Consider the following 55,413-nt stretch of genomic DNA (forward strand, 5'->3'; position numbering starts at 1 on the left):
ACATCAGGTGATAGAACACGGTGAAGTCGGCGCCGCTCGGCAGCCCCTGGCGCTTGGTGCGCAGACGCTCGTCCACGCCATGCAGGTCATAGAGCATGACGTACGGCTTGGGCAGGTTGCGCAGGAAGGTCAGGACTTCGACGAGCTTGGCGCGCGCCACCCACAGCACCGGCATACCGGTGCGTGTGGCCTGGGCGGTGAAGGCGTCAGGGCCAAAACGGTTATTGAGTTCGACGACCACATCCTGGTCGTCTGCCTTATAAGGCGGGATATACAGAGCGCTGCCTGTAGTCATGGTTTTTTATCGCTTTCGGTCAACGTAAAGAATGAGGCCAGGTTTTCGTTCTATAAAAGAAGCGGGCTGGATCAGACTTCGTCGGGGCTGCGCAGGTTGGTGACTGCGATTCGCTGTTCGCGGCGCTGTTCCTTTTGCGAAGGCATCTCGGCGCGGTACACGCCTTGATCGCCGACGACCCAGGACAGTGGGCGACGCTCCTTGCCAATCGATTCCTGCAACAGCATCAGGCCTTGCAGGAAAGCTTCAGGGCGGGGCGGGCAGCCAGGCACGTAAACGTCCACAGGCAGGAACTTGTCCACCCCCTGAACTACGGAATAGATGTCGTACATGCCACCGGAGTTGGCGCACGAACCCATGGAGATAACCCACTTCGGCTCGAGCATTTGCTCGTAGAGACGCTGGATGATCGGCGCCATCTTGATAAAGCAGGTGCCGGCGATAACCATGAAATCCGCCTGGCGCGGTGATGCCCGGATAACTTCGGCGCCAAAGCGCGCGATGTCGTGGGGCGCCGTGAAGGCGGTGGTCATTTCCACGTAGCAGCACGAAAGGCCGAAGTTGTACGGCCACAGGGAATTCTTGCGCCCCCAGTTGACCGCGCCACTCAGCACGTCTTCCAGCTTGCCCATGTAGATGTTTTTGTGGACTTGGTCTTCTAACGGATCGGAGACGGTTTCCCGTTCGCCGATGGGGTACTGATCGTTAGGAGCATCCGGGTCGATCCTGGTGAGATTGTATTGCATCGCCAAAGCCTCATTGTTTCAGCTTCGCTTGCCGCTTGCGACGAGCTTCCGGAGCCCAGTCAAGGGCGCCCACTCGAAATAGGTAGACAAGGCCTGCCAACAGAATTGCTATGAAAACGAGGGCTTCGACGAATCCGGTCCAGCCGCTTTCGCGGACGGACACAGACCAGGCAAAGAGAAAGAGGGCTTCGATATCGAAGATCACGAACAACATCGCGACCAGATAGAATTTGGCTGAGAGCCGCAAGCGGGCGCCACCTGTAGGTAGCATGCCGGACTCGAACGGTTCGTTTTTGCTGCGGCCCCAGGCTTTTGACCCGAGAAGGCTGGAGACACCGAGCATGAAGGCACAGAGGCCGACAACACCGAGGAGGAAAATGGCAAAGCCCCAGTTGTGGGCCATGAGTCCTGTCGCTTCGGTCATGCTGGAAATCCTTAACAGAGAGCAAAGGTCTCTGAGCTCGAAAAAGTAACGACGCAGTGACGATATGTCGCAGCGCAATCAATCGCGGTGATTTTATGGCTAAACACCTAGCAAGTAAAATTCCTGTAGCTAAATTATTCGCTGAAATAAGGACATAGTGCACCTTTATGGGGCTGTAGCCCAGACGCTGCGGGCATTAGCTTGATTTTAATCAATTGTGTTTTGTTTAGGGTGTAACGAAGTTTTATTGCTCTAAATGATAATGAATATTGTTTGCAAGAGTTTTAAGCGGATAATGAGCGGGGCGCAGGGAAAGTTGTTGTTACTTGCCCGTTTGGCGCAAGTTGCCAGCGCGCAACTTTTAACTGATTTTTTCTGGGCGAATACCGCTCTGGATCAAGGTTTTGCGCAAAAAACACCAGGCTGAGCGCATTTTCATTGTGGGAGCGGGCTTGCTCGCGATAGCGGTGTGTCAGCCAGCACTTTCTTGACTGACATATCGCTATCGCGAGCAAGCCCGCTCCCACATTTTGATCTTCACTGGGCCCGGAGCGATTTTTCAGGCAAAAAAAACGCCCCGAACCAGTCGGGGCGTCAGATCGTGCGGCACTGCGGTTAGCTTTCTATCGGGCCCGCAATGGCCGTGTACTCAGTTTACTCAGTGGAACTGTTCTTCTTCAGTCGAGCCGGTCAGCGCGGTCACGGACGAGGTGCCGCCCTGGATCACGGTGGTCATGTCGTCGAAGTAGCCAGTGCCCACTTCCTGCTGGTGCGCCACGAAGGTGTAGCCTTTGGCGGCGTCAGCGAATTCCTGCTCCTGCAGCTTCACGTAGGCAGTCATGTCGTTGCGGGCGTAGTCGTGCGCCAGGTTGAACATGCTGTGCCACATGTTGTGAATGCCGGCCAGGGTGATGAACTGGTGCTTGTAGCCCATGGCGGACAGTTCGCGCTGGAACTTGGCGATGGTCGCGTCGTCCAGGTTCTTCTTCCAGTTGAAGGAAGGCGAGCAGTTGTAGGACAGCAGTTGGTCCGGGTATTCCTTCTTGATCGCCTCGGCGAAGCGACGGGCTTCGTCCAGGTCTGGCTTGGCGGTTTCGCACCAGATCAGGTCGGCGTACGGCGCGTAGGCCAGGCCACGGGCAATGGCTTGATCCAGGCCTGCACGCACCTTGTAGAAACCTTCCTGGGTGCGCTCGCCAGTTACGAACGGCTGGTCGTACGGGTCGCAGTCCGAAGTCAGCAGGTCAGCGGCGTTGGCGTCGGTACGGGCCAGGATGATGGTCGGCGTGCCGGCTACGTCAGCTGCCAGGCGGGCAGCGGTCAGCTTCTGTACGGCTTCCTGGGTTGGAACCAGGACCTTGCCGCCCATGTGGCCGCATTTTTTCACGGAAGCCAGTTGGTCTTCGAAGTGCACGCCGGCGGCGCCTGCCTCGATCATGCTTTTCATCAGCTCGTAGGCGTTCAGTACGCCACCGAAACCGGCTTCGGCGTCCGCCACGATTGGCGCGAAGTAGTCGATGTAGCCTTCGTCGCCCGGACCTTTACCGGCTTTCCACTGGATCTGGTCGGCGCGGCGGAACGAGTTGTTGATGCGCTTGACCACGGTTGGCACGGAGTCCACCGGGTACAGCGATTGGTCAGGGTACATGGACTCGGCGGAGTTGTTGTCCGCAGCCACTTGCCAGCCGGACAGGTAGATCGCCTGGATGCCGGCCTTGACTTGTTGCACAGCCTGGCCGCCGGTCAGGGCGCCCATGCAGTTGACGAAATCTTTCTCGGGGCGAAAGGACGGCTTGGCGCCCTGGGTAACCAGCTTCCACAGCTTCTCGGCGCCCAGTTTTGCAAAGGTGTGCTCAGGTTGAACCGAGCCGCGCAGGCGGACGACGTCAGCAGCGGAGTAAGCGCGAGTCACGCCTTTCCAGCGTGGGTTTTCAGCCCAGTCTTTTTCAAGGGCTGCAATTTGCTGTTCGCGTGTCAGTGCCATGGGGAAAAACCTCGTCGCGTCTTTGTGGAAAAACTACTGGGTTGAAAATTCCGTTTGCCAGCCACGTATTCAGTGCGTGGTTATGGCTGCTCGCTGACCAGAAGCTTAGGCGGTCAAGTTGGGCTTGGCGGGGAAGGCGACGGGATGAACGATAGGCTCAAGGGAGAAAGTGAGCAGGTAGAGGCGAACCGAGAACAGTCTTCGGGCGTCGTGGGCCTTGGTACGATCCATCAGTGTGTTGCCGGGTTACCTGGTTAGCTTCCGTCCCTCGGGACAACTTCGTTCCAGTCGCAACCTCGTCAAACACGCCTTGTGGGCGGTACAGACACGAATCGGCTCAGGTGGGTAACTTGGAGCGACGATCCGAAGGCCCTTGCCAGGGCCCCTGATTAGCGGGAGCGAGGCCATCATGCCCATGCTTTTTTGGATCGTCAAATGTTTTGTAGTGCTTTTTTTATGGCACTACATCTTTGGTCTAATACGACTAATCAGTCAGTTTTTGGTGCTTCAGTTCAAGGCCTCGACTTTGACCCGCACTGTCAGGTCATCCCGGCCCTGGGTCGAGTAGGTGCGGGTTGTGCCCTGTTTGTCGGCCTGGGTCTGGCGATTGATGCCGGCCAGGGTGATCCACTCGCCCAGGCGCCCGCTGACGGTTGTGTCGGTACTTTGCACGTTCACTACATCAGGACGTTCCTGGCTCATGCGGTCACGATTGGTGTTGATGCTCAGGTGCACGGTCTCGCCGGTGACGCTGGCGGTTACGTAGAAGCCCTGGGTGACGTTGCGGTACTGGGTCTGGTTTTGCGGGCGGCCGTAGGCGTCGGGCTGGGTGGTGGTCAGGGGGACGCTCTGGCCGACCTGGATCAGCGCGGGCACACCTTCGCTGGCCTGGATCTGCTGGATCCCGCCCTCTCGGCTTTCGGTGCTGTAGGTAATGACCTGGCGGTTGGCATGCTGATTGTTCTCATTAGTGTCGACGGTGATCAACAGGCGCTTGGACGGGGTGTCCAGCTGTGTGAGCAGGGCGCGCAGGCCCTGGATCTTGTCGGGTTCGGCATTCACGATCAGTTGATTGCCGTAGGCGCTGACCGTGCCGTCCTTGCCAATGAAATTCTGCGCCACGGGTAACAGGTCGGCGCTGGTGCGGTTGTTCAGGGGTACGACTTCAGTGGCTGCCATTGCCGAAAAGCTGGCGGCCATGAGCAGGCTGGCGACTAGGGTGCGTAGGGACATGTCCGTTATCTCTGCAAGTCATTTGGGCTTGATGGTGCCAGTTTATCGGCCCGGAGGGGCGCGAGTTGAATCGTAGACGGCAAAAGGCCCTGGCATCGGGGATGGCAGGGCCTTTTTGGGTGTTGCTGATATCGTCATCGCAGGCAAGCCAGCTCCCACACCGACCGCGTCGCTCGAGGCATGCGCGGTCGAATGTGGGAGCTTGCTTGCCTGCGATGGCCGCGCCATGGTCTTAAATCAACCCTCGCGCTCCATATCAACATGGGGAATCCCGACTTCCAGGAATTCCCCGCTGACGATCTTGAACCCCAGCCGCTCATAGAACGGCGCGGCATACACCTGCGCGCTGAGGAACTGCCGGGTCTGGCCGCGTTTTTCGGCCTGGCCGATCACCGCTTCCATCAGCTTGTCGCCGACTTTCAGCCCGCGCCAGTCCTTGAGGACCGACACGCGACCGATCTCGCCGCTGGGTAGCAGGCGCGCAGTGCCAATCGGAAAGTCGCCTTCGAATGCGAGGAAATGCATGGCCCCGGCGTCGTCTGCGTCCCATTCCAGCTCAGGTGGAACCGATTGCTCAGCGATAAATACCGCTTCACGAATGCGCCGGATCTCGGCGATATCCTTTTGCCAGTCTGCGACACTTACGTGAATTTTATTCATCGGCAAACCCCAGGCTTCCTTGCTTGACCAGTTCGCACAGCAGGTCGCGGCCATCTTCATCGGCCAGCCACGGACCCAGGTTGTCGACGTGCAGGGCGTCGGCCGCGCAGATCAGCTTCAGCAGCTCGCGCAGTTTGCCCGGCAGGTAACGGCTCTGGCCACTGGCGAACAGCAGTACATCGTCGTCCACTTCCGACCAGGCCAGGCGTGCGCTCGGATTGCGGATCAGGACTGCACCGTCTTCCAGGCTGCTGATGACTTCATCCTGCGCCAGCTCTTCAGGGCCGGCGACCAGTTCCGGGTAGCGTGGCTCGGTCATGAATTGGCCGAACCAGGTCAGCAGCATGCGTTCGTCGCTCATGTGCTCGGCCAGCAGGCTTTTCAGGCGGTCGAGGGCGTCGCTCTGGATCTGGTGCGGGTCGCTGACAGGCTGGGCGTCGGCGTCGGTGTAGCGCTCCTCATCTGTCAGGTACTGGCTGAGGAAGTCGGTGAAATGGGTCAGCACTTCAGCGGCGCTGGGTGCGCGGAAGCCTACCGAGTAGGTCATGCAGTCATCTTCAGCGATGCCGAAGTGCGCCAGGCGCGGCGGCAGGTAGAGCATGTCGCCCGGCTCCAGCACCCATTCGGCGCTCTCTTCGAATTCGGCGAGGATGCGCAGGTCGGCGTGTTGCAGCAGCGGGCTTTCCGAGCTGCACATCTGGCCGATCTTCCAGTTGCGCTTGCCCTGGGCTTGCAGCAGGAACACATCGTAGTTATCGAAGTGTGGGCCTACGCTGCCACCGGGGGCGGCAAAGCTGATCATCACGTCGTCGATGCGCCAGCTTGGCAGGAAGCGGAACTGCTCCAGCAACTCGGCCACTTCCGGTACGAACTGGTCGACCGCCTGCACCAGCAGGGTCCACTCGCGCTCTGGCAGGGTGCTGAAGGCGTCTTCGGCAAACGGGCCGCGGCGCAGTTCCCATGGGCGCTCGCCGTGCTCGATCACCAGGCGTGACTCGACTTCTTCTTCCAGCGCCAGGCCGGCCAGTTCGTCGGCGTCGATCGGGCTTTCGAAATCAGGGATGGCCTGGCGGATCAGCAGCGGTTTTTTCTGCCAGTAGTCGCGCAGGAATTCCCGTGCCGTGATGCCGCCCAGAAGTTGAAGAGGAATATCAGGATTCATGTGTAACCTATTGAAAAAAAGCACTTTTCAGACGGGAATAAAAACGCCCGGCGCTGCCGGGCGTCTCAAGGGATCAAGCCGCAATCAGATGCGTTTGGCTTGGTCTACAGCGTTGCCGATGTAGTTGGCCGGGGTCAGCAGTTTCAGCTCGGCCTTGGCCGCGGCTGGCATGTCCAGGCCGTCGATGAAAGTTTGCAGCGCCTCGGGGCTGATGCCCTTGCCGCGTGTCAACTCTTTCAGCTTTTCGTAGGGGTTTTCGATGTTGTAGCGGCGCATTACGGTCTGGATCGGCTCGGCCAGGACTTCCCAGCAAGCGTCCAGGTCAGCGGCGATTTTCTGCGCGTTGAGTTCCAGTTTGCTGATGCCTTTGAGGCTGGCTTCGTAGGCGATCACGCTATGGGCAAAGCCCACGCCGAGGTTGCGCAGTACGGTGGAGTCGGTCAGGTCGCGCTGCCAGCGGGAGATCGGCAACTTGCTGGCCAGGTGCTGGAACAAGGCGTTGGCGATGCCCAGGTTGCCTTCGGAGTTTTCGAAGTCGATCGGGTTGACCTTGTGCGGCATGGTCGAGGAGCCGATTTCGCCAGCGATGGTGCGCTGCTTGAAGTAGCCCAGGGAGATGTAGCCCCAGATATCGCGATCGAAGTCGATCAGGATGGTGTTGAAGCGCGCAATGGCGTCGAACAGCTCGGCGATGTAGTCGTGGGGTTCGATCTGCGTGGTGTACGGGTTGAAGCCCAGGCCCAGCTCGTCTTCGATGAAGGCGCGGGCGTTGGCTTCCCAGTCGATCTCAGGGTAGGCCGACAGGTGCGCGTTGTAGTTGCCCACGGCGCCGTTGATCTTGCCCAGCAGTGGCACGGCAGCCACTTGCGCGATCTGGCGCTCCAGGCGGTACACCACGTTGGCCAGTTCTTTGCCCAGGGTGGTCGGCGAGGCCGGCTGGCCGTGGGTGCGCGACAGCATCGGCACGTCGGCGAAGCGGATAGCCAGTTCACGGATGGCGTTGGCGGTCTGGCGCATCAGTGGCAGCATCACGTCATCACGGCCTTCGCGCAGCATCAGGGCGTGGGACAGGTTGTTGATGTCCTCGCTGGTGCAGGCAAAGTGGATGAACTCGCTGACCTGGGCCAGTTCCGGCAGCTTGGCCGCTTGCTCTTTGAGCAGGTACTCGATGGCTTTGACATCGTGGTTGGTGGTGCGCTCGATCTCTTTCACACGCTCGGCGTGCTCCAGGGAGAAGTTTTCCGCCAGGGTGTTCAGTACAGCGTTAGCCTCGGCGGAGAACGCCGGCACTTCGCTGATGGCAGGGTGAGCGGCCAGGCGCTGGAGCCAGCGCACTTCAACCAGTACGCGAGCACGGATCAGGCCGTATTCGCTGAAAATAGGGCGCAGGGCCTGGGTCTTGCCGGCGTAGCGGCCGTCAACAGGGGAAACCGCAGTGAGCGAAGAGAGCTGCATGGGGTGTTCTCGGACAGTCGGGCAACGAAATGGGGCGCGTATCATACATGAAAAAATCCGCCGGTCCGTTGCCAACTGACCGGCGTATTACGCGTAACGGCTTGAAAATAGCCCGCGGCTGCGACTTATTCGTTGCGCATCAACGGGTAAAGCTCTTTGAGCAATTTGCGTCGGCTGATGACCAACTGCCAACGATGACCGCCCAACTGCCGCCACAACCGCGCAGAACGGATACCGGCCAAGAGCAGGGCGCGGATTTTCGAGGCGTTGTTGGGTTGTTGCAGGTTGCGCATGTCGCCGTGGACCTGGATCCGCTGGCGCAAGGTGCTCAAGGTGTCCTGGTACAAGGCGCCACAGGCCGCGATCACGTTCTCGTGGGCCGGGCCGAAGTGCTCTACCTGGGACTGGATCTGCGGCAGGCGCTTGCCGATGGTTTCCAGCAGGTCGTCGCGCTTGGCCAGTTGCCGCTCAAGGCCGAGCATCGACAACGCATAGCGCAGCGGCTCGCGCTGCAGGGTGCTGGGGTCGCGCTCGAGGGCGCCGATCAGCGCGCGATAACCTTCGCGCAGGCTCAGGTCATCGCCACCGTACACATCCAGGGTGTCCTTCGGGTCGACCACCAGCAGGCTGCCGAGCATGCAGGTCAGGCCTGCCTCGGTCACCTGGCCGGTCTTTGCGATCTTGTCCACCAGCACGGCGGCGAGAAACACACCGCCCAGTGCTGTCAATTGCTCCTGGGTCGGGCTCATGCCGGGGTGCTCCAGGGTTCGGCGACTTCAATCACGCCGCCCCCCAGGCAGATCTCACCGTCGTAGAACACCACGGACTGGCCGGGCGTGACCGCGCGTTGCGGGTCATCGAACGTGGCACGGTAGCCATTGGCGGTTTTTTCCAGGGTGCAGGGCTGGTCGCTCTGGCGATAGCGCACCTTGGCGGTCAAGCGGCGTGGGCTGCTCAGGTCGATCGGGTTGACCCAATAAATCTCTGAAGCCAGCAGCGCGCCGGAGAACAGCAGGGGATGCTCGTTGCCCTGGCCGACGATCAGCACGTTGTGCTCCAGATCCTTGACCAGCACGTACCACGGCTCTTCACCGGCGTCCTTCAAGCCGCCGATACCCAGGCCCTGGCGCTGGCCGATGGTGTGGTACATCAGGCCGTGGTGACGGCCGATGACTTCGCCTTCAGTGGTCTTGATCTCGCCCGGCTGGGCTGGCAGGTATTGCTTGAGGAAGTCGCTGAAGCGGCGCTCGCCGATAAAGCAGATCCCGGTGGAATCCTTTTTCTTGGCGGTGGCCAGGCCATGTTTCTCGGCGATCTTGCGCACTTCGGGCTTTTCCAGTTCGCCCACCGGGAACAGGGTCTTGGCGATCTGTTCACCGCCCACGGCGTGCAGGAAGTAACTCTGGTCCTTGTTCGGGTCCAGGCCCTTGAGCAATTCGGTGCGGCCATCGATATCGCGACGGCGCACGTAGTGGCCAGTGGCAATCAGGTCGGCGCCGAGGATCATGGCGTAATCGAGGAACGCCTTGAACTTGATTTCGCGGTTGCACAGGATGTCCGGGTTCGGCGTACGACCGGCCTTGTATTCGGCCAGGAAATGTTCGAACACGTTGTCCCAGTACTCGGCGGCAAAGTTGGCGGTGTGCAGCTTGATGCCAATCTTGTCGCACACGGCCTGGGCGTCCGCCAGGTCGTCCATGGCGGTGCAGTATTCCGTTCCATCGTCTTCTTCCCAGTTCTTCATGAACAGGCCTTCCACCTCATAACCCTGCTCCATGAGCAGAACGGCGGAAACGGAAGAATCCACGCCGCCGGACATGCCGACGATGACGCGCTTCTTTTGTGTGTCAGAAGGGGCTGGATCACGCATAGGATTTCAACGGGTGTCTTGAAAAAGGACGCGATTCTAGCAGGCCCGAGCCCGCAAGGCTAAAGAGAAGGGCGGATCAGCTCGAGACTATGGCGCTGACCGGCCAAATAGTCGTCGATACAGCGAATGATCAACTCGCTGCGCCAGTCGTCGCGCAAGGCTATCAGCTCGTCACGGCTCAGCCAGCGGGCGCGCACGATACCTTCGTCCAGTTGATAGTCCGGGTGGTGTCGCAGGGCCTTGGCGATGAAGCAGACCCGTTGGTAGGTCACGCCATTGCTGGGGGCGGTGTACAGGTAGATGCCGACGATGCCGGTGGCTTCGACGTCCCAGCCGGTTTCTTCGAGGGTTTCGCGCACGGCGGCTTCGGTCAGGGTTTCGTGCGGGTCGAGATGGCCGGCAGGCTGGTTGAGCACGGCGCGGCCGCCCTTGAGCTCTTCGACCATGAGGAAGCGGCCATTGTCTTCGACGATGGTGGCGACGGTGATGTGGGGTTGCCAGGTCATGGAGGGCTCTCAAGCGATCAGTGGGGCAGGCGCCCATCATACAGGCGCGCCCGCCGGGTGTTGCGCTTGGTTACCGGGCGGCCTTGGTGATGGCGTCGAAGGCGACCATGTCGTCAATGACTTCGCCGCCGGTGGCTTTGGTCTGCGCTTGCCACACGACGATCACCACGTTTTGCGTAGGGTTTATGTAGATGAACTGGCCGAAAATGCCGGCAGCCGTGAAGGCTTTGTCTGCTTTTGACGCGGCAGTCCAGGCTGGCCACCACATGGAGGCAAAGTCACCGTAGGCGGCATCGGTGCCGGTAGTGGCGCTGGCAAAGCTCATCCAGCCTTTGGGCAGTACTTGCTTGTCGCCGGCTTTTCCGCCACTGAGTACGAACTGTCCGAAGCGCCCGTAATCTTCCAGTGTTGCGCTGATGCCGCTGCCGCCCACTTCGTTGCCGTTCGGACCGTCGAGCCACCAGTTCGCATCGGTCTGCATGCCATAGGGCGCCCAGATTTTCTCGCTGAGGTAGTTCGCCAGGGGCTTGCCCACGGCGGCGCTGACCAGTTGGCCGAGCACTTGTGTCTCGCCAGTGCTGTAGTTGGTGCGGGTGCCAGGCGGCGCGGCGCTGGGCAGGCTCGCCATGAACTTGAGGGCGGAGCCGGGCACTTGTTCGGTCTGCAGCTTGAGCATCATGCGTCGATCCGACGTCGGGTCGGCGTATTTCTCACTCCATTTGACCCCCGAACGCATCGCCAGCACCTGGCGTACGGTGGCCTGGTCGTAGCCGCTGCCGGCCAGTGCAGGCAAATACTGGGTCACTTTGTCATCCAGGCTCTTGATCGAACCGTCCTGCAAGGCCGCGCCGACGAGGGTGGATGTAATCGACTTGGCCACCGACATCGACATCCAGCGGGTTTCGGCGGTATTACCTTTTTCGTAGCGTTCAGTAACGACTTGGCCGTCCTTGATCACCAGCAGGCCTGTTACCCGGTTGAGGGTGACGTAGTCATCAAGGCTATAGCGTTTGCCTTCGTAATCGAACGCAACCGGTCCCAGCGCCCGGCTGCTGTGCGGCAATGGGAAAGGGTGGCTGCCGGCCTTGATGGTGCGCACCGGAAACAAGCGGTCGATATTGCGAAAGATGCTGACGGCGGCGTCGGGGCTGAGTTTGCCATCGTACATGGTCTGCACGTCGCCAATCGGCTCCTGTGCATGCGGGTAGGGTGGCGAGTGGCTCGCGCAGGCGGTCAGCAGGGCGATTGCCGAGGCCCAGGCCAGCGCCTGGAAGTGAGCTCTTTGCATAAAGACTTCCTTATTTGTTGTTTTCTGAAATGGCTTGAGCAAAAACACAAAGCAAGTCCTGCGCCCACTTGCGGAAAAAAGCGCAAAAAAAATCCGGAACCCCTTCGGGTTCCGGATTTTCCTGTGGTGTGACGATCAATCAAGCATCGTCACATCAGCGCATCACACCAGTGCAGCAATAGCCGCATTGAGGGTGTTGCTTGGACGCATGGCCTTGCTGGTCAGCTCAGGATTCGGCGCGTAGTAGCCGCCGATGTCCACTGGCTTGCCCTGTACGGCGTTGAGTTCGGCAACGATGGTTGCCTCGTTCTCGGCCAGGGTTTTTGCCAGTTGAGCGAACTGCGCCTGCAGCGCGGTATCTTCAGTCTGGGCGGCCAGGGCTTGTGCCCAGTACAGCGCCAGGTAGTAGTGGCTGCCGCGGTTGTCGATGTTGCCGACTTTGCGCGATGGCGACTTGTTGTTGTCGAGGAACTGGCCGGTAGCCTGGTCCAGGGTCTTGGACAGTACCAGGGCTTTCGGGTTGTTGTAGTTCACACCCAAATGCTCAAGGGAGGCTGCCAGGGCCAGGAATTCGCCCAGGGAGTCCCAACGCAGGAAGTTTTCTTCCAGCAGTTGCTGCACGTGTTTTGGCGCCGAACCGCCAGCGCCGGTTTCGAACAGGCCGCCACCGTTCATCAGCGGCACGATCGACAGCATCTTGGCGCTGGTGCCCAGTTCCATGATCGGGAACAGGTCAGTCAGGTAGTCGCGCAGTACGTTGCCGGTCACCGAGATGGTGTCCAGGCCCTTGCGGGTGCGTTCCAGGGTGAACTTCATCGCGTCGACCGGCGACATGATGCGGATGTCCAGGCCTTCAGTGTTGTGGTCTTTCAGGTAGGCCTGGACTTTCTCGACCACTACGCCGTCGTGGGCGCGCAGCGGGTCCAGCCAGAAAATGGCCGGGGTGTTGCTGGCGCGGGCGCGGTTGACGGCCAGTTTGACCCAGTCCTGGATCGGCGCGTCTTTGGTCTGGCACATGCGGAAGATGTCGCCGGCTTCAACCGACTGTTCCATCAGCAGCTTGCCCTGGCTGTCGGTGACGCGGACTACGCCGTCGGCCTTGATCTGGAAAGTCTTGTCGTGGGAGCCGTACTCTTCGGCTTTCTTCGCCATCAGGCCAACGTTTGGCACGCTGCCCATGGTGGTTGGATCGAAGGCGCCATTGGCCTTGCAGTCTTCGATGACCGCCTGGTAGATGGTAGCGTAGCAGCGATCCGGGATCACGGCCTTGGTGTCGTGCAACTGACCGTCAGTGCCCCACATCTTGCCGGAGTCACGGATCATGGCCGGCATCGAGGCGTCGACGATTACGTCGCTCGGCACGTGCAGGTTGGTGATGCCTTTGTCGGAGTTGACCATCGCCAGGGAAGGGCGAGCGGCGTAGACCGCCTGGATGTCAGCTTCGATCTGCGCTTGCTGGTCGGCCGGCAGGGCCTTGATGCGGGCGTACAGGTCGCCGATGCCGTTGTTCAGGTTGAAGCCGATCTGCTCCAGCACAGTGGCGTGCTTGGCCAGGGCGTCTTTATAGAACTCGGCAACGATCTGGCCGAACATGATCGGGTCGGAGACCTTCATCATGGTGGCTTTGAGGTGGACCGACAGCAGCACGCCTTGTTTCTTGGCGTCTTCGATTTCGGCGGCAATGAACGCGCGCAGGGCGTTCTTGCTCAGCACGGCGCTGTCGAGGATCTCGCCGGCCAGTGCGGAGGTTTTTTCTTTCAGGACGGTGGTGCTGCCATCCTTGCCGACCAGCTCGATTTTGACAGCATCGGCGGCTTCGATCTGTACGGCTTTTTCGCTGCCGTAGAAGTCGCCGTTGCTCATGTGAGCCACATGGGACTTGGAGTCAGCAGCCCAAGCGCCCATTTTGTGCGGGTGCTTGCGTGCGTAGTTCTTGACCGACAGTGGCGCGCGGCGGTCAGAGTTGCCTTCGCGCAGGACCGGGTTCACGGCGCTGCCCTTGACCTTGTCGTAACGTGCACGGGTTTCTTTTTCCGCGTCGGTGGTTACGGTTTCCGGGTAGTCCGGCAGGGCGTAGCCCTGGGCTTGCAGTTCCTTGATCGCGGCTTGCAGCTGCGGGGTCGAGGCGCTGATGTTAGGCAGCTTGATGATATTGGCTTCAGGGGTAACGGCCAGGGCGCCCAATTCGGCGAGGTGGTCCGCAACGGCCTTGGTGCCCAGTTGCTCGGGGAAGCTTGCGAGGATGCGCCCTGCGAGGGAGATGTCGCGGGTTTCCACTTCAATATCAGCGGAAGCGGTGAAGGCCTCTACGATAGGCAGCAGTGAATAGGTGGCGAGGGCTGGGGCTTCGTCGGTGAAGGTATAGATGATCTTCGAGCGGGTGGGCATATTCGGATTAACTCTCTTCTTTGCTAAAAGCGTGCGCGGAAACTCGAGATGCGCCGGGTAAAGCGCGTTCGTTCAAAGTCATCCATGAGCCGAATGTCGATGTTTCTTCGCGGTGATGTTGGGTTGCATCAGTCGAGCGTCAAGCGGGTGGGCTACGGTGGCAGCCCGGCTTTTTCAGGCGCAGGTGCTCGATATAGAGCGGTCGGCCGTCGTGACTCTTTGGTCAGCGGCGGCATTATACATAGGTCGCTATGCTTACGCCGAGCCTTCATACAAAAGGTGGGTCGTCCATTGGTCTAAAGGTCGCAGGGACCGGATTGCGCCTAAAGTCGCACACAGTGCTCAAGTTTGGCGTTTTTCCCTTTTGTTTCAAGGTTGTAGGCGACTAAATCTACGGTTTTCGCAGCAAATGTGCCGGGTGCAAGGTTCCAGTCCACATACAACTGGAGTAGGCTCGGGCACAGCCAGATGTTCAATCCACAAACGGAGTTCAGCATGGGATACAAGAAGATTCAGGTTCCGGCAGTCGGCGACAAAATCACCGTCAACGCAGACCATTCTCTCAATGTTCCTGACAACCCGATCATTCCCTTCATCGAAGGTGACGGTATTGGCGTCGACATCAGCCCGGTGATGATCAAGGTGGTCGATGCAGCTGTTAACAAGGCTTACGGCGGCAAGCGCAAAATCTCCTGGATGGAGGTGTATGCCGGCGAGAAGGCGACTCAAGTTTACGACCAGGACACCTGGCTGCCCCAGGAAACCCTGGACGCGGTCAAGGACTACGTAGTTTCCATCAAGGGCCCGCTGACCACGCCGGTCGGTGGTGGTATTCGCTCGCTGAACGTGGCCCTGCGCCAGCAACTGGACCTGTATGTATGCCTGCGTCCGGTGCGTTGGTTCGAAGGTGTGCCAAGCCCGGTCAAGAAGCCTGGCGATGTGGACATGACCATCTTCCGTGAGAACTCCGAGGATATTTACGCCGGCATCGAGTGGAAGGCCGGTTCGCCTGAGGCCATCAAGGTCATCAAGTTCCTCAAGGAGGAGATGGGTGTTACCAAGATTCGTTTCGACCAGGATTGCGGGATTGGCATCAAGCCGGTTTCCAAAGAGGGCACCAAGCGCCTCGCGCGCAAGGCCCTGCAATATGTAGTGGATAACGACCGTGAGTCGCTGACCATCGTGCACAAAGGCAACATCATGAAGTTCACCGAAGGTGCCTTCAAGGAATGGGCCTACGAAGTGGCGGCCGAAGAGTTCGGCGCAACCCTGCTTGATGGCGGGCCGTGGATGCAGTTCAAGAACCCGCGCACTGGCCGCAATGTAGTGGTCAAGGATGCGATTGCCGACGCCATGCTCCAGCAGATCCTGCTGCGCCCGGCCGAATACGACGTGATCGCCACCCTCAACCTCAACGGTGACTATCTCTCCGACGCCCTGGCGGCAGAAGTGGGCGGCATCGGTATTGCGCCGGGCGCCAACCTGTCCGACACCGTGGCAATGTTCGAAGCCACCCACGGTACTGCGCCAAAATACGCCGGCAAGGACCAGGTCAACCCGGGTTCGCTGATTCTGTCGGCGGAAATGATGCTGCGCCATATGGGCTGGACCGAGGCGGCCGACCTGATCATCAAGGGCACCAACGGGGCGATTTCGGCCAAGACCGTGACCTATGATTTCGAGCGTCTGATGGACGGCGCCAAGTTGGTGTCGTCGTCGGGTTTCGGTGATGCGCTGATTTCACATATGTAAGTCGAAGGCTATAAAAAACGGCCATCCTGATAACTCAGGGTGGCCGTTTTTTTATGCGCAGTGGCTGATCAGGCCGTTTGCTGCTCTTTGGAATGAGCGGGTTTACCTTTATTGTTGTGCTTGTCTTCGTGCTGTTTCCCGGGTGCGGTCGCGCCTGCTGCACTGATTTCTACAGCATGCAGGCCCTTGGGCCCCTGGATGATTTCAAAGGACACCAATTGACCTGCTTTCAGCGTTTTATAGCCTTCCATGTCAATTGCCGAATAATGCGCAAAAAGGTCTTCTTCCTTGCCGTCTTCATTAATGAAGCCGTACCCCTTGGCATTGTTGAACCATTTGACCTTGCCACTGATCTTGACGCCAGACATACCCATATCCCTCTGCACCAGACTCCATCACTGGAGTATCATCCAGTTTATCCGTCCTAACCCGAATAAATAAGGTTGACTGCGCGGACCTTTTTTACCCACTGTGGGTTCTATTGGTTGTAACACCGTTTTGCCGATAGTCAAGGTGACCAGTCGGTCGGAGTTGAATTTCTGACAGGTCGCCCCCATCACTGTAAATGCACAACAGACGAACCTTTCTTTCCATGCATGCATTCAGCCAGATTCGACTAACATTCAATCAGGATCGCCCGGATCATCTAGAAGACGATGACGGTTCTGCAGGCATCGCTGTTCAGGAGGCCAAGCCTGCTTTACAGGCGCCGCCGATGTACAAGGTGGTTTTGTTCAATGATGACTACACGCCGATGGATTTCGTCGTCGAAGTGCTCGAGGTGTTTTTTAATCTGAACCGCGAGTTGGCGACCAAGGTAATGCTGGCCGTTCACACAGAAGGACGGGCAGTATGTGGAGTGTTTACCCGCGACATCGCCGAGACCAAGGCCATGCAGGTCAACCAGTACGCCAGGGAAAGCCAGCATCCGCTACTCTGTGAAATCGAGAAGGACGGTTAACTCCGACCACTTGGGTATGAGGTGAAGCTATGTTAAACCGCGAGCTCGAAGTCACCCTCAATCTTGCCTTCAAGGAGGCCCGTTCGAAGCGTCATGAATTCATGACCGTCGAACACCTGCTGCTGGCACTTTTGGATAACGAAGCTGCCGCCACGGTCCTGCGTGCGTGCGGCGCCAACCTCGACAAGCTCAAGCATGATTTGCAGGAGTTTATCGACTCCACCACGCCACTGATCCCCGTGCATGACGAGGACCGCGAGACCCAGCCAACTCTGGGCTTCCAGCGGGTGTTGCAGCGTGCTGTCTTCCACGTGCAGAGCTCCGGCAAGCGCGAAGTGACGGGCGCCAATGTATTGGTTGCCATCTTCAGCGAGCAGGAAAGCCAGGCGGTATTCCTGCTCAAGCAGCAGAGCGTGGCGCGTATCGATGTCGTCAACTACATCGCCCATGGCATCTCGAAAGTGCCAGGGCATGGCGATCACTCCGAGGGTGAGCAGGATATGCAAGATGACGAGGGCGGTGAGTCTTCTTCTTCAAGCAACCCGCTGGATGCCTACGCCAGCAACCTCAACGAACTGGCGCGCCAGGGGCGGATCGATCCGCTGGTGGGGCGCGAGATGGAAGTTGAGCGTGTTGCGCAGATCCTCGCGCGTCGTCGCAAGAACAACCCTTTGCTGGTGGGCGAGGCGGGCGTGGGCAAGACCGCGATTGCCGAAGGCCTGGCCAAGCGCATTGTTGATAACCAGGTGCCTGACCTGCTGGCCAACAGTGTCGTCTACTCCCTGGACCTGGGGGCGCTGCTCGCCGGGACCAAGTACCGTGGCGACTTTGAAAAGCGTTTCAAGGCCTTGCTTGGCGAGCTGAAAAAGCGTCCGCAGGCGATCCTGTTCATTGATGAGATCCACACCATCATTGGCGCCGGTGCGGCTTCCGGTGGGGTGATGGATGCGTCCAACCTGCTCAAGCCGCTGCTGTCTTCGGGTGATATCCGCTGCATCGGCTCGACCACGTTCCAGGAATTTCGCGGGATCTTCGAAAAAGACCGTGCCCTGGCACGGCGCTTCCAGAAAGTCGACGTGTCCGAGCCTTCGGTTGAAGACACTATTGGCATCCTGCGCGGCCTGAAAGGACGCTTCGAAGCACACCACGGCATCGAATACAGTGATGAGGCGCTGCGTGCAGCCGCCGAGCTGGCTTCGCGCTACATCAATGACCGGCACATGCCGGACAAAGCCATCGATGTGATTGACGAAGCGGGTGCCTACCAGCGCCTGCAGCCGGTAGAGAAGCGCGTGAAGCGCATCGAGGTGGCCCAGGTCGAGGATATCGTGGCGAAAATCGCGCGTATTCCGCCAAAGCACGTCACCAGTTCCGACAAGGAGCTGCTGCGTAACCTGGAGCGCGATCTCAAGCTGACGGTATTTGGCCAGGATGCGGCGATTGATTCGCTGTCGACGGCGATCAAGCTGTCCCGGGCCGGCCTCAAGTCGCCGGACAAACCGGTGGGTTCGTTCCTGTTCGCCGGCCCTACCGGCGTCGGCAAGACCGAAGCCGCGCGGCAGTTGGCCAAGGCCATGGGCATTGAGCTGGTGCGGTTCGACATGTCCGAATACATGGAGCGCCACACTGTGTCGCGCCTGATCGGTGCGCCTCCGGGCTATGTCGGCTTCGACCAGGGCGGCCTGTTGACCGAGGCGATCACCAAGCAGCCGCATTGCGTACTGCTGCTCGATGAAATCGAAAAGGCTCACCCGGAAGTCTTCAACCTGCTGTTGCAGGTGATGGACCACGGGACCCTGACCGACAACAACGGGCGCAAGGCGGATTTCCGCAACGTGATCGTGATCATGACCACTAACGCCGGTGCCGAGACGGCCGCGCGGGCTTCCATTGGCTTTACTCATCAGGATCACTCTTCCGACGCCATGGAAGTGATCAAGAAGAGCTTCACGCCGGAGTTCCGCAACCGCCTGGACACCATTATCCAGTTTGGTCGCCTCAGTCATGAGGTTATCAAGAGCGTGGTGGACAAGTTCCTTACCGAGCTTCAGGCGCAGTTGGAAGACAAGCGCGTACAGCTGGAGGTGACGGAAGCGGCACGCAGTTGGATCGCCGAGGGTGGTTACGACGCGGCAATGGGCGCTCGTCCAATGGCGCGTCTGATCCAGGACAAGATCAAGCGGCCGTTGGCCGAAGAGATCCTGTTTGGCGAGCTCTCCGACCACGGCGGCGTGGTGCATATCGATTTGAAGGACGGCGAGCTGACCTTCGAGTTCGAGACCACTGCTGAAATGGCCTGATGCTTCGCAGCAGTAGAAAAGGCGCCGAAAGGCGCCTTTTTGCTGTCCGCCAAATCCCAGGCAAGCCAGCTCCCACACTCATTCTGCGGTGCTGGTTAAATCCCACACACACAAAAACGCCCGGCATAACCGGGCGTCTTGTATTGACTTGTTTAGCGGGCGCGGTAAGTGATGCGCCCTTTGCTCAAGTCATAGGGCGTCAGCTCGACGCGCACTTTGTCACCGGTAAGAATACGAATGTAGTTCTTGCGCATCTTGCCGGAGATATGCGCGGTTACGACGTGCCCATTTTCCAACTCCACACGAAACATGGTGTTGGGCAGGGTGTCGACGACAGTGCCTTCCATTTCGAAGCTGTCTTCTTTCGACATGCAGTAAAGCCCTCGGTATCCAGTGAATGGCCCGGTGCAACTGCGCCAGGCAAAAGCGGCGTGCATTGTGCCCGAAAAAGGGTGTTTAAGCCAAGGGGTTCTAGTTAAGCGTGACCCATCTTTGATTAATTAGTAGCTCAATGGGCCGATATTGGGTCTTGTAGTTCATCTTTTTGCAGTTTTTGATCCAGTACCCCAGGTACACCGCTTCCAGATTTTGCCTGGATGCTTCACCGATCTGCCACAAAATGGCAAAGCGCCCCAGGCTGCGACGCTCTTCGGCGGGTTCATAAAAGGTATAGACCGCCGACAATCCATTGGGCAGCAGGTCGGTGACCGCGACCGCCAGCAGCCTTCCCTCAAGGCGGAACTCGTAGAAGCGCGAGAACGGCAGGTCGCGCACCAGGAACGTGGAAAACTGGTCACGACTGGGTGGGAACATATCGCCGTCGGCGTGGCGTTGTTCGATATAGCGCTGGTAAAGATCGAAGTACTCTTCGCTGAAGGCGGGCTTGGCGGGGGTCACGATCAGGTCGGCATTGCGCTTGAGGATGCGTTTTTGATTACGGTCCGGCAAAAATTGCGCTACGGGGATGCGCGCCGGCACACAAGCGTTGCAGTTCTGGCAGTGCGGCCGGTACAGGTGGTCGCCGCTGCGCCGAAACCCCATCTCTGACAGATCGGCATACACATGCACGTCCATCGGCTGGCTGGGGTCGAGGAACAGCGTGGTGGCCTGTTCTTCGGGCAGGTAGCTGCAAGAGTGGGGTTGAGTGGCATAAAACTTCAAGCGCGCCAACTCGGTCATGATCAACCCTCGGATAAGCTTTGAAATAAGTGTAAGCCAGGTGCGCGCAAGTCGCCTAAGAAACCCATGGCCCACTGCTGGCCTGATCAAGATGGTCGCGCAGGTAACCGGCAAAGTCGCTGCGGGGAATGGCGCGGGCACCGAGGCTGTGCAGGTGATCGGTGGGCATCTGGCAGTCGATCAGCACAAAGCCCCAGGCCTGCAATTGCCTGACGAGCGTGGCAAAGCCGTATTTCGAGGCGTTGTCTGCTCGACTGAACATCGATTCGCCAAAAAACAGCTGGCCCATGGCCAGGCCATACAGGCCGCCGACCAGTTCGCCCTGGTCCCATACCTCGACGGAATGGGCATAGCCCCGTTGGTGAAGTTGCAGGTAGGCATTCTGCATGGCCTCGGTGATCCAGGTGCCGTCTGCATAGCTGCGAGGCGCAGCACAGGCCTGGATGACGGCGGCGAAGTCCTGGTCAAAGGTCACCTCGTAGCGTTGCTGGCGCAGCAGCTTGGCGAGGCTGCGGGACACGTGCAGCTCTGTGGGGAACAGCACCGTGCGCGGGTCTGGCGACCACCACAGGATGGGCTGGCCTTCGGAGAACCAGGGGAAGCAGCCATGGCGATAGGCCTGGACCAGGCGGTCGGCAGACAGGTCGCCACCGGCAGCCAGCAGGCCGTTGGGTTCACGCATGGCTTTGGCCAGCGGTGGAAACGTCAGGGTGTTGCGTTGCAGCCAGGTGAGCATGGGTAGTCGGGCTTACGGAAGGGGAGGGCGGTGACAGGCCAGGGCCCGTCGTGTAAGCAGTGATTATTGTCGACCCGGCGCCACTCGGCCAGCCCGATCATGTAATCAATGCCTTGATGCATGAGCGCGTGTTTCTGCAACTCTATAGCGGTGGTGCGGTCGTAATCGCGTCATGTCGCCATCCGTTGGGCGGGAATGCTGGGTAAAGCTTGTCCAGTCTGATAAAAACAGCTCATAAGCCTTTGTCAGTAAAGACAATGCATGCTCAAATTGAAGCGTATGAGCAATGCGCTTGTCTATGCTCCATGAGCGAGGCCGGCAGCGTGGCAACGGGCACACAAACCCGTACAATGGCGGCACTATGTCCTTGTGGGCCGGCATTAACGCCCGTTCATGAATGAGTCACGGAGTGTTAAAGGACGTTTGACGACGCTCGTTCACTTTTCATCTGCCCGGATTGGGCAGTATTTTTATAGTCATTCAACTGTTGGACGCGCTTAAGGCGCAGGAAAAGACCCGTTTTGAAGAAATCCGCCGCAGCACCCAAAACAGCAGTGGTACCGGCCTGGCGCCAGCACCTGCACTATCGGCTTAAGGAAGGCGCGCTGATTGCCATCGGTGCTTTGTGCCTGTTCCTGATGATGGCCTTGCTGACCTATGGCAAGGATGATCCAGGCTGGAGCCATAACAGCAAGATCGACGATGTGCAGAACTTCGGCGGGCCCGTGGGCTCCTACAGCGCCGATATCCTGTTCATGATCCTCGGCTATTTCGCTTATATCTTCCCGCTGCTGCTGGCGATCAAGACCTGGCAGATCTTCCGCCAGCGCCATGAACCGTGGCAGTGGAGCGGCTGGCTGTTCTCCTGGCGCCTGATCGGCCTGGTGTTCCTGGTGTTGTCGGGCGCGGCGCTGGCACATATTCATTTCCATGCGCCGACTGGCCTGCCGGCGGGTGCGGGTGGTGCCCTGGGCGAAAGCCTGGGTGACCTGGCGCGCAAGACCTTGAATATCCAGGGCAGCACGCTGATGTTCATCGCCCTGTTCCTGTTCGGCCTGACGGTATTTACCGACTTGTCGTGGTTCAAGGTCATGGATGTGACCGGCAAGATCACCCTCGACCTGTTCGAGCTGTTCCAGGGCGCCGCCAACCGCTGGTGGGCCGCCCGTGTGGATCGCAAGCGCATGGTTGCGCAATTGCGTGAAGTCGATACCCGGGTCAACGAAGTAGTGGCCCCGAGCACGCCGGACCGCCGTGAGCAGGCCAAGGTCAAGGAGCGTCTGATCGAACGCGAGCAGGCCCTGACCAAGCACATGTCCGACCGCGAGAAGCAAGTGCCGCCGGTTATCGCCCCGGCGCCCGTCAAGGCGCCCGAGCCAAGCCATCGGGTGCAGAAAGAAAAGCAGGCGCCGCTATTTATCGACAGCGCCGTCGAAGGCACCTTGCCGCCGATCTCGATCCTCGATCCGGCAGAAAAGAAACAGCTCAACTATTCCCCAGAATCCCTGGCGGCGGTCGGCCATCTGCTGGAAATCAAACTCAAGGAGTTTGGCGTCGAGGTGTCGGTGGACTCGATCCACCCGGGCCCTGTGATCACCCGTTACGAAATCCAGCCGGCCGCTGGGGTCAAGGTCAGCCGTATTGCAAACCTGGCCAAAGACCTGGCGCGCTCCCTGGCCGTGACCAGCGTGCGCGTGGTGGAAGTAATTCCCGGCAAAACCACCGTGGGTATCGAGATTCCCAACGAAGACCGGCAGATAGTGCGCTTCTCCGAAGTGCTGTCGACCCCGGAATACGACAACTTCAAATCGCCGGTCACCCTGGCTCTCGGGCATGACATCGGCGGTAAGCCGGTGATCACGGACCTGGCGAAAATGCCTCACCTGCTGGTTGCCGGTACCACCGGCTCCGGTAAATCGGTGGGTGTGAACGCAATGATCCTGTCGATCCTGTTCAAGTCCGGCCCGGAAGACGCCAAGCTGATCATGATCGACCCGAAGATGCTTGAACTGTCGATCTACGAAGGCATCCCGCACCTGCTGTGCCCGGTGGTGACCGACATGAAGGACGCCGCCAACGCCCTGCGCTGGAGCGTGGCCGAGATGGAGCGGCGCTACAAGCTGATGGCGAAGATGGGCGTGCGTAACCTGTCTGGCTTCAACGCCAAGGTCAAGGAAGCCCAGGACGCCGGTACGCCACTGACCGACCCGCTGTACAAGCGCGAAAGCATTCACGATGAAGCGCCGCTACTGACCAAGCTGCCGACCATTGTCGTGGTGGTCGACGAATTCGCCGACATGATGATGATCGTCGGCAAGAAGGTCGAAGAATTGATCGCGCGTATCGCGCAGAAGGCCCGTGCGGCCGGGATCCACTTGATCCTCGCGACCCAGCGGCCGTCGGTGGATGTGATTACCGGCCTGATCAAGGCCAACATCCCGACCCGTATGGCGTTCCAGGTATCGAGCAAAATCGACTCACGGACCATCATCGATCAGGGCGGCGCCGAGCAACTGCTGGGCCATGGTGACATGCTCTACATGCCGCCCGGCACCAGCCTCCCGATCCGTGTTCACGGCGCCTTCGTTTCCGATGACGAAGTGCACCGTGTGGTCGAGGCTTGGAAACTGCGCGGCGCGCCGGAATACAACGACGATATCCTGGCGGGTGTCGAGGAGGCCGGCAGCGGCTTCGACGGTGGCAGCGGCGGCGACGATGATGCCGAGACCGACGCGCTGTACGACGAAGCGGTGGCGTTCGTGCTGGAAAGCCGTCGCGCCTCGATCTCGGCGGTGCAACGTAAACTGAAGATCGGCTACAACCGCGCCGCGCGTATGATCGAATCCATGGAAATGGCCGGCGTCGTCACGGCCATGAACACCAACGGCTCGCGCGAAGTGATCGCGCCAGGGCCGATGCGCGACTGACCTCGTGCCGCGTGGCAGCATGCGGCGCGCCTTTCACATTATTCTATGAGGACTCCCATGCGTCTTATCCGCATGCTGTTGTTGCCGGCATTGGCCCTGACCGCGTTTTCGGCCCACGCAGACCAGGCATCCGTCGCGAGCCTGACCAACCTGCTGGACAAATCCAAGACCCTGACTGCGCGCTTCTCCCAGTTGACCCTGGACGGTGGTGGCACTCAGTTGCAGGAAACAGCCGGTGAAATGGCCGTGCAACGCCCAGGCCTGTTCTTCTGGAAGACCGACGCGCCCAACGAGCAGACCATCGTCTCCGATGGCAAGAAAGTCACGCTGTGGGACCCGGACCTGGAGCAGGCGACCATCAAGACCCTCGACCCACGCCTGAGCCAGACCCCGGCCTTGCTGCTGTCGGGTGATGTGTCGCAGATCAGCGAGAGTTTCGAGATTACCTCCAAGCAACAAAGCAACGTGATCGACTTCACCCTCAAGCCCAAGTCCAAGGACACGTTGTTCGACAGCCTGCGCCTGTCGTTTCGCAATGGCGTGATCAACGATATGCAACTGGTCGACAGCGTCGGCCAACGCACCAATATCTTGTTCACCGGGGTCAAGGCCAATGAGCCGGTCCCGGCCTCCACGTTCAAGTTCGACATCCCCAAGGGTGCCGATGTGATCCAGGAGTAAATCGCTGCCCATGGACCTGTTTCGCAGTGACCCGATTGCCCAGCCCCTGGCCGCGCGCTTGCGCTCGACCAACCTGGATGAGTATGTCGGGCAAGAGCACTTGCTGGCCCGGGGCAAGCCCCTGCGTGAGGCCCTGGAGCAGGGTGCCCTGCACTCGATGATCTTCTGGGGGCCGCCGGGCGTGGGCAAGACCACCCTGGCGCGGCTGCTGGCGAAAGTCTCGGATGCGCACTTTGAAACGGTCTCGGCGGTATTGGCCGGGGTCAAGGAGATCCGCCAGGCGGTGGAAGTCGCCAAGCAGCAGGCGGGGCAGTATGGCCGGCGCACTATCCTGTTCGTCGACGAAGTGCATCGCTTCAACAAGTCGCAGCAGGATGCATTCCTGCCTTACGTGGAAGATGGCACGCTGATTTTTATCGGCGCCACCACGGAAAACCCCTCGTTTGAACTGAACAACGCCTTGCTCTCGCGGGCACGGGTGTATGTGCTCAAGAGCCTCGACGAAGCCGCGATGCAGAGGTTGCTGCAGCGGGCGCTGGGCGAGGACAAGGGGTTGGGTAAGCGCCACCTGAGCCTAGGTGACGAGGGTTTCAAGATCCTGCTGGCGGCGGCTGACGGCGATGGCCGACGTTTCCTCAACCTGCTGGAAAACGCCTCTGACCTGGCTGAAGACAATAGCGAGATTGGCGTCGACCTGCTGCAAAGCCTGCTGGGCGATACCCGGCGGCGTTTCGACAAGGGTGGTGAGGCCTTCTACGACCAGATTTCCGCGCTGCACAAATCCGTGCGCGGTTCCAACCCGGACGGCGCGCTGTACTGGTTTGCGCGCATGATCGACGGTGGCTGCGATCCGTTGTACCTGGCCCGGCGTGTGGTGCGCATGGCCAGCGAAGACATTGGCAACGCCGACCCGCGGGCCCTGAGCCTGTGCCTGGCGGCGTGGGAGGTCCAGGAGCGCCTGGGCAGCCCGGAAGGCGAGTTGGCGGTGGCGCAGGCCATCACCTACCTGGCCTGCGCGCCGAAAAGTAATGCAGTTTACATGGGCTTCAAGTCGGCGCTGCGTGCGGCGGCCGAGCATGGCTCGCTGGAAGTGCCGCTGCACCTGCGCAACGCGCCGACCAAGCTGATGAAACAACTGGGTTACGGCGACGAATACCGTTACGCCCACGATGAACCAGATGCCTATGCCGCCGGTGAAGACTACTTTCCCGACGACCTTGAGCCACAACCGTTCTACCAGCCGGTGCCTCGTGGCCTGGAGTTGAAGATCGGGGAAAAGCTCAACCACCTGGCGCAACTTGACCGCTTGAGTCCCAAACAGCGGAGAAAACCATGATTCCCTTGGTGATTGCTGTTTCCGTAGGCGGTGTGGCCGGCACCCTATTGCGCTTTGCCACCGGCAATTGGATCAACGCCAATTGGCCGAAACACTTCTATACCGCGACGCTGGCCGTTAATATCGTGGGCTGCCTGCTGATCGGGGTGTTATACGGCCTGTTCCTGTTACGCCCGGAGGTGCCTGTTGAAGTGCGCGCCGGGTTGATGGTGGGCTTCCTTGGCGGCCTGACGACTTTTTCATCCTTTTCACTGGATACCGTGCGCCTGCTGGAAAGCGGGCAAGTGCCGCTGGCTTTAAGCTATGTGGCCATCAGTGTATTCGGCGGGCTGCTTGCCACCTGGGCTGGCCTGTCCTTGACCAAACTTTGATAAACGAGAGACCGACATGCTCGATTCCAAACTGTTACGTAGCAACCTTCAGGACGTAGCGGACCGCCTTGCATCCCGTGGCTTTGCCTTGGATGTTGCGCGCATCGAAGCGCTGGAAGAACAGCGCAAGACCGTCCAGACCCGCACCGAAGCACTGCAGGCTGAGCGCAATGCACGTTCCAAATCCATCGGTCAGGCCAAGCAGCGTGGTGAAGACATCGCGCCGTTGATGGCGGACGTCGAGCGCATGGGCAGCGAGCTGTCCGACGGTAAAGTCGAGCTGGACAAGATTCAGTCCGAGTTGGATTCGATCCTGCTGGGTATTCCCAACCTGCCGCACGAGTCGGTACCGGTTGGCGAAGATGAAGACGGCAACGTCGAAGTACGCCGCTGGGGCACGCCAAAAACCTTTGATTTCGAGATCAAGGACCACGTCGCCCTGGGCGAATTGACCGGCGGCCTGGATTTTGAAACCGCGGCCAAAATGTCCGGCGCGCGCTTTGCCTTGCTGCGCGGCCCGATCGCGCGCATGCACCGTGCCCTGGCGCAGTTCATGCTTAACCTGCACACCGGCGAGCATGGTTACGAAGAGGCCTACACCCCGTACCTGGTGCAGGCGCCGGCGCTGATGGGCACCAGTCAACTGCCGAAATTCGAAGAAGACCTGTTCAAGATCAGCCGCGACGGCGAAGCCGATCTGTACCTGATCCCGACCGCCGAAGTGTCGCTGACCAACATCGTGGCCGGCGAGATCCTCGACGCCAAGCAATTGCCGATCAAGTTCGTCGCCCACAGCCCGTGCTTTCGCAGCGAAGCCGGTGCCTCGGGGCGTGACACTCGCGGCATGATCCGCCAGCACCAGTTCGACAAGGTCGAGATGGTGCAGGTCGTCGAGCCATCGACCTCCATGGAAGCCCTGGAAGGCCTGACCGCCAACGCCGAGCGCGTCCTGCAACTGCTGGAGCTGCCGTACCGCGTATTGGCGCTGTGCACCGGCGACATGGGTTTCAGCGCGGTGAAGACCTACGACCTCGAAGTCTGGGTGCCGAGCCAGGACAAATACCGCGAGATTTCCTCGTGCTCCAACTGCGGTGATTTCCAGGCCCGACGTATGCAGGCGCGTTTCCGCAACCCGGAAACCGGCAAGCCGGAGCTGGTCCACACCCTCAACGGCTCGGGCCTGGCGGTAGGGCGGACCCTGGTCGCGGTGCTGGAAAACTACCAGCAGGCCGACGGTTCGATCCGCGTACCTGAAGTGCTCAAGCCGTACATGGCGGGCGTTGAGGTCATTGGCTAAATGGAATTTCTGCCACTGTTTCATAACCTGCGCGGCAGTCGTGTGTTGGTCGTCGGTGGCGGGGAGATTGCCTTGCGCAAATCCCGGCTGCTGGCCGATGCCGGCGCGTTGTTGCGGGTGGTTGCTCCCCTGATCGAAGACCAGTTGCGTGAACTGGTGCAGGGCAGTGGCGGTGAGCTGATTGTGCGTGGTTACCAGGAGGCGGATCTTGATGGCTGCACCCTGATCATCGCTGCAACCGACGACGAGCCGCTGAACGCGCAAGTGTCCAGCGATGCCCGGCGCCGGTGCGTACCGGTCAATGTCGTCGATGCGCCGGCACTGTGCAGCGTGATCTTCCCGGCGATTGTCGACCGTTCGCCCTTGGTGATTGCAGTGTCCAGCGGCGGCGATGCGCCGGTGCTGGCGCGCTTGATTCGCGCCAAGCTGGAAACATGGATTCCGTCCACCTACGGCCAATTGGCCGGGCTGGCCGCGCGCTTTCGCGCCCAGGTCAAGGGTTTGTATCCTGATGTGCAGCAACGCCGGGCTTTCTGGGAAGAGGTTTTCCAGGGCCCGATTGCTGATCGGCAACTGGCTGGGCAAGGCGATGAAGCCGAGCGTTTGCTGGTGGAAAAAGTCAACGGCAAGCCGCCCCATGCACCAGGTGAGGTGTATCTGGTGGGCGCAGGCCCTGGTGACCCGGACCTCCTGACCTTTCGCGCGCTGCGTTTGATGCAGCAAGCCGATGTGGTGCTGTATGACCGCCTGGTGGCGCCAGCGATTCTTGAACTGTGCCGGCGCGACGCCGAGCGCGTGTATGTCGGCAAGCGCCGCGCCGATCACGCGGTGCCGCAGGACCAGATCAACCAGCAACTGGTGAAACTGGCCAAGCAGGGCAAGCGTGTACTGCGCCTCAAGGGCGGCGATCCGTTTATTTTTGGGCGTGGCGGTGAAGAGATCGAGGAGCTGGCGGCCAATGGCATCCCGTTCCAGGTGGTGCCGGGGATTACCGCGGCCAGTGGTTGTGCGGCCTACGCGGGCATTCCCCTGACCCATCGCGATTATGCGCAATCGGTACGCTTCATCACCGGCCACCTGAAAGATGGGACCTCGGATTTGCCGTGGAATGATCTGGTGGGACCGTCGCAGACCCTGGTGTTCTACATGGGCCTGATCGGTTTGCCGGTCATCTGCGAGCAATTGATTCGCCATGGTCGTTCGGCGGACACCCCGGCTGCGCTGATCCAGCAAGGCACCACGTCCAACCAGCGTGTGTTTACCGGCACCCTGGCCGACTTGCCGCGCCTGGTGGCGGAGCATGAAGTGCATGCGCCGACGCTGGTGATCGTAGGCGAAGTGGTGGTGTTGCGTGAGAAGCTGAAGTGGTTTGAAGGCGCCCAGTCCCAGGTATAACCTGTTCGCCCGGCTGCACACAGACCCACTGTGGGAGCCGGGCTTGCCCGCGATGAGGCTGGCGCATCAGCGCCAGATCTCTTTACCGCTCAATCCTTCTCGATCATGTTTGCTATCAAACACCTGCAACGGCCCCTTCGGCACAATCCCTGTCGGATTGATCGTCCGGTGGCTGGCATAGTAATGCCCCTTGATATGCGCAAAATCCACGGTCTCGGCCACCCCCGGCCATTGATACAGCTCCCGCAGCCAATTCGACAGATTCGGATAATCCGCAATCCGCCGTAGGTTGCATTTGAAGTGGCTGTAATACACCGCATCAAAACGAATCAGCGTGGTAAACAGTCGTACATCGGCCTCGGTCAGGTATTCACCGGCCAGGTAACGATGCTTGCCCAGGTGTTGTTCCAGGTGATCCAGTTCGGCAAACACCTCATCAAATGCGCTTTCATACGCCTGCTGCGACGTGGCAAAGCCTGCGCGATACACGCCATTGTTCACGGCGGGATAGATCCGCTCGTTCAGCGCATCGATGGTGGGGTGCAGTGGTTCGGGGTAGAAGTCCAGGTTATTGCCAGTTAGCCCGTTGAACGCGCTATTGAGCATGCGGATGATCTCCGCCGATTCATTGCTGACGATGCGCTTGAGCTTCTTGTCCCACAGCACCGGCACCGTGACACGCCCGGTGTAGTCGGCGGTATCGGCAGTATAGCGCTGGTGCATGTAGGCAAAGTCGTCGAGTCTGTCACCGGTTGAGCCATGGGCCTTGTCGAAGGTCCAGCCATTTTCCAGCATCAACCAACTGACCACCGACACGTCGATCAGGCTTTCCAGGCCCTTGAGCTTGCGCAGGATCAGGGTGCGGTGCGCCCACGGGCAGGCTAGTGAAACATAGAGATGGTAGCGGCCGGCTTCGGCCTTGAAGCCACCATCACCGCTCGGGCCAGGTTGGCCGTCGACGGTGACCCAGTTGCGGCGTTGCGCCTGTTCCCGTTGGAAGGCGCCATCTGCGCTACTTTCGTACCACTGGTCGTGCCAGCGTCCTTCTATTAGCAAACCCATGACTGACTCCTTGGCTATTAAGCGTTGGAGTGCAGTCTAATCGTCTGGGTTCGAACAAATAGCGCAAAGGATCGGGGTTAATGATCGATTAAATCGATCTGTCCCGAGCGTCCCAATACTGTTGTGCCAGTGCGAAGGCCTGTTCCCGTGGTTGCCCAAGACCGCGCAAGGCCAGGGCCATAGTGGCAATCAGCGCCAATTGCGGGTAGCTGTCCTGCACCTCGCCGCGCCACATCGCCTTCAAATGCTCGGGGTCGAGGCTGGCCGGCTTGACGTGGCGCTGGGCGGAGAGGGCTGGCCACTCCTCATCCCAGCTTGCGCCGCCGGTGGTGCCGTACAAGTGGCTGGTGGTGTCGGGATTGATCTCGATCTCGCCGCCATCGCCCTTGATCACAATGGTGTTGTCACCCAGCAAACCACTGGCATCGCGGTGTACGCCCTGGTAACCGGGATGGAAGATGCTTTGCAGGCCGCAGCGTGCGCCCAGCGGGTTGAGGATGCGGGCCAGGGAGTGGATGGGCGAGCGCAGGCCGAGGATATTGCGCAGGTCAATCATGCGTTGCAGCTGTGGGGCCCAGTCGCCCAGCGGCATAAACGCCAGGCTGCCTTGCTCCAGGGCGGTCTCGACCTGTTGCCAATTGCGGCACAGTGGAATCTGCAGTTCACCCAGCAACTGTTCGGTGTACAGCCGGCCGGCCGTGTGTGCGCCGCCGCCGTGCATGAAAATCCGCACGCCGCTCTGCGCCAGGCACTTGGCGGCCAGCAGGTACCACGGCAGGTGGCGCTTTTTCCCGGCGTAGGTGGGCCAATCGACATCCACTCTCAGAGATGGCGGGTTGAGGCGCTCGCGCAGGGCCTCGGTGAAGCCTGCGAGTTCCTCCGGGCTTTCCTCCTTGTGGCGCAGCAGCATCAGGAACGCACCGAGCTGGGAGTCCTCGACTTTCTCGTCGAGCAGCATGCCCATGGCTTCCCGGGCTTCTTCGCGCGTCAGGCTGCGGGCGCCGCGCTTGCCTTTGCCGAGGATCCGCACAAACGGCGCAAAGGGGTGTTCGGCGGGAGTTTCGGTGATCAACGGAGCAAAGTCGGTCATAAGCAATTCGTCGGCCTGGGCAGGCCCGCCAGCTTGGCGGCAAGTTTGGCGGGAGTGCCTTTGAACAGTCGGTTGAGGTGCAGGCTGTTGCCCTTTTCCGGGCCCAGCTTCAGGGCGGTGTACTTGATCAGTGGGCGGGTGGCCGGGGACAACTGGAACTCCTGGTAAAAACCCCTGAGCAGCTCAAGGATTTCCCAGTGTTCGTCAGTCAGCTCCAGCGCTTCGGCGCTCGCCAGGGCGTTGGCCACCTCGGTCGACCAGGCATCCAGGTCAACCAGGTAACCATCCTTGTCCAGCTCAAGGGTGTGTGTGCCTACGGTCAGGGTGTTCATAGCCAGGTGTTGACCTTGTCATGCTCGATCGACAACTGCACAAAACCCGGGTAGTCGACACTCTTGGCCCACTGCGGCAACACCAGGCCGCGGGCCTGGGCATCTTCGGCCAGTACAAAGATGCCCAGGGCCTTGGCTTGCAGGGCCTGGAAGGGCGCGCTGCCGGCTTGCAGGGCATAGGTTGCATCGCCGCACAGCAAGATCACATCTTGCGCGCCACACAGGCGTAGGCAACTGTCCAGGCGGGTGTCGGAAAAAGGGGAGTGGGACAACACATGCAAGGTCGACATCAGAGGGTCATCACCTGGTCGTAACGGTCAATCATCTGGGAAATCTGTGCGCTGCTTAGTGGCTGCGCGCTATCAGGGGCGGTCAATCCACGCTCCGCCAGGCTGTGGCTGCAGGCGAACACGTCGTCGATGCCAAACAGCGAGAGTGCCTGCAGGTTGGCCGTCACGTCCTTTTGCTGCACGGCCTTGGCATCTTGGGCGGTTGCCAGTTGAAACACCCCGTCATCAAGAAACAGCAGGCCAATCGGCAAGTCGAATGCGCCGCCGGCCAGCACCACATCCAGCGCTTCTCGCGCACTGGGTCCGGACCACGGCGCCTGACGGCTGATTACCAACAAGGATCTGGACATTTCATGGCCCTCCAAAGCAGATCAGGCGGTCGGCATCCTGGATGGCATCATGCAACTGCCCAAGGCCTGACAGCGCCCACGGCGCATCCAGATTCACCGCATTGCGCTGGTAGCGCGCAGCTTCTTCAGTATTCAACACCCCACGGCGCAGCGCCGCAGCGATACAGACCACGCCATCAAGCTGATGCTTGCTGACGAAGGCGCTCCATTGTTGGGCGATATCCTGCTCATCCTGGGGCGCGACCACCGAATTGGCGGCGCTGTAGACGCCATCCTGATAGAAAAACAGCCGCACAATCTCATGCCCACCGGCCAGCACAGCCTGGGCAAACTGCAGGGCGCGGCGCGAGGAGGGCGCATGGGCGGCGGAAAAAAGCGCAATCGCGAACTTCATGGAACACTCTGTTGGTAAACCTTTGCCAATGATAAAGCCGCAGGCAACAAAAAGCCCGCCGAAGCGGGCTTTTTGGTAAGGCAGGGATCAGTCGTCGCGGCTCATGATGCCGAAGATCTGCAACAGGCTGACAAACAGGTTGTAGATCGATACATACAGGCTGATGGTCGCCATGATGTAGTTACGCTCGCCGCCATGAATGATAGCGCTGGTCTGGAACAGAATGCAGACCGAGGAAAACAGCACGAAACCTGCGCTGATTGCCAATTGCAGGCCGCTGATCTGGAAGAACATGCTCGCCAGCACAGCCGCCAGCAACACGAAGAAACCTGCAGTGATGAAGCCGCCGAGGAAGCTCATGTCCTTACGGGTAATCAGCACATACGCCGACAGGCCACCAAATACCAAGGCCGTCATGGCAAATGCCGAGCTGACCACTTCCGCGCCGCCCTGCATGCCCAGGTAACGGTTAAGGATCGGGCCGAGCAGAAACCCCATGAAACCGGTCAGGGCAAACGCCGACACCAGGCCCCAGGCCGAGTCGCGCAGCTTGTTGGTGAGGAAAAACAGGCCGTAGAAACCGATCAGTACCACGAAAATATTCGGGTAGCCGACACGCATCTGTTGCGCCACATACGCCATCACGCCGCTAAATGCGAGGGTGAGGGCGAGCAGGCCGTATGTATTGCGCAGGACGCGGCTAACCTCTAGCTGCTCAGCCTGCACGTTGCTATTAACTGCGTAATCCTGTTCGCGCATGGCGACACTCCTTCAGTTTTGAAACGTTCAGTCGCAAAGATCATAACAGACGCTCTGTAACAAGCTATGCAGAGAGTTTGACAGTGTGTTTCATTCGGGTATTATGGCGCCCGCTGAGACAGGATGGGCTACTATAATCCTGTGTTGCACAAGGGAAATTGGCAGAGTGGTTGAATGCACCGGTCTTGAAAACCGGCGAACGTTAATAGCGTTCCCAGGGTTCGAATCCCTGGTTTCCCGCCAAGATTCATACGAAAGCCCCGCTTATGTGGGGCTTTCGTGTTTCTGGGGTTCGGCTGTGGCTGGCTTGTATTTGCTCGGTGTTCCATAACTATTATGGGACCGTTCCATAACTTTTCTATTTTGACGGCTTCGTAGTGGCGCCGAGCCTACTGTCAACGCGCTTTGTGATTTCCTGATTGCTCTGCCCCAGCAGCAGGCTTGCGTTGCCGATATCCACGATTTCCGACGCCGCCTTGGGTCGAATATCTTGCAACTGAAACCCGCCGATCTTCGCGGCGAGCGTCGGATCTCCTTGTTCGATAGTTTTCTCGCAAGCCATCTCTCGTGCCTTGTCCCAGCGCAAGCGCAACATCCCCTTCGTCATCCTTTTTCCATACTTGTTAATCAGCAGATCCTTGGAAGGGTGGGCGGCATTCCTCTCTGAAATTTCCCGAACTAGCCTGCCTCTTCTATTCCGCTGGCCGGCAGTGCCAGCCAGGACTGTCGGTGATTACGGCGCTGGCAGTAAGATCCACCTCTGCCAGCGCGCAATGGATCGTTAGGCAGTAGGTCTGACCCGGAAGGCCAGCAACCCTCCTGATGATAATGAGCTTCTCGCAGCGCTGCGCTCGAAAGAGTCCCACCTTTCTGACCGGGGAGTGGGGGCGTTAAGAGCTAACGGTCTCTGTTGATTAGTCAGGCGTCATAAGGACCGCCAGGGTCAGCTTGTTGAACTCTTCGTTGCGGTCGATGGTATCCAGTGCACCACGCACGTTGTCGGCCATTTCGGTGCTGCCTTGCTGCTCAAACCAGTTCGTAAGCTCCATGATGGCTGCTTCAAGGGCGAGTTAGTTTTCGTTGATTTTGGACAGCAGGGAAGGGAGTAAGTCAGCGTTCGGCATCGGTGTTCCTCCTTTGAGTGAACAGCGTAGGCTGATGATGGCGCAGATGTGCTTTTCGTGGAAGTCGATGGATTTCAGCGAGGGTTGGTTAACATAGAAAAACTCTAATTCACGCATACGGATTTTGGTGTTTACGCGATCAGTAGTGGAAGCAGGATAGCCTCCTGCTTCCACGAGTGGATTGCTAGTTAATTGGTTTGCTGATCAATCCCGGCCTGTAACGCCTGGCGATCACTGTGCCCGCCGACTCTCAGCGGTCCAAGGTTGAAGGCTTGATCCTTACGTATGGCGTCGTCCTGTTTCTGGGTCAATTCGTCCTTGGCGCCCAGCACCAGGTTGACCGGTGACTTCGACAGGTTCAGCCCGACATCCGCTCGGTAATCGCTGCCGGCCAACGTCGTTGCCGTCACCTTGGAACCACCCAGGTCGACCTTGCCCTGGTCCGAGCTGATCCGGGCGCCAGTCAGGTGGGTTTCGCCACTCACCTGCAGGTTGACGCCTTGCGTGCGGATGCCCGACGCTTGAGTGACGCTGTCTTTCACCACATGGCTGACGTCCAGGTTCAACGTCGGGGTGTAGGACGTGTTGCCGCTCTTGTCGCCGAACAGCACGTTTGCGGTGGTATTGGCCACCGAACTGCCGGTGGTGTTTTTGCCGCTGACGGCGTAGCTGTCAGTGGTTTTTGGCCAGGCCTTTTCCTTGAGGTCGGACAGGCGAGTACCCACGGCATCCTTCTTGTCCGCCAGGTAAGCCTTGGCTTTGTCCACGCTCGTACCGAAGGCGCCGCGGGGCTCGGGGTTCACGTCGTAGCTACCGCTGCGGGTGAGTTTTTCGCCCAGGCGTTCCTTGGCGTTACCAACGCTGTTGACCACGCTGTCCTTGGCCGAGGCCAGGTGCTCGGTGCCCTTGTCCACGGCGTTCTCGAGCTTTTCGCGATGCTTGTCAAACGCGCCCTCGGCCTTGGCTTGCACCTTGTCCTTGAGCGGGCCGCTGGCCTTGGCCAGTTTGTTGACCACGCCGGGCTGGTTTTTCTCGACATCAAGCTTGGCGTCGACGTTGACTTGGGTGCTGCTGACTTGATCCTTGCGGCTCTCAATGACGAGGTCGCCGCCGACATTGCCACTGACCTGCTCGGCCTCAATCCGCGCGCCGGCCAGATGGGTGTCACCGGCACTGTTGATCACCACCTTATTCGCCTTGATCAGGCTGTCGTGCTGGGTGGAGCCTTGCAGGTGATCCACGTCGACCTTGGCCCGCGCATTGATGCCGTGCTGGGTCTTGGGGGTGTCATGTTCACCGGCGTCGGCCAGGGTGGTTTTGCCGCCGCTGCCGCCTGCGCCCAGGGTCACGCCCCAGCTGTTATGCGCCTGGGTCGATTGCGCCGACTCTTGCAGGATGCCGCCGTTTTGCGCATCCAGATTGACGCTGTCAGCCACCACCTGAGTCCCCTGCAGGTGGATCGCATCCGCCGCGTTGGCGCCGCTGGTGAGGCTCACCTTGCCGTTGCTGTGCAACTGCCCGACGCTAACGCCTTGGTCGTTTTCGGCGACTTTGCCGATGTTGAAGTTGGCGCTCAGGCTGCCGGTGGTGCCGCTGCTTTCAGCGCTGCTGGTCTTGCCGGCACCGACCGTCAGGCCGCCGCCCAGGTTGCTGCCGCTGCTCACATGAGTATCGGTGGCTGCTTGCAGGTTCAGCTTGCCGCCAGCGTTGAGGCTGATGTCACCGGTCTTCGCGGTGCTGCTGCCGACCTTGGTGCCTTGCAGGGTCATGTCGCCACCGCTGCTGAGCTGGATCGGGCCGTTGCCCTGCAGCGTCGCGACACGCGCCTGGCTGTCCTGGGTGTTAAGGCGCTTGTCGTCCAGTTGCACACCGGCACCGAGGTTGACGTTCGTACCGTTGCTGCCCGGCGCCGTGCCCACGGTCAATGAACCGCTGCCACGCAGGCTGTTATTGGTGCTGCTCTGGGTATCGCTGGCCTGGTTCAGCGCCAATTCGCCACCGGCTTTGAGGTTGACGCCCGCCTGGCCGCCGTTGAACTGGCTGCCTTCATAACGCGCGTCGCCTTGGGTCTCGATGTTCACACCCTGGGTCCCGGCGTAGCTGCCGACCACCGCCGTGCTGCTGGATTCGCGCACATCGCTGCTGCCGCCTGCGCCATTGCCGCGCACGTTCAAGTCTTCACCGGTGGTGGTGTAGACGCGCACGCCCACTTTGGCGTCAACGCTTTGCTCGCTGCTGGTGTGGGTGTTGGCGGCCGCCGTGGCGAGGTGCTCGCCGGCATTGATCTTCAGCCCGCCCTCACTGGCGCGGTACTGGGTGCCTTCATCTTTCACGGTGTTGGCGACATTGACCTGCACCGTGCCACCGCTGAACTGGCTGACCACGGCGGTACTGTCCTGCTGTGTGCGGGTCTTGTTGGTATGGCCGACTTCCACATCGAGCCCGACATTCGGTTGCTCGAAGGCATCCAGCAGGCCGGGCTGATGGAATTTGGCCTGGGCCACGCCGTTGACGGCTTTTTCGATCGGCCGGGTGATGCCTTTGTATTCAACATTGGCGCCGACGTCGGCGGTCCAACCGTTCTCTTTGTGGGTGCCGGTCTCGGTGTTATGCGCCGCCTGGTTATCGACCTGCGCCGCGTTGACCTGCAACTCAGAACCGGCCTTCACCTGCGCGCCCTGGCTGGTCAGGGTGTTGCCGGCGTTGATCGTCAGCGTGCCGGCCGACGCCACGCTGCTGGTTTGCGCGGTGGTTTTGTGGCTGGTGTCATTGCTGCTCTGGTGGCTGAACTGCGCACCATTGCCGGCTCGGTCCAGGCCGCCGGTGTAATACACGCCGCCAGCGGTGGTGGTGGTGTCGGTTTGGCTCCGGGTGCTGTCATCGGTCGCCAATAGCTCGACGTTTTTGCCGCTCACGGTCGCATCGCCCTGGGTCGCCTTCAGCTCGGAACCCTTGATGCTAACGTCGCCACCGGCCGTGACGGCCAGGCTGCCGCCGCTGAGGCTGGAAGCTTGCTGCTGGGTGGTGTCGGTCTTGCTGGCGTGCTGCTGGTCTGCATAGTTCACACCCGCGCGGTACTGACGCGTGCCGTCGGCGGTCTCCTTGGCGTAGCCATCGAAACCCCGCGTGTGAGTGCTGGTAGTGGTGTGAGAGGTGTTTTCAGCCGACGCGACTTTGATGTCACCCTTGGCATTCGCTTGCAGTTCGCCTGCCGCAGAGACCTTGGAGCCGCTGACGCTGATGTCTTTGGCGCTTTGCAGTTTGAGGTTGCTGTCCGAGCGCAGGTTGCTGGCGACGACGGTGCTGTCCTTGAGGTTCTTGCGGCTTTCATCCTTGGTGATACCGAAGAACTTGCTGTCGTTGCTGTAGCTATTGTCGTGGGAGGTGTTTTGCACGCCGTCGATCACCAGCGAGCCTTTGTCGCTGATGACGCTGGCCTGTCGGCCACCACGCGCCTGGCTGCCATTGATGCGCACGTCGTCCGCCTTGACGATCAGCTTGCCATCGGCGTTGACCTTGCTGCCGGTGTTCAGGGTCTTGCCCTTATCGCCATCGCCGTTCTTGCCGAAGAAACTGCCGCCAGTCAGGTCGCCGGAGTAAGCGTTGTCGCTGCTGCGCTGGGTACGGCTGGCGCTGGTGATGTCGACTTGCCGAGCGGCCAATTGAATGTCGCCCGCAGATTTCAGTTCGGCGCCTTGCAGTTGCAGTTTTTGCTGGCTGGTCAGCTCCAGGGCTTTGCCGGCCTTGAGGCTGCTGGTGACGCTGCGCTGTTCGCTGCTGGAATTGTCCCAGTTGGCTTTCCACAGGTGCTTGCGGTGGTTGCCCTGGTCGCGGGTTTCGTGGGTTTCGGTGGCGGCGCTCAGTTGCAGGTCGGCGCCGCTGTTGATGCGCAGTGCGTCGCCTACTTCGACCTTGCTGGCCTTGATCTGGGTGTTGGCGCCGGACAACAGCGTGGCCTGTTGTTGTGCGACGACGTTGTTGCCGTGCTGACGCGAGTCCTTGTCGGTGGTGGTGCGGTCATAGGTTTCGTAGGTGAACAGGAAGTTGCTGTTGTTCCACTGCTCACGTTTTTCCTGAAGTTTTTTGCTTTCCAGGCTGCTGAGGGTGAGGTTGCGGCCGGCGTCGAGCTTGACGTTGCGCCCGCCGACGTCGGTGGCGGCGAGGCTCAAGTCTTTGGCACTGTGCAAGTCGACATCGCCCTGGCGGCTCTGCACACCGGCGCGGGTGGCGTCGAGGCTGTTGGCGTAGACCTGGCCGCTGATATCGAGGTTGCCGGCCGAGCTGACCTTCACCCCATCACGGCCCGCGACTTGCACCGCACCCACGCGCACCCCGGCACCTTCGGCGGTGCTGATGATGTTGATACGGCCGGCCTGCATTGCCCCGAACAGGCGGGCGTCGATACGCTGGTCCTGGGCTTTGCTCGCCGGGTCGACCTGGCGCACCTGGCCGCTGGCGTAGGCGACCTGATTGCGGCCGACCGTGAGGTTCAATTGGTCACGCGCACTGAGGCGCCCATCGCTGTCGATACGCGGCGCGATCAGGTTGATCGAACCCGCACCGTTTTGCAGGCCCTGGCCTTGCACCGTCAGTTGGCCGCTTGCATCGCGAGTGTTCAAGCCTTGCAGCTTGCCGTCGTTGAGTTCAGGGCGGCCCACTACCAGGTTGGCATTTGGGGTGTTGATGAAACTGCCGCCGTTGACGGAAATGCCATTGGGGTTGGCCAGCACATAATCGGCAGCCCGGCCAAAAATCTCCTGAGCGCCGTTGATGGCCGAGGCGTTGCGGCTCACCACTTCGTTGAGGATCACGCTCGCCGCCTGGCCCTGGAACTGCGGGTTGGCCGCCAGCTGCCCGGCGAGTTGCGATTGACCAGCCTGCAAGGCGTTGTTCAACACCACGCCCTGGCGGTCGACGTTGTAGTCCAGGAACTGGTTATGGGACAGGCCGCCGGCATTCGGCGCGACGATGTTGACGATGGGCACGCCGCCCTGGTTTTGCAGCTGCGGCGTACCGCCAGGCCCTTCGACGACGGTTAAGCCACCGGCCAGTACCAGCTGCGGTAGCAGGAACAGGCTGGCGATGGCCCAGCGCAGTTTGCCCTGGGGTGAAAGGTGAAACGTATGGGTGTCAGTCGGCATAAATAAATTCGCTCTGTGTTGGCTGATCCGCGACGTGCGTTGTTCGTTGCAACGCTGCTGTGGTGGTCAGGTACGGCGGTAAACTCAGGCTAAACAGGTGTTGCTCAAATCTGCACGCTAAGGCGCGTCAGCCAGACCTCCCGCTCCTGGCCAAACCCTGTGGGCGTGTTGAGGTTGCGTTGGTAATCGAGGTCCAGTTGCACGTTTTTCCAGCTCAGGTTGAGCCCTGCACTGGCACCGCTCAGGCGCTGGCTTTGAGCGCCGTGTTCGCGCTTAATCCAGCCGTTGTCCAGGCCCAGGCGCGGCGTGATTTTTACCGGCAGGTCGCTGGTGAGCGGCAGGCGCAAGGTGTTGCGCCATACCGCGCCGATGGCCCCGGACGCGATGTTTTCGCGGTAGCCACGCACCGCCGAATCGTCGGTGCCCAGCAGTTGTTCGATGGCAGGCAACGCATCCGGGCTGTATTGCGCCGACAGCTGGCTCTGCCACTGCCACGGTTGCCCCAGCCATTGGCCGTTGCGCCATTGGGTGAGGTTGGCGCGGTACTTATGGAATTGCGCCTGGGGCAGGTTTTTTTGCGTGTGGTCAGCATCACGGTCGGCGCCGAACCATGTCAGGCCTTGGGCGTAATTGACGTCGAGGTTCCACACTGCGCTGTTGAGCCAGAACAGATTCAGGCCAGCCTCGGCCACTGTCAGCGTCGGGCTCTGGATGCCTAAGCGAACCTTTTGCAGGTAGCTGTCGACGTCCTTGTAGGCCAGCTGCAGGTTGGCGCTGAGTTGATGGCCCTGGTCGCGCCACAGCACGCGGTCGGTGCGCAAACTGACCTGGTCGGTACGGCCGCTGTTGTAAAACGTTGCGCGGCTGAGCTTGTACGGCGAGCGGTATTCGTTGTGGCTGGCGAACAGGCTGTAAGTCCAGTACCCGTAAGGGATGGAATAAAACAGGCTGTTGCTGCGGCTGTAGCGCGGCCCGTGGTTGAGCGTGTCGCTGAAGCTCAGGTTGAGCGAATCGTTGAGCGTGAGCGGGCTGTCCAGGCTCAGGTTGATGGCATTGCGATCACGCCCCGTGCCGGCGCTGCCGAGGTTATCCACTCCAAGCCCCAGCCCCCAGCGTGACGCCGTGCTGCGCGAGCGCAGGATGATGCGCGAGGCGCCAGCTTCACTGCCAGGGGCGATGTCGGCGGTGAGGTCCACCGAACGCAGGCGGTTGAGCTGGTCCAGGCCTTGTTCCAAATCGCGCAGGTTCAGCGGCTTGCCGAGCATCCCGGGGAACGCGCCGCCTAACGACACCGGCAGGCTCTGGTCGGCCAGTTCGATGGCTTCGAGGTAGCCCTCTTCGACGTGAATATCCAGCGACTGCCCGGCCGCTGGCGGGCTGATCAGGTACGGGCGGCTGGCGATATAGCCGGCTTGCACATACAGCTGGGTGATCTCGGCCAGCAGGCGGTTGATCTGGGTGACGCCCATGCACGGCGCCACGTAGGGTTCGATGCGTTGGTTCAGCTCAGCCTTGCTGAACAGCGTGACCCCGGCCAGGCGCGTGCCACTTAGCGGCCAGCAGCGTTCATCCTTGGCTATGTCTGTTGGCAAGGCCGGCGTGGCCGCTTGCGTACCGAAACTACCGCGTTGCAGCTGCCGTTGGCGCTGCTCCAGGTGTAATTGCTGCAAGTCGCGCTGCTGTTGCTGCTGCAAGCGCAGCGCTTCCTGGCCCGCTTGCCGCCCATCGGCGGCGGCCGGCAGCGCGCACAGGCAGAGCAGGGCGACGCCCAGGCTCTGGATACAACACAGGCGTTGGGTTGAGGGCTGATTCGGCACTCGACATCCTTAACGTAGAAATACACACAATCCATACCCCTAGCCAAACGGTGAACTCAGGGATTTTGCATAGTTGAGCCATCATTAAACTGTCTGCTACATCAGTTGTAGGATTTTTTACGTAAAACGTGGGGAATGCAGCGTTATTCACAAAATAAATGCATAGAGGTGGTGCGGGAGGGCCAGGCGATAACTCCTTGGGCGTTTCATGAGGCGATTTTTACCCTCATTCTGCTGACTGACCGATCAATCCTACCTTTCAGACGTATTTACCCCTTTGCCTTTTACAAATGCCGCTGGGGGGCCATAGGACAAATGCCACGAATCGTGGGCAATTTGGTAGTTTGTGTGCTGGTCGGCAGGACGTCGGGGCGGGGAGTAAATCATTTCCGCAACCTGATGTGCACCCCTTGAGTTATGGAGCTTTTAGCGTATCGAAATATGGAGGGATACGAAAGCGCTAAAAAGGTTAACTTGCTGAATTTAAAGAAAAAATCGCCAGCCTTGAAAGTCGGCGAACGTTAATAGCGTTCCCAGGGTTCGAGTCCCTGGTTTCCCGCCAAGATGCAGATAAAAGCCCCGCTTATGCGGGGCTTTTGTGTTTCTGGGGGGCGGCTGTGGCTGGCTTGTATTTTTATGGAACCGTTCCATAACTTTTCTATTTTGACGGCTTCGTAGTGGCGCCGAGCCTTCTGTCAACGCGCTTTGTGACTTCCTGATTGCTGTGCCCAGCAGCAGGCTTGCGTCGCCGATATCCACGATTTCCGACGCCGCCTTGGGTCGAATATCTCGCAACTGAAACCCGCCGATCTTCGCGGCGAGCGTCGGATCTCCTTGTTCGATAGCTTTCTCGCAAGCCATCTCTCGCGCCTTGTCCCAGCGCAAGCGCAGCATCCCCTTCGTCATCCTTTTTCCCTGCTTGTTGATCAGCAGATACTTGGAAGGGTGGGCGGCATTCCTCTCTGAAATTTCCCGAACTAGCCTGCCTCTTCTATTCCGCTGGCCGGCAGTGTGAGCCAGGACTGTCGGTGATTACGGCGCTGGTAGTAAGACCCACCTCTGCCAGCGCGCAATGGATCGTTAGGCAGTAGGTCTGACCCGGAAGGCCAGGAACACCGGGCCGAATGGGAAGGTACTGACTTCCAGCTCATCCAGTGGGTTGAGCGTGTGTGTGCGACTCCCAGCATTGCTGTAGATCACATGGCTGCTCGATACGGCGATGTTGACCTTGCCGGCGGCCGCCTGGATCAGATTCACCCTGAACCCTTCAGTCACGTCATCACCAATGGTGAGCGTGACGTCAGTATCACTAATGACCAGGATCGACTTACCTGAATCAGCCATGGTCAGGGCCCTGCTGCTGATGATAGAGACGTTGGTGTGTACGTGGCCCCCAGCGTGGTAGCTGACCATTCGTGGGTCTGCGAAGACGCGGGCGAAGGCGCCGACATAATTGACACTGGCGCGCATGTCATCGAATTGCTCGACCACGTAGGTGCCGATGCTGCCTGATACTTCGGCGTTGGGATCCAGAACCCATTTGCGTCCTACCATCAGCCCGATCTGGGTGTTGGCACGTACGCCGGCACGCATCTCTTCAAGGAACAGCTGACTGATCTGGCCACCGCCCTTACCTTGGACATAGGTAAACCGCGCAATGGAGTGGCTGTCTCCAGTAGGGCTGCCCTGGGAGGTATCGACCTTGTAGTCGACAAAGTCCGCCGAGACGGTGGTGGTCGTTGTGTTGGCGTTTGGCGCCCAGGTGAAATCCAAGACCCTGCCGGTTTTAACCTGCTCTAACGAGGTGGTGGTTTGCGAGGTGGTAGTAGAGCCTGACTGCTTCAAATCATCGTTCATGTTACTCATCCTTAAGTGAAGTGCGTATGAGTGCAGGCCGAGCTGGCCCGAAGCGTATGATCACCGTCATAACGCCACTTTTGCTACAAAACCCTGTTGTCTTACTTGATCCGTATGGAGCTGTCACCGCGCGCGAGGTGTGCCCAGATGGGCTCTTCGAGTAGTTCGTGTTCTGCATCTTCACCGGCGGCCATGCGTTTTCGTACGGCTACGTTGTGCTCTCGGATTTCCTTGAACTTGGCCGTGACGGTGCGCTTGTCGGGAGAGAACACGGTATTGGTGTCGATGACGTCGCCCGGGATATCGTCCTCTTTATCGACGATGACCTTTTCGGGCGCTAGAGCCAAAGTGATCGTGAACAAGGGCCGCCTGATCGTTTTTGTATCGGTGGCCTCTATGTTTTTGCGCAGGTACTCGACGAGCTTGCCGACGGTGTTCTTCCTGGTGTCGGCCATCGCTTGGAGTTCGGCGAGTTTGCCGGTGGCCTGATGATTTTGGACCCTTCAATCGGGCGCTATGATAGCGCCCAAATCTGAGGTGTCTGGATATGCGTCAATCGTCTTCGAATGAGTTCGAGCTCAAGGCTGCCAGCATGGTGCTTGATGAGGGTCAGCCGGTTACCGAGGTCTGTGCCAGCCTGGATATCGGCCCCTCTGCTCAACCCAGTTCGTAAGCTCCATGATGGCTGCTTCAAGGGCGAGTTGGTTTTCGTTGATTTTGGACAGCGGGGAAGGAAGCAGGTCTGAGCTCGGCATCGGTGCTCCTCCTTGGAGTGAACAGCGTAGCAGTTGGTGTTTGGTACGCCTGCTTTAGGGGTTTCTCCTTTCGATCAATGGCAGCCTCTCACCGACACTCCGTTTTAGGCGGTTCGACGCCCTTTCCAGTAATCGCTTACCATGGCTCACGGACTTTAATTTTCAATCATTAAATGTTTCTGAGTAATGAAAGGGTTTATATCCAATGCCCTCGTATTGACATTGCTCTATGCACTTTCAAATGGAGTGTCCGCTGAAACACCGAGCACAGCGAGGCGGAGGGTATCAGATAAGGCCAAGGTGATTTCCTTTTCGAGTGATGGCATTTAGCCAAGATCCTAGCTCAGTAATTTGAGATATCAAATCTCGGCCCTGCATTTCAGCTGCCAGAATCGCTCCTGTTTTTGGAGACTCTCGATGACCGCTTTTGGCCGATTTCTGCCGGTGACAACCGACTGAAAACGGCCAATAGCTGACACTCCGTTTGTCTACAAATCCAGGAGCGCTTCACTGCGTAGCCGATGAAACGACTACTTTTTAAAAACTGCTAATCTTTCACTTCCGTTGATTAAAAGATCGCTTAAAACTCTGATTGATTGACATACTAAATATGGCTCGGTCAACTGTGAAATCTAATGTGTCGGATACGGCGATTAGTGACCTTAATTCTTCAGGGAAGTCTTCGATGCTAGCGCATACCGTTGGAATCAAATATCGAAAGTAGTCTCCAATTTCCGCGTCTCCCTCATAACCAATCGGATTGTCTTCGCTGGACACGTAATCTTCTAGCGCGTGATAAACATAGAAGCCTTTTATTGATGGAAGTGAATACTCCGTGAGCTCTTGATAAAAGTTCGAACTCTCTAAGACTATGCGTTCCATTTCGTCGCGCGACGAGGGTTTGAGGTGCCTGCGAAACCTATATATATCTAAAAGAGTTCGACCTTCCTTGTTTTTTGGATAACTTTGAAACTCACGCGACTCTTCCCACATAAACTCATTTATACTGTCGAGTTTTTCCTCTAGCTCTGGAATAGCCAACAAGCTCGAAGGGATAGGACCGAAACAGTTATTCACCATTACAGCTATACGCCCATGTCGATCCATGGCGAACCACGTGAAGATAGTCCCAAAACTTGGCTGCCAATCTTTATCTAACGGCATTACTTCACCTCTGGTAAAACGTGTATATCGCCTGAGATTATTATCGCCAGTGCTGGATTGGCCCTGTTACAGAAACTTTACTGATCCAGGATCCTACCCTGTGAACTATTACCAGCGCTAGATATTTACTGACGGGATGGGGCAGTGGCATAGGCCTCTGGGTCAATTCGACGTCAGTTTCAACAGGCTCGTGCCTAACGTCCACTTTTTCCTGCTTTTGCACGGTATGATCAACGTCAGCTTGCGGCCAATAGGAGCCGCTGGACAGCTTGGGCAGGTGTTGTCGTTCAGCGTTTGCCTTCAACGTTCGCGGGTTCGCACTGGGTTGGGGCAAAGAGAGCATAGCGGCGGCCTTTTCTCTCTCCCGAAGTGCGCGTGTACAGTCTGTCCTGTTATGCTGATTCAGCCGTCCGGCGTGTAGATAAGATGCTATACGGCAGTAAGTGACAGGTATGTTGGCTAATTGATAATTAGGGAAAACTGAGTATGCGTCGTTTAATAGCCAACGGGTTTGCGTTTGTCAGCATTGCTATACTCTGTTGCAGCTGCACATCTTATTCGTCCCAGCCGACAATCAACGAACCCGTTGAACCCGAAACACAAGAAATTATCTCCAGCTTCAGTTACGCAATAAATTCTCCATGGAAAGACAGTCGCTTCGGCAAGGACGCATACGCAGCGACACTCAACGTTATTCCCGGTGCGCAGGATAAGAACTCCAGCCTTGCCGCCCCGAGCCTGCCAGCATTAGAAATAAAGATCTCGGAGTTCTCATCTGGCGGCGCTTGCGGACAAGATTACTTGACGGGTCTGAGTCTGGGTTTGATCCCCAGTTGGTGTACGCGGACAAACCTTTTCAAGTTTGATTTTATATTGAATAAGGACCAGCGCTTTTGCAGGCAGAAAACCTACTCGATAAACTCCACGTCGTTTTCACATCTGACGATGATTCCGTTTGCACTTCTCAATACGGGCAATCAGCCATTGACGCTCTATCAGGCGACGCTTAAAGATTTTCTTCGCAGAGGTCAATGTGCGACGCGTTGAGAGGCTGCTTTTGGCCGTTTGCTGCCTATCATGAGGTCCGCAATCGGCCAAACGCTTACGTTTATATCAGTAGGGGTCATGTAGCAACGTAGACAAGAACCGGCTGGAGGCAAGTGAGCGGCGGTGCCGAATCAAGTATTTCGGTAGGTTCACACCATGGATAGCTGCGACCTTGAAGCCAGTCCATTATTTTTCGCATATGCTGGGAAGGACACTCCAACATGTGTTCGATGGTAATGGACAGCTGAGTGGCCAAGCCGCTTTGCGGTGAAAAGATCCAATGATATTCCCCGCAGCCTACACGTAACTCCCCAGTCGCTTTTGTTGACATGCCAACCAGCCATTTGCACTTATGAACATTGGCGTCGGGCTTTGGCGCGTCACCGAGGCAGAATGTATAAACGTTCTCATATTGCAGGCTAAAGCTGCGTACTAGTACGTCAGCAATATCTTCGCGCCCCTGGACGTTGGGAGGAAAAAGGACGTTGCCTCTCTGCACTAGCACGTTAAGAGCTGCGTCTAGACTGAAAGCATGTTGCAATAAGTCAGGCCGATTTCCGTCCTTACCGAAGATGTAGCTCTCAATCGCTCTGGTGGCATTTTTCATGGACAAATCCTGATGCTGCTACAGATTGGCGAATCTGGATTCCGCGTGAATTATGGGTTAACCGAAACTTCCCCCTTCGCGGAATTTGGTACATCGAACATCCTATCGAAGACCCACTGAAACGCCAGCGCGTAAAAGAAGAAGAAAACGAACAGCCCCAGATCGGTGACCAGTGCAGCCCACCAAGAAATCTCCAGCCACCATGCCACCAGTGGTACCAACATTAGAACTAGCCCACCCTCAAAGCCCAGTGAGTGCAGCAAGCGTCTGCCCAACGTGCGAGCACGCTGTGGCTGACGCGCTTCCCAGAGTTCAAAAGCGTAGTTAAACAGCACGTTCCATAGCAGCGCGCATACAGATAACATCACCGACAGCGCACACGCATGGGCCAAACCTTCGTCGTATATCAACGAGATGCTGGGCGATAGCACCGCAACAGCGATTGATTCATAGAGGATGGCTTGAAGAATTTTTCGCGAAGGTCCTTGCATGGTTTTTTCCCAAGGGTGGGGAGATCGAATACCTGCAACGGTATCGCTGCGTACACACCAAGAAAAATGAGATAAATTAAATATTCATCAATTCAATTCATCTAGGGAACGATGCGTGTTTTCGACTCTTCCGCTTAACGCGCTGCGCACCTTCGAGGCGGCTGCGCGACTGGGTAGCTTTAAAGCGGCAGCTGAGGAACTCTCAGTCACCCCCGCGGCCATTTCCCATCAGGTCAGGATGTTGGAAGCCCGCCTCGGAGCGATGCTGTTCAAGCGAGCTGGTCAAGGCGTCGCATTGACCGAAGAGGGCGAGTTGCTATATCGCCAGACTCACCGCGCCTTGTTAGACATTCGCCGCAGCCTGGAGGCTTTTTATCCGGACACCGTTCCCCAAACCCTAACCATTTCCACTACGCCGGGCTTGGCCGCTGCCTGGCTAATTCCACGACTGGGTGGTTTCTATCGAAGCTTTCCACAAGTCAAGGTGCGGGTCGATACAGGTAACGAACTAGTCGATCTACTGCGTGATTCCAGTATCGATGTCGCTATTCGTTCAGTCAGCCGCGACGACCCGAAGTTGTTCTGTCAGGAGCTAATGAAAGAGCAATTCTCTGTTTACGGCGCCCCAGGCCTGGTGGCCTCGTTGAATGTAAATCAGATCGAACTGATCAACTTACACTGGAAAATTCCGGGAGCATTCTCAATCAACTGGGAAAGCTGGTGCGCGGCCGCAGAATGCCAGACCTGGCTTGAAACGGCGCAGATGCGTGAGTTCGACGATGAGTATTTTGCCTTGAGCGCTGCGATTGCTGGTCATGGGCTGGTGCTGGCAAGCAATGTACTGGTCGCCGACAGCCTCAGGCATGGAGAATTAGTGGCCTATAGACCAGAAGTAAGCCTGCTTGGTCCGCGTTACGTTGCGGTGTGCGTGCCAGGACGGGAGCGGCAGGTGCCTGTGAGTGCGTTCCTTATGTGGCTGGCAGGAGCCGCTCTGCAGGACGGCTGACGATACTCGGCCTACACTTTTTTGAGCGCGGGCATACGATAAGTCTCAGGACTCGTGTGCTATTCGGGAGCTTGTGTTCTGTCGGCAGGACGCCGGGAAGGGGGTCAAAACAGTTGAGTAGGTAGCACGTTGAACCGCAAGGGTATCAGCTAAACAATCGGCGCAATCACTACTTGTTTTACAACGGGGCAATGAGCCATTAGCACATCTGTGCTAATTCCCCAGCAAGGGCATCAATGCTAACTTTTTTACTTTGTTTTTATTGTGAAAGAGGTTTTATGTTTAATCGCATCTCGAAGGTGTTGCTGGTTGCCACAATAATTCCGGTTATCTTGCTTGTTAATGGTTGCCGGGTGATTGCTCAGGAGCGATGGGTGGGAAGGTCAGATCAGGAAGCCTTGAACCTATTTGGTAAACCAGCAGCAGTCAAGAAGGTAAAGGGCGCGAATGGAGAGGAACTTATTGTCCTGACATGGGAGAAGTCTTCAAGCTGGACCAATACCGAAGCTGCAGGAACCTCGATGAATCATACCGGTAACGGCATGGTGTACACGGAGTATTATGAAACTGTAGGGCACAGTTCTGATTGTACGATTGAGGCCACCGTCAACCCGTTTGGCAAGATTGTGGATTTCAAGATTGATAATGGCCGTATAGTCAGTAATAAGTGTAAAAATATTCCTTACGTCCCTGGTTACATTCCGCCGGGGTTCTAGAGTATCTGCTACATCTTTACGGGGTCGAGCATCCCGCGCCCTGTTACAGAGCAACAACTAAGGATGGTGATCATGAATTACAAATGCCTGTTGCCCATGCTCCTGCTGGCTGGTTGTGTTTCCCAACCTAATCACCAAGGTATCAACTGGGGGGAGGGAGCCTGCCCAAAACCCGCTCCAGAAAGCATCTCCGCCACCCATCATCTGGTGATTGAAGACGGTAAGACGCTGAAGTGCCAAATCCGTCCTTATGTCTGGAACATGGCTTGCCAAGGGATTGTTGACGGGGAAACTGAAGGTGTGGTTTGCCAGGATAATGGGGGGAACCAGATGATTTTCCTGTTTGACGACAAAGGCGTGCTTACTACGCATCGCAGCTTGAAGGCAGGTTAGGGGGGGGCCAGCTGTTCCAGCCAGTCATCTCAAACCTGGAAAAACCGTCAATAAAATGCGGCGCCTGTTATGACGATGCCTTTCGTATTGCTGGTTTTATAAATCTTGACTAAACCCTTATTGCTGTCGCCACTGAAGTGACATATTTTTATTTCCTTGTTTAGCTCTGGCTCAAAAATCTCAATGCCGCGGCAGCTATTTCTACCGCCAGGGGATTGTGTATATGCCGTTGTGTAAGTGCTTTGAGTTCCGTCGGATAAATAAATTAAAAGTGAGAGCGGAATTTGTAGGGTTAGCAGGCACACTAAAAATAATGCCAGTGGAAGTGCTGTAATCTTTTTTAGGGTGTTTATGAGGTTTCCAGACAATATGTCTTTTTTAAAGATGATAAAGCCTAACGAGCTTATAGCTGCCAAGATTAATGAGCTGGTGATATAGATTTTTTGAAAGTTTGGCTTGAAAAAAATCACTGAGTAAATATGGCTACGCCATGCGAAAAGCAATGAAATAGTCAGCATCGTTCCAAAAATCATAGGCACCAAATAGAGGTACGAGTTCTTTTTCAATTTTTGCTGCTCTCTATCCTCGGTGCCAGAATTATAGGCATCTTGTGCATTCAGTTTCCTCCCGCAGATCGCTCGCCACGAGTCCTGAACCAGTATCCCGCGATCTTAACAGCGTTGATTTCCTGAAACAGAATGCCGCCCATCATACGGGGGAGACGTTTTATCAAAGTAGTTCAGGCAGCTATGGTTGCGGCGCGCACCTGCGGGTTCCGGAATCCAAGCCTGAGTAACCTCTACCGAAAGCGGCCGGATTTCGGGCTCACATGCCCAGCGTAGGAATGGTCACCTCGCCACACTCTATGAGTTGGCCAGCGGTCAGTTGAAGCACATCATTGGGTTTTGCGGCGTACCCGGCAATAAAGCCGATGGACACCAAGGCGATACAGAGCAGGGATCTTCTGAAAATCATTAGGAATTCGCTGAGTTGTTGGTGTGAAAACATGCAGCACTGATTCCCGATTGTGCAAAAGGTTCCTGGCGCGCTGGCTCTGCAAGGCGCCTCTTACGACAGCAGCACCACACGAGCACTCTCGAAAAGCACGGGCCGTACAAGGATTTTGTAGCTGTCAGCATCGAACGACTGCGATGGCAAGGCCGGCGCCAATCGGGCCTCGGCCTCGCAGGCGTAAGTCCCGATGTACCGCCAGTTATCCACGACGTGGTATTGCTCCAACTGGCCATGGCGTTCGTGCAGTGCAATGGCGGCGGGGTATGGCCAGCGATGGACGGCCCAGTGGGCCAACGCCTGCAGCAAACGCTCGGTGTGGGCTGCATGGGTTTCATCGCCCCGGCATGCCCCGGCGCATTTACGGATCTGCGCACGGAAACAGCCCTTCGCGCTGGGTGGTTCTATACCCAGCAGGCTATGGCAGAGGCGGTGCTCGTCGGCGAGCAGGATCAACGCTTCGATTGCCATGCGTCGGCTGCGAAACAGCCCGTACAACTGCGGCCCCTCGGCCAGCGCGGTGGTGTCGATGATCTGCAGTTTGCCCCCGTGCAGGCGTAGCGAGCACAGGCGGCGCTGCCGGCGCAGGCGCTTGTTCTTCAAAGGCTGCATCTCTTTGATCAGGCGCGACTCCAGCAACAGCGCACCGATTTCTCCCGCGGTTTGCTGATATTCGATCCGCTGTGCCTGGCGCAACATGCGCGCTTCTTCGGGGGTACGCAGGTGCGCCAGCAGGCGGCTGCGGATATCGACACTTTTACCGATGTACAGCGGCATCGATTCACCTTGCGCGTAGAAAAAATACACGCCGGGCGCACGCGGTGCCGCCTCGGCCTGGGCGCGAAGGTGGGCAGGGTATTCAAAGGGTGGGGCGGGGAGAGTCGGGCGTAGAGGCATGCCGGATATAGTGCGGCATCAACTGGCTGAAAGGGTTGCCGCCGGTCGGTCCAGTCTCGCGGCAGTCGATAGTGATCAGGCTTGCGGGGCCGATTTTAATGCGCTGATCGCCGTGGGAGAGGGGGCATGATACCTTTGCGCGCAATGTGGCTAATTGGCATCAGGGAGTGATGGAATGGAATACAACACGGCACTGCTGGTCGCTGCCGGGCTTAACCTGCTGGTGGCGCTGATGCATATCGGGGTCATCATCAAAGGGCCGTCCTGGTATCACCTGTTTGGTGCGGGCGAGCGCTTTGTACGTGCAGCCAAGGCCGGTCGCCGCTTCCCGGCGGTGGTGACGGCGGGGATTGCCCTGGTGCTCGCCGCGTGGTCGGCCTATGCGCTGTCCGGCGCCGGAGTGATCGACCCCTTGCCCCTGCTGCGCCCTGCGTTGTGCGTAATCACCCTGGTGTATCTGTTGCGTGGTCTGCTGGGCCCGTTCGTGTTGGCCGGCACGGGCCGTAGTACGCGCTTTATCATGATCAGCTCGGGGATTTGCGTGGTGTACGGGCTGGTGCACCTGGTGGGGTTGGCGCAGGTGTGGAATACCCTGGCCTAGGGCTGGCAACGCGTGCGCTATCGCAGCCTCGGCCAGTTTTGCTGTACGGGCAACCAGGGCATCTCGGTGGTTGATTCTCGTCAACTCCATGCAGCACTGTTCTTGCGCTTTTCAGGACCGACGGGCGCAAGTGTGTAGATGCCGTCACCATTTCCAGGGGAAAACCAATGAAGTACCTGCGCACCTTGAATGTCGCAATGGAACGCTTTGTGAGGCGGTTTACCCGCACGCAGTTCCTGTGCGCTGCCATTGCGTTCACCGCGCTCAACTTCTTATTGGACTACACCGTTGCTTCATATACCTCCCTCTACCTGTCCATGCTCAGCGGTTGGCTGTTTGCCATGGGCTTTGTGAAGTTCCCGCCTCAGCCATGATGTGTCTATTTGATCAATACCTGGAGCGATGGGACCTGACCGTCGATGGCGATGCATTCGCCTCGCGCAATGGCAATCTATTGCCTGTTCGCCAGGACGGTGTGCCGGCCATGCTCAAGGTCTCCCAAGTGGCCGAGGAGCAAGCCGGCAGCGTGCTGATGGCCTGGTGGGACGGTGACGGTGCAGCGCCGGTGCTGGCCTATGACGGGGAGGCCCTGCTGATGGCGCGTGCGCTGGGCTCGGCTTCGCTTGTACAGATGGCCAACGGCGGTCGCGATGACGAGGCCACGCGCATCCTTTGTGGCGTGGCCGCGCGCCTGCATGCGCTACGGGCCAAGCCGATTCCCGCGCTGGTTCCCCTGGCGCGGTGGTTCGAAGCGCTATGGCCGGGGGCGGCGAGGCACGGCGGGGTCCTTGCGCAGTGCGCCAGCACCGCCCGCGATCTGCTGGCGGCGCCCCAGGATGTCGCGGTACTGCATGGCGATATCCACCATGGCAATGTCCTGGATTTTGCCGCGGCCGGCTGGCTGGCTATCGACCCCAAGGGCCTCTACGGCGAGCGCGGCTTTGATTACGCCAACCTCTTCTGCAACCCCGATCAAAGCGCCCTGGCTCCCGAGTGCTTTGCGCGGCGGATCGAAGTGGTCGCCAAAGCCTCTGGAATCGAGCGGCGTAGGCTCCTGCAATGGGTGCTCGCCTGGGCAGGTTTGTCGTCGGCCTGGATGCTCGAAGACGGTGAAGAGCCGGGAATCACCCTCGGGGTGGCGCACCTGGCGGCGGCGGCACTGGGCGGTGATTATCGTCAGGCTTAGTTGCACATAACAGAAAGGTAATCTTTAAGCTACCTTGGTGAAAGGGTCGGTTAGTTAATCTCAAGTCTGGAAAAATGACTTGAGAGATAAATCTGATGAACCTGTTGAAACTAAGTATTGCTGCATTGGCGTTGTCATTATCCACGGTCGCGTTCGCCACAAACGGCGGTGATCGTGGGTATGAGAAGTTGATGAGCGATAACCAGCAAGCCATGGCTGCTTATGCTCTAAAACAAGGTAAGGAACAACCCCAGGTCCAGGACTATCGCTATGGCATGAAACTGGACATCGCCAAGGTGGTCAACGTGACCCCTAAGATCAGCTCCTGCGACATCGTCCCGTCGCGCATGACTTATGAGGACTCGAGCGGCAAGCTCAACACAATCGAATATCAAGTCATGGGGCAGTGCCGTAATAATGGCCGCTGAAAGGTTGCCCTATGACTGCGCAGGCACCGTTGATTGACCGCGAGCTGGCGCAGCGTTTTCTGACATGCGCACGCTGTGCCAGCTTTCGCCAGGCGGCCCGTAGCCTGAATATCCGTACTGCAGAACTGCGCAAGCAACTGGCCCAGTTGGAGGGGCGGCTGGGTAGCCCGCTGTTTGTATTACGAGAAAATGCCCTACGCCTGACCCTCAAGGGGCAGCGCCTGCAAGCGCTGCTGATAGCGCGGTTTGGCGATGTTCAACCACAAGTGGGCGCCGTGCCTCAACCGCTGTTGCGTCTGGCCGTGGAAGACTCCCTCATGCACGACCTGCTGGCGCGTGAGGTGCTGGATTTTATGCGCAAACACCCGGCAATGCAGTTGGAAGTCATCCCGCTGACGGGCGAGCCAACACGCCAGGCGGATGTCATGGTGTGGTTGGCGGATGCTGACCGTCCTCGTCCCGCGCCGGGGTTTGCCATGACCACGCCGCAACGTCTGGCGCGCATTGACTTCAGCCCGCATATGGCCAAGCGTTACTGTCGCGGCAACCGTTTGCCGACGCAAATTGCGCACTTGTCCGACTTTATGCTGGTGCAAGGCCGTATGAATGCGCCGGTTGCGGCGTTTGCACCCTGGAACCGCCTGGTCAAACAGCGCCAGCGCGCAGTGGCCCAGGTGCATTCCCAGGCGTGGGTGCAGGAGTGGGTCAGGCACAGTGCCTGTGTCGGTTTGTTACCGGACTACATCGGCCATTTGGATAAAAACCTGCTGGCCCTGACCCCCTTGTTTGGTGAGCCTATGGAACGGCTGGCATGGCTGTCCACGGCGCCCTTGACCGCTGAGCAACCCCATGTGCAAGCGCTGGTGGCGTTGATTCACAAAGTGTTCGAAGAACGGCGTGACTGGTTTGAAAGAGTCATCTAAGTTGGTATTGGTTTTAACCATTCTGAAATATTCGATGTGAATGCCTGTGTAACTTGTAATTCCCTTGTTTATAAGGTCCTTGTCGCGGTTAAAGGGCAAGAAATATCCATGGTCACAAAACTGTCTTGTGAATAAATCCAAAATGTCATTTGGTCTTTGGAAACTCCCCGTCGCCAAGTAATACTTAACGATAGTGAGGGGAAGTTGATGTCGATTAGTTATTCAAAGTGCGTTCGGTTAACTCAATTCAGCCTGGCGGTGGCGGGGAGCGTATTGGCCATTTCGGCGCAGGCAGGCACGGTAACCACCGATGGCGCCGATATTGTGCTCAAAACCAAGGGCGGCCTGGAAGTGGCCACTGCCGACAAAGAGTTCAGCTTCAAGCTGGGCGGGCGTATCCAGGCCGATTACGCCCGGTTTGATGATTACTACACCCGTAACGGCAACACGGCGGACGCCGCGTATTTTCGGCGTGCCTATCTGGAGTTTGGCGGCACGGTCTACAAGGACTGGAAATACCAGATCAACTACGACCTGTCCCGTAACGTGGGCAATGACAGCGCAGGTTACTTCGACGAAGGCAGCGTGACCTACACCGGGTTCAATCCGTTGAATGTAAAAGTAGGGCGTTTCTACACCGATTTTGGCTTGGAGAAAGCCACCAGTTCCAAATGGGTCACGGCCCTGGAGCGTAACCTTTCCTACGATGTGGCCGAGTGGGTCAACGACAACGTCGGCATGGGCGTACAGGCCAACGGCGTGGTGGGACAGATGGCCTATTTGTCCGGCAGTGTGTTCAGCGAAAACAACAACGACACTGACGGCGACAGCGTCAAGCGCTACAACCTGCGCGGCGTGTTTGCGCCACTGCACGAATCCGGCAATGTGTTGCACGTAGGGCTGCAATACGCCTACCGAGACCTCAAGGACGCCGCCATCGACACGCGCATCCGCTCACGCATGGGCATGCGTGGCGTCGAGACCAACGGCGGCAACAGTGCCGGCACCAATGGCACCCGCTCGGTA

General features: G+C 58.5%; 56 protein-coding genes, 1 tRNA gene and 1 pseudogene (2 of these 58 running past the window's edge). 21 read left to right on the forward strand and 37 right to left on the reverse strand.

The window, feature by feature from the left end:
* From nuoC to AC19YY_RS21685, 13 genes are all read right to left on the reverse strand, one after another.
* Positions 1–295, reverse strand: the 5' end (the start) of a protein-coding gene (gene nuoC, locus AC19YY_RS21625; protein WP_090402815.1) for an NADH-quinone oxidoreductase subunit C/D. Its footprint begins 1,490 nt before the window's first position; the window shows 295 of its 1,785 coding nt (coding positions 1–295); the start codon lies at positions 293–295; its stop codon lies off the left edge, out of view.
* 71 nt (positions 296–366) lie between these two features.
* Positions 367–1,041: a NuoB/complex I 20 kDa subunit family protein gene (locus tag AC19YY_RS21630; RefSeq protein WP_012724951.1), complete on the reverse strand. Its 675-nt coding sequence runs from the start codon at positions 1,039–1,041 to the stop codon at positions 367–369.
* A 10-nt stretch (positions 1,042–1,051) separates the two neighbouring features.
* A complete protein-coding gene (locus AC19YY_RS21635) occupies positions 1,052–1,465 on the reverse strand; it encodes an NADH-quinone oxidoreductase subunit A (RefSeq protein WP_003219575.1) in 414 nt (137 codons plus the stop codon).
* 658 nt (positions 1,466–2,123) lie between these two features.
* Complete coding sequence (gene aceA / locus AC19YY_RS21640) at positions 2,124–3,449, reverse strand: isocitrate lyase (RefSeq protein ID WP_003219577.1); 1,326 nt, start codon at positions 3,447–3,449, stop codon at positions 2,124–2,126.
* Positions 3,450–3,956: 507 nt separating this feature from the next.
* Positions 3,957–4,682 (reverse strand): secretin N-terminal domain-containing protein, encoded by a 726-nt coding sequence (locus tag AC19YY_RS21645; RefSeq protein WP_500604839.1) that lies wholly within the window; start codon positions 4,680–4,682, stop codon positions 3,957–3,959.
* 237 nt (positions 4,683–4,919) lie between these two features.
* Entirely contained in the window at positions 4,920–5,342 is a 423-nt protein-coding gene (locus tag AC19YY_RS21650; protein WP_169954348.1) for a GNAT family N-acetyltransferase, read from the reverse strand.
* Positions 5,335–6,504 (reverse strand): ribosomal protein uL16 3-hydroxylase, encoded by a 1,170-nt coding sequence (locus tag AC19YY_RS21655; RefSeq protein WP_029293370.1) that lies wholly within the window; start codon positions 6,502–6,504, stop codon positions 5,335–5,337. Before AC19YY_RS21655 ends, AC19YY_RS21650 begins: the two co-directional genes overlap by 8 nt.
* Before the next feature lie 84 nt (positions 6,505–6,588).
* Positions 6,589–7,959 (reverse strand): adenylosuccinate lyase, encoded by a 1,371-nt coding sequence (gene purB, locus AC19YY_RS21660; protein WP_029293372.1) that lies wholly within the window; start codon positions 7,957–7,959, stop codon positions 6,589–6,591.
* Between the two features lie 125 nt (positions 7,960–8,084).
* A complete protein-coding gene (gene hflD / locus AC19YY_RS21665; RefSeq protein WP_005789104.1) occupies positions 8,085–8,708 on the reverse strand; it encodes a high frequency lysogenization protein HflD in 624 nt (207 codons plus the stop codon).
* On the reverse strand, positions 8,705–9,829 hold the full coding sequence (gene mnmA / locus AC19YY_RS21670; RefSeq protein WP_169954347.1) for a tRNA 2-thiouridine(34) synthase MnmA: 1,125 nt from the start codon (positions 9,827–9,829) through the stop codon (positions 8,705–8,707). The genes hflD and mnmA overlap by 4 nt, the downstream gene beginning before the upstream one ends.
* Positions 9,830–9,888: 59 nt before the next feature.
* Positions 9,889–10,335, reverse strand: a complete 447-nt coding sequence (locus AC19YY_RS21675; protein WP_169954346.1) for an NUDIX hydrolase — start codon at positions 10,333–10,335, stop codon at positions 9,889–9,891.
* A 70-nt stretch (positions 10,336–10,405) separates the two neighbouring features.
* Entirely contained in the window at positions 10,406–11,623 is a 1,218-nt protein-coding gene (locus AC19YY_RS21680) for a serine hydrolase domain-containing protein (protein ID WP_500604840.1), read from the reverse strand.
* Positions 11,624–11,785: 162 nt separating this feature from the next.
* Positions 11,786–14,011 (reverse strand): NADP-dependent isocitrate dehydrogenase, encoded by a 2,226-nt coding sequence (locus AC19YY_RS21685; protein ID WP_500604841.1) that lies wholly within the window; start codon positions 14,009–14,011, stop codon positions 11,786–11,788.
* Positions 14,012–14,506: 495 nt separating this feature from the next.
* Between AC19YY_RS21685 and icd the strand changes: the two genes are divergently transcribed.
* On the forward strand, positions 14,507–15,763 hold the full coding sequence (icd, locus tag AC19YY_RS21690; protein WP_169954344.1) for an NADP-dependent isocitrate dehydrogenase: 1,257 nt from the start codon (positions 14,507–14,509) through the stop codon (positions 15,761–15,763).
* 68 nt (positions 15,764–15,831) lie between these two features.
* Here icd and cspD read toward each other — a convergent pair whose 3' ends face one another.
* Positions 15,832–16,131 (reverse strand): cold shock domain-containing protein CspD, encoded by a 300-nt coding sequence (gene cspD, locus AC19YY_RS21695; RefSeq protein ID WP_500604842.1) that lies wholly within the window; start codon positions 16,129–16,131, stop codon positions 15,832–15,834.
* A 224-nt stretch (positions 16,132–16,355) separates the two neighbouring features.
* Here cspD and clpS point away from each other — a divergent pair, with 224 nt between their 5' ends.
* Together clpS and clpA are read left to right on the forward strand one after the other, a co-directional pair.
* Positions 16,356–16,724: an ATP-dependent Clp protease adapter ClpS gene (clpS, locus tag AC19YY_RS21700; RefSeq protein ID WP_029293391.1), complete on the forward strand. Its 369-nt coding sequence runs from the start codon at positions 16,356–16,358 to the stop codon at positions 16,722–16,724.
* A 29-nt stretch (positions 16,725–16,753) separates the two neighbouring features.
* Positions 16,754–19,024, forward strand: a complete 2,271-nt coding sequence (clpA, locus tag AC19YY_RS21705) for an ATP-dependent Clp protease ATP-binding subunit ClpA (RefSeq protein ID WP_070995983.1) — start codon at positions 16,754–16,756, stop codon at positions 19,022–19,024.
* A 152-nt stretch (positions 19,025–19,176) separates the two neighbouring features.
* Here clpA and infA read toward each other — a convergent pair whose 3' ends face one another.
* The 3 genes from infA to aat all read right to left on the reverse strand — a co-directional run bounded on the left by infA (position 19,177) and on the right by aat (position 20,939).
* Complete coding sequence (infA, locus tag AC19YY_RS21710) at positions 19,177–19,395, reverse strand: translation initiation factor IF-1 (protein ID WP_002553999.1); 219 nt, start codon at positions 19,393–19,395, stop codon at positions 19,177–19,179.
* Between the two features lie 100 nt (positions 19,396–19,495).
* A complete protein-coding gene (locus tag AC19YY_RS21715) occupies positions 19,496–20,203 on the reverse strand; it encodes an arginyltransferase (protein ID WP_500604843.1) in 708 nt (235 codons plus the stop codon).
* Positions 20,204–20,258: 55 nt separating this feature from the next.
* Positions 20,259–20,939: a leucyl/phenylalanyl-tRNA--protein transferase gene (gene aat / locus AC19YY_RS21720; protein WP_169954341.1), complete on the reverse strand. Its 681-nt coding sequence runs from the start codon at positions 20,937–20,939 to the stop codon at positions 20,259–20,261.
* 521 nt (positions 20,940–21,460) lie between these two features.
* Here aat and AC19YY_RS21725 point away from each other — a divergent pair.
* The 6 genes from AC19YY_RS21725 to cysG are packed head-to-tail and all read left to right on the forward strand — an operon-like array spanning position 21,461 to position 28,946.
* The gene (locus tag AC19YY_RS21725; RefSeq protein ID WP_169954340.1) at positions 21,461–23,866 is read left to right on the forward strand and encodes a DNA translocase FtsK; all 2,406 of its coding nucleotides are present in this window, start codon (positions 21,461–21,463) and stop codon (positions 23,864–23,866) included.
* 57 nt (positions 23,867–23,923) lie between these two features.
* Complete coding sequence (gene lolA, locus AC19YY_RS21730; protein ID WP_029293564.1) at positions 23,924–24,547, forward strand: outer membrane lipoprotein periplasmic chaperone LolA; 624 nt, start codon at positions 23,924–23,926, stop codon at positions 24,545–24,547.
* A 10-nt stretch (positions 24,548–24,557) separates the two neighbouring features.
* Positions 24,558–25,883 (forward strand): replication-associated recombination protein A, encoded by a 1,326-nt coding sequence (locus tag AC19YY_RS21735; protein WP_169954339.1) that lies wholly within the window; start codon positions 24,558–24,560, stop codon positions 25,881–25,883.
* Positions 25,880–26,254 (forward strand): fluoride efflux transporter CrcB, encoded by a 375-nt coding sequence (gene crcB, locus AC19YY_RS21740; protein ID WP_169954338.1) that lies wholly within the window; start codon positions 25,880–25,882, stop codon positions 26,252–26,254. The genes AC19YY_RS21735 and crcB overlap by 4 nt, the downstream gene beginning before the upstream one ends.
* A 16-nt stretch (positions 26,255–26,270) precedes the next feature.
* Positions 26,271–27,551: a serine--tRNA ligase gene (serS, locus tag AC19YY_RS21745; RefSeq protein WP_076963826.1), complete on the forward strand. Its 1,281-nt coding sequence runs from the start codon at positions 26,271–26,273 to the stop codon at positions 27,549–27,551.
* Entirely contained in the window at positions 27,552–28,946 is a 1,395-nt protein-coding gene (gene cysG / locus AC19YY_RS21750) for a siroheme synthase CysG (protein WP_432755492.1), read from the forward strand.
* Between the two features lie 66 nt (positions 28,947–29,012).
* On the opposite strand, the gene AC19YY_RS21755 is transcribed toward cysG, so the two are convergent.
* From AC19YY_RS21755 to AC19YY_RS21785, 7 genes are all read right to left on the reverse strand, one after another.
* Positions 29,013–30,008, reverse strand: coding sequence for a glutathione S-transferase family protein (locus AC19YY_RS21755; protein WP_170043094.1), 996 nt, complete (start codon positions 30,006–30,008; stop codon positions 29,013–29,015).
* Positions 30,009–30,096: 88 nt separating this feature from the next.
* Positions 30,097–31,098 carry a glycosyl transferase family protein gene (locus AC19YY_RS21760; RefSeq protein WP_500604844.1) on the reverse strand — a complete coding sequence of 334 codons (1,002 nt, stop codon included), beginning with the start codon at positions 31,096–31,098 and terminating at the stop codon, positions 30,097–30,099.
* A complete protein-coding gene (locus AC19YY_RS21765) occupies positions 31,095–31,430 on the reverse strand; it encodes a TusE/DsrC/DsvC family sulfur relay protein (protein ID WP_170043092.1) in 336 nt (111 codons plus the stop codon). Before AC19YY_RS21765 ends, AC19YY_RS21760 begins: the two co-directional genes overlap by 4 nt.
* The gene (gene tusB / locus AC19YY_RS21770; RefSeq protein ID WP_169954334.1) at positions 31,427–31,720 is read right to left on the reverse strand and encodes a sulfurtransferase complex subunit TusB; all 294 of its coding nucleotides are present in this window, start codon (positions 31,718–31,720) and stop codon (positions 31,427–31,429) included. Before tusB ends, AC19YY_RS21765 begins: the two co-directional genes overlap by 4 nt.
* Positions 31,720–32,070 carry a sulfurtransferase complex subunit TusC gene (tusC, locus tag AC19YY_RS21775; protein ID WP_076963832.1) on the reverse strand — a complete coding sequence of 117 codons (351 nt, stop codon included), beginning with the start codon at positions 32,068–32,070 and terminating at the stop codon, positions 31,720–31,722. The genes tusB and tusC overlap by 1 nt, the downstream gene beginning before the upstream one ends.
* A gap of 1 nt (position 32,071) precedes the next feature.
* Positions 32,072–32,464: a sulfurtransferase complex subunit TusD gene (tusD, locus tag AC19YY_RS21780; RefSeq protein ID WP_172314105.1), complete on the reverse strand. Its 393-nt coding sequence runs from the start codon at positions 32,462–32,464 to the stop codon at positions 32,072–32,074.
* Positions 32,465–32,551: 87 nt separating this feature from the next.
* Complete coding sequence (locus AC19YY_RS21785; protein WP_029293588.1) at positions 32,552–33,223, reverse strand: Bax inhibitor-1/YccA family protein; 672 nt, start codon at positions 33,221–33,223, stop codon at positions 32,552–32,554.
* 152 nt (positions 33,224–33,375) lie between these two features.
* Here AC19YY_RS21785 and AC19YY_RS21790 point away from each other — a divergent pair.
* A tRNA-Ser gene (locus AC19YY_RS21790) sits at positions 33,376–33,466 on the forward strand.
* Positions 33,467–33,581: 115 nt separating this feature from the next.
* On the opposite strand, the gene AC19YY_RS21795 is transcribed toward AC19YY_RS21790, so the two are convergent.
* The 7 genes and pseudogenes from AC19YY_RS21795 to AC19YY_RS21825 all read right to left on the reverse strand — a co-directional run bounded on the left by AC19YY_RS21795 (position 33,582) and on the right by AC19YY_RS21825 (position 43,617).
* Entirely contained in the window at positions 33,582–33,818 is a 237-nt protein-coding gene (locus AC19YY_RS21795) for a site-specific integrase (protein ID WP_500604845.1), read from the reverse strand.
* 319 nt (positions 33,819–34,137) lie between these two features.
* Positions 34,138–34,347, reverse strand: a pseudogene (locus AC19YY_RS21800) (hypothetical protein).
* A gap of 188 nt (positions 34,348–34,535) precedes the next feature.
* A complete protein-coding gene (locus AC19YY_RS21805; RefSeq protein WP_500604846.1) occupies positions 34,536–39,488 on the reverse strand; it encodes a hemagglutinin repeat-containing protein in 4,953 nt (1,650 codons plus the stop codon).
* 104 nt (positions 39,489–39,592) lie between these two features.
* A complete protein-coding gene (locus AC19YY_RS21810; protein WP_500604847.1) occupies positions 39,593–41,305 on the reverse strand; it encodes a ShlB/FhaC/HecB family hemolysin secretion/activation protein in 1,713 nt (570 codons plus the stop codon).
* A gap of 483 nt (positions 41,306–41,788) precedes the next feature.
* On the reverse strand, positions 41,789–42,199 hold the full coding sequence (locus AC19YY_RS21815) for a site-specific integrase (protein WP_178121766.1): 411 nt from the start codon (positions 42,197–42,199) through the stop codon (positions 41,789–41,791).
* A gap of 186 nt (positions 42,200–42,385) precedes the next feature.
* Positions 42,386–43,162, reverse strand: a complete 777-nt coding sequence (locus tag AC19YY_RS21820) for a hypothetical protein (protein WP_500604848.1) — start codon at positions 43,160–43,162, stop codon at positions 42,386–42,388.
* Positions 43,163–43,263: 101 nt separating this feature from the next.
* Positions 43,264–43,617 carry a siphovirus Gp157 family protein gene (locus AC19YY_RS21825; protein ID WP_500604849.1) on the reverse strand — a complete coding sequence of 118 codons (354 nt, stop codon included), beginning with the start codon at positions 43,615–43,617 and terminating at the stop codon, positions 43,264–43,266.
* A gap of 92 nt (positions 43,618–43,709) precedes the next feature.
* Between AC19YY_RS21825 and AC19YY_RS21830 the strand changes: the two genes are divergently transcribed.
* On the forward strand, positions 43,710–43,835 hold the full coding sequence (locus AC19YY_RS21830; RefSeq protein ID WP_262386288.1) for a hypothetical protein: 126 nt from the start codon (positions 43,710–43,712) through the stop codon (positions 43,833–43,835).
* A gap of 637 nt (positions 43,836–44,472) precedes the next feature.
* Here AC19YY_RS21830 and AC19YY_RS21835 read toward each other — a convergent pair.
* Complete coding sequence (locus AC19YY_RS21835; protein WP_169954328.1) at positions 44,473–45,081, reverse strand: hypothetical protein; 609 nt, start codon at positions 45,079–45,081, stop codon at positions 44,473–44,475.
* 486 nt (positions 45,082–45,567) lie between these two features.
* Between AC19YY_RS21835 and AC19YY_RS21840 the strand changes: the two genes are divergently transcribed.
* Positions 45,568–46,128, forward strand: a complete 561-nt coding sequence (locus tag AC19YY_RS21840; RefSeq protein ID WP_500604850.1) for a hypothetical protein — start codon at positions 45,568–45,570, stop codon at positions 46,126–46,128.
* Between the two features lie 76 nt (positions 46,129–46,204).
* Here AC19YY_RS21840 and AC19YY_RS21845 read toward each other — a convergent pair whose 3' ends face one another.
* Both AC19YY_RS21845 and AC19YY_RS21850 read right to left on the reverse strand, forming a co-directional pair.
* Entirely contained in the window at positions 46,205–46,735 is a 531-nt protein-coding gene (locus tag AC19YY_RS21845) for a hypothetical protein (protein WP_500604851.1), read from the reverse strand.
* 50 nt (positions 46,736–46,785) lie between these two features.
* Complete coding sequence (locus AC19YY_RS21850) at positions 46,786–47,226, reverse strand: PACE efflux transporter (protein WP_500604852.1); 441 nt, start codon at positions 47,224–47,226, stop codon at positions 46,786–46,788.
* Positions 47,227–47,341: 115 nt separating this feature from the next.
* Here AC19YY_RS21850 and AC19YY_RS21855 point away from each other — a divergent pair, with 115 nt between their 5' ends.
* The 3 genes from AC19YY_RS21855 (at position 47,342) to AC19YY_RS21865 (ending at position 49,341) form a co-directional block, all read left to right on the forward strand.
* Positions 47,342–48,232: a LysR substrate-binding domain-containing protein gene (locus AC19YY_RS21855; protein WP_169954324.1), complete on the forward strand. Its 891-nt coding sequence runs from the start codon at positions 47,342–47,344 to the stop codon at positions 48,230–48,232.
* Positions 48,233–48,510: 278 nt separating this feature from the next.
* On the forward strand, positions 48,511–48,948 hold the full coding sequence (locus tag AC19YY_RS21860; protein WP_169954323.1) for a hypothetical protein: 438 nt from the start codon (positions 48,511–48,513) through the stop codon (positions 48,946–48,948).
* Between the two features lie 72 nt (positions 48,949–49,020).
* On the forward strand, positions 49,021–49,341 hold the full coding sequence (locus tag AC19YY_RS21865) for a hypothetical protein (protein ID WP_169954322.1): 321 nt from the start codon (positions 49,021–49,023) through the stop codon (positions 49,339–49,341).
* A gap of 47 nt (positions 49,342–49,388) precedes the next feature.
* Here the strand turns inward: AC19YY_RS21865 and AC19YY_RS21870 are convergent, their stop codons facing one another.
* From AC19YY_RS21870 to AC19YY_RS21880, 3 genes are all read right to left on the reverse strand, one after another.
* Positions 49,389–49,907 (reverse strand): hypothetical protein, encoded by a 519-nt coding sequence (locus AC19YY_RS21870; RefSeq protein ID WP_170043082.1) that lies wholly within the window; start codon positions 49,905–49,907, stop codon positions 49,389–49,391.
* A 259-nt stretch (positions 49,908–50,166) separates the two neighbouring features.
* Positions 50,167–50,349 (reverse strand): hypothetical protein, encoded by a 183-nt coding sequence (locus AC19YY_RS21875; RefSeq protein ID WP_500604853.1) that lies wholly within the window; start codon positions 50,347–50,349, stop codon positions 50,167–50,169.
* A gap of 60 nt (positions 50,350–50,409) precedes the next feature.
* Entirely contained in the window at positions 50,410–51,249 is an 840-nt protein-coding gene (locus AC19YY_RS21880; protein WP_169954320.1) for an endonuclease, read from the reverse strand.
* Positions 51,250–51,424: 175 nt separating this feature from the next.
* Here AC19YY_RS21880 and AC19YY_RS21885 point away from each other — a divergent pair, with 175 nt between their 5' ends.
* From AC19YY_RS21885 to AC19YY_RS21910, 6 genes are all read left to right on the forward strand, one after another.
* Positions 51,425–51,850, forward strand: a complete 426-nt coding sequence (locus AC19YY_RS21885) for a hypothetical protein (protein WP_170043080.1) — start codon at positions 51,425–51,427, stop codon at positions 51,848–51,850.
* A gap of 167 nt (positions 51,851–52,017) precedes the next feature.
* A complete protein-coding gene (locus tag AC19YY_RS21890) occupies positions 52,018–52,224 on the forward strand; it encodes a hypothetical protein (RefSeq protein ID WP_500604854.1) in 207 nt (68 codons plus the stop codon).
* Positions 52,221–53,036 carry an aminoglycoside phosphotransferase family protein gene (locus tag AC19YY_RS21895; protein ID WP_500604855.1) on the forward strand — a complete coding sequence of 272 codons (816 nt, stop codon included), beginning with the start codon at positions 52,221–52,223 and terminating at the stop codon, positions 53,034–53,036. The genes AC19YY_RS21890 and AC19YY_RS21895 overlap by 4 nt, the downstream gene beginning before the upstream one ends.
* Positions 53,037–53,131: 95 nt before the next feature.
* Positions 53,132–53,464 carry a DUF2790 domain-containing protein gene (locus AC19YY_RS21900; RefSeq protein ID WP_169954317.1) on the forward strand — a complete coding sequence of 111 codons (333 nt, stop codon included), beginning with the start codon at positions 53,132–53,134 and terminating at the stop codon, positions 53,462–53,464.
* Positions 53,465–53,475: 11 nt separating this feature from the next.
* Positions 53,476–54,387, forward strand: coding sequence for a LysR family transcriptional regulator (locus AC19YY_RS21905; RefSeq protein WP_500604856.1), 912 nt, complete (start codon positions 53,476–53,478; stop codon positions 54,385–54,387).
* Positions 54,388–54,660: 273 nt separating this feature from the next.
* On the forward strand, positions 54,661–55,413 hold the 5' portion of the coding sequence (locus AC19YY_RS21910) for an OprO/OprP family phosphate-selective porin (RefSeq protein WP_500604857.1). 504 nt of this gene lie beyond the right edge of the window; only the first 753 of its 1,257 coding nucleotides appear in the window; it begins with the start codon at positions 54,661–54,663; its stop codon lies off the right edge, out of view.

The sequence above is a fragment of the Pseudomonas sp. MF09156 genome, assembly GCF_059862305.1.

Bases quoted from the DNA above. Each gene is read 5' to 3' on its own strand.
- AC19YY_RS21630 (WP_012724951.1), bottom strand. From the start codon at position 1,041: ATGCAATACAATCTCACCAGGATCGACCCGGATGCTCCTAACGATCAG.
- AC19YY_RS21635 (WP_003219575.1), bottom strand. From the start codon at position 1,465: ATGACCGAAGCGACAGGACTCATGGCCCACAACTGGGGCTTTGCCATT.
- aceA (WP_003219577.1), bottom strand. From the start codon at position 3,449: ATGGCACTGACACGCGAACAGCAAATTGCAGCCCTTGAAAAAGACTGG.
- AC19YY_RS21645 (WP_500604839.1), bottom strand. From the start codon at position 4,682: ATGTCCCTACGCACCCTAGTCGCCAGCCTGCTCATGGCCGCCAGCTTT.
- AC19YY_RS21650 (WP_169954348.1), bottom strand. From the start codon at position 5,342: ATGAATAAAATTCACGTAAGTGTCGCAGACTGGCAAAAGGATATCGCC.
- AC19YY_RS21655 (WP_029293370.1), bottom strand. From the start codon at position 6,504: ATGAATCCTGATATTCCTCTTCAACTTCTGGGCGGCATCACGGCACGG.
- purB (WP_029293372.1), bottom strand. From the start codon at position 7,959: ATGCAGCTCTCTTCGCTCACTGCGGTTTCCCCTGTTGACGGCCGCTAC.
- hflD (WP_005789104.1), bottom strand. From the start codon at position 8,708: ATGAGCCCGACCCAGGAGCAATTGACAGCACTGGGCGGTGTGTTTCTC.
- mnmA (WP_169954347.1), bottom strand. From the start codon at position 9,829: ATGCGTGATCCAGCCCCTTCTGACACACAAAAGAAGCGCGTCATCGTC.
- AC19YY_RS21675 (WP_169954346.1), bottom strand. From the start codon at position 10,335: ATGACCTGGCAACCCCACATCACCGTCGCCACCATCGTCGAAGACAAT.
- AC19YY_RS21680 (WP_500604840.1), bottom strand. From the start codon at position 11,623: ATGCAAAGAGCTCACTTCCAGGCGCTGGCCTGGGCCTCGGCAATCGCC.
- AC19YY_RS21685 (WP_500604841.1), bottom strand. From the start codon at position 14,011: ATGCCCACCCGCTCGAAGATCATCTATACCTTCACCGACGAAGCCCCA.
- icd (WP_169954344.1), top strand. From the start codon at position 14,507: ATGGGATACAAGAAGATTCAGGTTCCGGCAGTCGGCGACAAAATCACC.
- cspD (WP_500604842.1), bottom strand. From the start codon at position 16,131: ATGTCTGGCGTCAAGATCAGTGGCAAGGTCAAATGGTTCAACAATGCC.
- clpS (WP_029293391.1), top strand. From the start codon at position 16,356: ATGCATGCATTCAGCCAGATTCGACTAACATTCAATCAGGATCGCCCG.
- clpA (WP_070995983.1), top strand. From the start codon at position 16,754: ATGTTAAACCGCGAGCTCGAAGTCACCCTCAATCTTGCCTTCAAGGAG.
- infA (WP_002553999.1), bottom strand. From the start codon at position 19,395: ATGTCGAAAGAAGACAGCTTCGAAATGGAAGGCACTGTCGTCGACACC.
- AC19YY_RS21715 (WP_500604843.1), bottom strand. From the start codon at position 20,203: ATGACCGAGTTGGCGCGCTTGAAGTTTTATGCCACTCAACCCCACTCT.
- aat (WP_169954341.1), bottom strand. From the start codon at position 20,939: ATGCTCACCTGGCTGCAACGCAACACCCTGACGTTTCCACCGCTGGCC.
- lolA (WP_029293564.1), top strand. From the start codon at position 23,924: ATGCGTCTTATCCGCATGCTGTTGTTGCCGGCATTGGCCCTGACCGCG.
- AC19YY_RS21735 (WP_169954339.1), top strand. From the start codon at position 24,558: ATGGACCTGTTTCGCAGTGACCCGATTGCCCAGCCCCTGGCCGCGCGC.
- crcB (WP_169954338.1), top strand. From the start codon at position 25,880: ATGATTCCCTTGGTGATTGCTGTTTCCGTAGGCGGTGTGGCCGGCACC.
- serS (WP_076963826.1), top strand. From the start codon at position 26,271: ATGCTCGATTCCAAACTGTTACGTAGCAACCTTCAGGACGTAGCGGAC.
- cysG (WP_432755492.1), top strand. From the start codon at position 27,552: ATGGAATTTCTGCCACTGTTTCATAACCTGCGCGGCAGTCGTGTGTTG.
- AC19YY_RS21755 (WP_170043094.1), bottom strand. From the start codon at position 30,008: ATGGGTTTGCTAATAGAAGGACGCTGGCACGACCAGTGGTACGAAAGT.
- AC19YY_RS21760 (WP_500604844.1), bottom strand. From the start codon at position 31,098: ATGACCGACTTTGCTCCGTTGATCACCGAAACTCCCGCCGAACACCCC.
- AC19YY_RS21765 (WP_170043092.1), bottom strand. From the start codon at position 31,430: ATGAACACCCTGACCGTAGGCACACACACCCTTGAGCTGGACAAGGAT.
- tusB (WP_169954334.1), bottom strand. From the start codon at position 31,720: ATGTCGACCTTGCATGTGTTGTCCCACTCCCCTTTTTCCGACACCCGC.
- tusC (WP_076963832.1), bottom strand. From the start codon at position 32,070: ATGTCCAGATCCTTGTTGGTAATCAGCCGTCAGGCGCCGTGGTCCGGA.
- tusD (WP_172314105.1), bottom strand. From the start codon at position 32,464: ATGAAGTTCGCGATTGCGCTTTTTTCCGCCGCCCATGCGCCCTCCTCG.
- AC19YY_RS21785 (WP_029293588.1), bottom strand. From the start codon at position 33,223: ATGCGCGAACAGGATTACGCAGTTAATAGCAACGTGCAGGCTGAGCAG.
- AC19YY_RS21795 (WP_500604845.1), bottom strand. From the start codon at position 33,818: ATGTTGCGCTTGCGCTGGGACAAGGCACGAGAGATGGCTTGCGAGAAA.
- AC19YY_RS21805 (WP_500604846.1), bottom strand. From the start codon at position 39,488: ATGCCGACTGACACCCATACGTTTCACCTTTCACCCCAGGGCAAACTG.
- AC19YY_RS21815 (WP_178121766.1), bottom strand. From the start codon at position 42,199: ATGCTGCGCTTGCGCTGGGACAAGGCGCGAGAGATGGCTTGCGAGAAA.
- AC19YY_RS21820 (WP_500604848.1), bottom strand. From the start codon at position 43,162: ATGAACGATGATTTGAAGCAGTCAGGCTCTACTACCACCTCGCAAACC.
- AC19YY_RS21825 (WP_500604849.1), bottom strand. From the start codon at position 43,617: ATGGCCGACACCAGGAAGAACACCGTCGGCAAGCTCGTCGAGTACCTG.
- AC19YY_RS21830 (WP_262386288.1), top strand. From the start codon at position 43,710: ATGCGTCAATCGTCTTCGAATGAGTTCGAGCTCAAGGCTGCCAGCATG.
- AC19YY_RS21835 (WP_169954328.1), bottom strand. From the start codon at position 45,081: ATGCCGTTAGATAAAGATTGGCAGCCAAGTTTTGGGACTATCTTCACG.
- AC19YY_RS21840 (WP_500604850.1), top strand. From the start codon at position 45,568: ATGCGTCGTTTAATAGCCAACGGGTTTGCGTTTGTCAGCATTGCTATA.
- AC19YY_RS21845 (WP_500604851.1), bottom strand. From the start codon at position 46,735: ATGAAAAATGCCACCAGAGCGATTGAGAGCTACATCTTCGGTAAGGAC.
- AC19YY_RS21850 (WP_500604852.1), bottom strand. From the start codon at position 47,226: ATGCAAGGACCTTCGCGAAAAATTCTTCAAGCCATCCTCTATGAATCA.
- AC19YY_RS21860 (WP_169954323.1), top strand. From the start codon at position 48,511: ATGTTTAATCGCATCTCGAAGGTGTTGCTGGTTGCCACAATAATTCCG.
- AC19YY_RS21865 (WP_169954322.1), top strand. From the start codon at position 49,021: ATGAATTACAAATGCCTGTTGCCCATGCTCCTGCTGGCTGGTTGTGTT.
- AC19YY_RS21875 (WP_500604853.1), bottom strand. From the start codon at position 50,349: ATGTTTTCACACCAACAACTCAGCGAATTCCTAATGATTTTCAGAAGA.
- AC19YY_RS21880 (WP_169954320.1), bottom strand. From the start codon at position 51,249: ATGCCTCTACGCCCGACTCTCCCCGCCCCACCCTTTGAATACCCTGCC.
- AC19YY_RS21885 (WP_170043080.1), top strand. From the start codon at position 51,425: ATGGAATACAACACGGCACTGCTGGTCGCTGCCGGGCTTAACCTGCTG.
- AC19YY_RS21890 (WP_500604854.1), top strand. From the start codon at position 52,018: ATGAAGTACCTGCGCACCTTGAATGTCGCAATGGAACGCTTTGTGAGG.
- AC19YY_RS21895 (WP_500604855.1), top strand. From the start codon at position 52,221: ATGATGTGTCTATTTGATCAATACCTGGAGCGATGGGACCTGACCGTC.
- AC19YY_RS21900 (WP_169954317.1), top strand. From the start codon at position 53,132: ATGAACCTGTTGAAACTAAGTATTGCTGCATTGGCGTTGTCATTATCC.
- AC19YY_RS21905 (WP_500604856.1), top strand. From the start codon at position 53,476: ATGACTGCGCAGGCACCGTTGATTGACCGCGAGCTGGCGCAGCGTTTT.